This window comes from Roseateles sp., from assembly GCF_039929605.1.
GTDB lineage: Bacteria > Pseudomonadota > Gammaproteobacteria > Burkholderiales > Burkholderiaceae_C > Pelomonas.
On the sequence record NZ_JBDSQX010000016.1, the window covers coordinates 1 to 55,165 of the forward strand.

The 55,165-nt window shown below is 68.0% G+C and carries 54 protein-coding genes (1 of these 54 cut by a window edge); 29 read left to right on the top strand and 25 right to left on the bottom strand.

Annotated elements, in window-relative coordinates:
• The 10 genes from ABIS05_RS02070 to ABIS05_RS02115 all read left to right on the top strand — a co-directional run.
• On the top strand, positions 1–748 hold a 748-nt coding region (locus tag ABIS05_RS02070), incomplete at its 5' end, for an enoyl-CoA hydratase/isomerase family protein (RefSeq protein ID WP_348012821.1).
• A 16-nt stretch (positions 749–764) separates the two neighbouring features.
• Complete coding sequence (locus tag ABIS05_RS02075) at positions 765–1,886, top strand: DUF4126 domain-containing protein (protein WP_348012822.1); 1,122 nt, start codon at positions 765–767, stop codon at positions 1,884–1,886.
• Complete coding sequence (gene bioA, locus ABIS05_RS02080) at positions 1,883–3,163, top strand: adenosylmethionine--8-amino-7-oxononanoate transaminase (RefSeq protein ID WP_348012823.1); 1,281 nt, start codon at positions 1,883–1,885, stop codon at positions 3,161–3,163. Before ABIS05_RS02075 ends, bioA begins: the two co-directional genes overlap by 4 nt.
• Positions 3,150–4,364: an 8-amino-7-oxononanoate synthase gene (locus ABIS05_RS02085; protein ID WP_348012824.1), complete on the top strand. Its 1,215-nt coding sequence runs from the start codon at positions 3,150–3,152 to the stop codon at positions 4,362–4,364. The genes bioA and ABIS05_RS02085 overlap by 14 nt, the downstream gene beginning before the upstream one ends.
• Positions 4,361–5,041, top strand: coding sequence for a dethiobiotin synthase (bioD, locus tag ABIS05_RS02090; RefSeq protein ID WP_348012825.1), 681 nt, complete (start codon positions 4,361–4,363; stop codon positions 5,039–5,041). The genes ABIS05_RS02085 and bioD overlap by 4 nt, the downstream gene beginning before the upstream one ends.
• The gene (gene bioB, locus ABIS05_RS02095; protein ID WP_348012826.1) at positions 5,038–6,084 is read left to right on the top strand and encodes a biotin synthase BioB; all 1,047 of its coding nucleotides are present in this window, start codon (positions 5,038–5,040) and stop codon (positions 6,082–6,084) included. Before bioD ends, bioB begins: the two co-directional genes overlap by 4 nt.
• 98 nt (positions 6,085–6,182) lie before the next feature.
• On the top strand, positions 6,183–6,314 hold the full coding sequence (locus ABIS05_RS02100) for a hypothetical protein (protein WP_348012827.1): 132 nt from the start codon (positions 6,183–6,185) through the stop codon (positions 6,312–6,314).
• On the top strand, positions 6,307–8,370 hold the full coding sequence (locus tag ABIS05_RS02105) for an acetyl/propionyl/methylcrotonyl-CoA carboxylase subunit alpha (RefSeq protein ID WP_348012828.1): 2,064 nt from the start codon (positions 6,307–6,309) through the stop codon (positions 8,368–8,370). The genes ABIS05_RS02100 and ABIS05_RS02105 overlap by 8 nt, the downstream gene beginning before the upstream one ends.
• 18 nt (positions 8,371–8,388) lie before the next feature.
• Complete coding sequence (locus ABIS05_RS02110) at positions 8,389–8,592, top strand: hypothetical protein (RefSeq protein ID WP_348012829.1); 204 nt, start codon at positions 8,389–8,391, stop codon at positions 8,590–8,592.
• Positions 8,593–8,609: 17 nt separating this feature from the next.
• Positions 8,610–9,515 carry a hydroxymethylglutaryl-CoA lyase gene (locus ABIS05_RS02115; protein ID WP_348012830.1) on the top strand — a complete coding sequence of 302 codons (906 nt, stop codon included), beginning with the start codon at positions 8,610–8,612 and terminating at the stop codon, positions 9,513–9,515.
• A gap of 58 nt (positions 9,516–9,573) precedes the next feature.
• Here the strand turns inward: ABIS05_RS02115 and ABIS05_RS02120 are convergent, their stop codons facing one another.
• The 5 genes from ABIS05_RS02120 to ABIS05_RS02140 form a co-directional block, all read right to left on the bottom strand.
• Positions 9,574–10,062, bottom strand: coding sequence for a hypothetical protein (locus ABIS05_RS02120; RefSeq protein ID WP_348012831.1), 489 nt, complete (start codon positions 10,060–10,062; stop codon positions 9,574–9,576).
• A gap of 158 nt (positions 10,063–10,220) precedes the next feature.
• The gene (locus ABIS05_RS02125) at positions 10,221–10,409 is read right to left on the bottom strand and encodes a PLDc N-terminal domain-containing protein (protein ID WP_348012832.1); all 189 of its coding nucleotides are present in this window, start codon (positions 10,407–10,409) and stop codon (positions 10,221–10,223) included.
• 72 nt (positions 10,410–10,481) lie between these two features.
• Positions 10,482–10,673, bottom strand: a complete 192-nt coding sequence (locus ABIS05_RS02130) for a nuclear transport factor 2 family protein (RefSeq protein WP_348012833.1) — start codon at positions 10,671–10,673, stop codon at positions 10,482–10,484.
• Between the two features lie 70 nt (positions 10,674–10,743).
• Positions 10,744–13,014, bottom strand: coding sequence for a M56 family metallopeptidase (locus ABIS05_RS02135; protein ID WP_348012834.1), 2,271 nt, complete (start codon positions 13,012–13,014; stop codon positions 10,744–10,746).
• Positions 13,011–13,409, bottom strand: coding sequence for a BlaI/MecI/CopY family transcriptional regulator (locus ABIS05_RS02140; protein WP_348012835.1), 399 nt, complete (start codon positions 13,407–13,409; stop codon positions 13,011–13,013). The genes ABIS05_RS02135 and ABIS05_RS02140 overlap by 4 nt, the downstream gene beginning before the upstream one ends.
• 379 nt (positions 13,410–13,788) lie before the next feature.
• Between ABIS05_RS02140 and ABIS05_RS02145 the strand changes: the two genes are divergently transcribed.
• Both ABIS05_RS02145 and ABIS05_RS02150 read left to right on the top strand, forming a co-directional pair.
• Positions 13,789–15,006 (top strand): hypothetical protein, encoded by a 1,218-nt coding sequence (locus ABIS05_RS02145; protein ID WP_348012836.1) that lies wholly within the window; start codon positions 13,789–13,791, stop codon positions 15,004–15,006.
• Between the two features lie 23 nt (positions 15,007–15,029).
• Entirely contained in the window at positions 15,030–15,281 is a 252-nt protein-coding gene (locus tag ABIS05_RS02150; protein WP_348012837.1) for a hypothetical protein, read from the top strand.
• Between the two features lie 464 nt (positions 15,282–15,745).
• Here the strand turns inward: ABIS05_RS02150 and ABIS05_RS02155 are convergent, their stop codons facing one another.
• Entirely contained in the window at positions 15,746–16,234 is a 489-nt protein-coding gene (locus tag ABIS05_RS02155; RefSeq protein ID WP_348012838.1) for a hypothetical protein, read from the bottom strand.
• 77 nt (positions 16,235–16,311) lie between these two features.
• Positions 16,312–16,770 (bottom strand): VOC family protein, encoded by a 459-nt coding sequence (locus tag ABIS05_RS02160; protein ID WP_348012839.1) that lies wholly within the window; start codon positions 16,768–16,770, stop codon positions 16,312–16,314.
• 65 nt (positions 16,771–16,835) lie between these two features.
• Here ABIS05_RS02160 and ABIS05_RS02165 point away from each other — a divergent pair, with 65 nt between their 5' ends.
• From ABIS05_RS02165 to ABIS05_RS02175, 3 genes are read left to right on the top strand one after another with little or no spacing between them, the layout of a single operon-like run.
• Positions 16,836–17,324: a YciI family protein gene (locus tag ABIS05_RS02165; RefSeq protein WP_348012840.1), complete on the top strand. Its 489-nt coding sequence runs from the start codon at positions 16,836–16,838 to the stop codon at positions 17,322–17,324.
• Positions 17,325–17,367: 43 nt separating this feature from the next.
• Positions 17,368–19,080: a molecular chaperone HscC gene (locus tag ABIS05_RS02170; protein ID WP_348012841.1), complete on the top strand. Its 1,713-nt coding sequence runs from the start codon at positions 17,368–17,370 to the stop codon at positions 19,078–19,080.
• A 5-nt stretch (positions 19,081–19,085) separates the two neighbouring features.
• Positions 19,086–20,699 (top strand): hypothetical protein, encoded by a 1,614-nt coding sequence (locus tag ABIS05_RS02175; RefSeq protein ID WP_348012842.1) that lies wholly within the window; start codon positions 19,086–19,088, stop codon positions 20,697–20,699.
• Between the two features lie 7 nt (positions 20,700–20,706).
• On the opposite strand, the gene ABIS05_RS02180 is transcribed toward ABIS05_RS02175, so the two are convergent.
• Both ABIS05_RS02180 and ABIS05_RS02185 read right to left on the bottom strand, forming a co-directional pair.
• Positions 20,707–21,924 carry a 6-phosphofructokinase gene (locus ABIS05_RS02180; RefSeq protein WP_348012843.1) on the bottom strand — a complete coding sequence of 406 codons (1,218 nt, stop codon included), beginning with the start codon at positions 21,922–21,924 and terminating at the stop codon, positions 20,707–20,709.
• Positions 21,925–21,988: 64 nt separating this feature from the next.
• A complete protein-coding gene (locus tag ABIS05_RS02185) occupies positions 21,989–22,555 on the bottom strand; it encodes a hypothetical protein (RefSeq protein WP_348012844.1) in 567 nt (188 codons plus the stop codon).
• A gap of 184 nt (positions 22,556–22,739) precedes the next feature.
• On the opposite strand from ABIS05_RS02185, the gene ABIS05_RS02190 reads away from it, so the two are divergent.
• Positions 22,740–24,347, top strand: a complete 1,608-nt coding sequence (locus ABIS05_RS02190) for an ATP-binding protein (RefSeq protein WP_348012845.1) — start codon at positions 22,740–22,742, stop codon at positions 24,345–24,347.
• The gene (locus ABIS05_RS02195; RefSeq protein ID WP_348012846.1) at positions 24,344–25,045 is read left to right on the top strand and encodes a response regulator transcription factor; all 702 of its coding nucleotides are present in this window, start codon (positions 24,344–24,346) and stop codon (positions 25,043–25,045) included. The genes ABIS05_RS02190 and ABIS05_RS02195 overlap by 4 nt, the downstream gene beginning before the upstream one ends.
• A gap of 18 nt (positions 25,046–25,063) precedes the next feature.
• Here the strand turns inward: ABIS05_RS02195 and ABIS05_RS02200 are convergent, their stop codons facing one another.
• The 4 genes from ABIS05_RS02200 to ABIS05_RS02215 all read right to left on the bottom strand — a co-directional run bounded on the left by ABIS05_RS02200 (position 25,064) and on the right by ABIS05_RS02215 (position 30,464).
• Complete coding sequence (locus tag ABIS05_RS02200) at positions 25,064–27,280, bottom strand: EAL domain-containing protein (RefSeq protein WP_348012847.1); 2,217 nt, start codon at positions 27,278–27,280, stop codon at positions 25,064–25,066.
• Positions 27,281–27,404: 124 nt separating this feature from the next.
• Positions 27,405–29,720: a YgiQ family radical SAM protein gene (locus tag ABIS05_RS02205; RefSeq protein ID WP_348012848.1), complete on the bottom strand. Its 2,316-nt coding sequence runs from the start codon at positions 29,718–29,720 to the stop codon at positions 27,405–27,407.
• Between the two features lie 167 nt (positions 29,721–29,887).
• A complete protein-coding gene (locus tag ABIS05_RS02210; protein ID WP_056875433.1) occupies positions 29,888–30,094 on the bottom strand; it encodes a cold-shock protein in 207 nt (68 codons plus the stop codon).
• A 145-nt stretch (positions 30,095–30,239) separates the two neighbouring features.
• A complete protein-coding gene (locus ABIS05_RS02215) occupies positions 30,240–30,464 on the bottom strand; it encodes a (2Fe-2S)-binding protein (protein ID WP_348012849.1) in 225 nt (74 codons plus the stop codon).
• 107 nt (positions 30,465–30,571) lie between these two features.
• On the opposite strand from ABIS05_RS02215, the gene bfr reads away from it, so the two are divergent.
• Both bfr and ABIS05_RS02225 read left to right on the top strand, forming a co-directional pair.
• On the top strand, positions 30,572–31,048 hold the full coding sequence (bfr, locus tag ABIS05_RS02220) for a bacterioferritin (RefSeq protein ID WP_348012850.1): 477 nt from the start codon (positions 30,572–30,574) through the stop codon (positions 31,046–31,048).
• Positions 31,049–31,075: 27 nt separating this feature from the next.
• Complete coding sequence (locus tag ABIS05_RS02225) at positions 31,076–33,316, top strand: glycoside hydrolase (RefSeq protein WP_348012851.1); 2,241 nt, start codon at positions 31,076–31,078, stop codon at positions 33,314–33,316.
• Between the two features lie 86 nt (positions 33,317–33,402).
• Here ABIS05_RS02225 and ABIS05_RS02230 read toward each other — a convergent pair whose 3' ends face one another.
• From ABIS05_RS02230 to ABIS05_RS02245, 4 genes are read right to left on the bottom strand one after another with little or no spacing between them, the layout of a single operon-like run.
• Positions 33,403–35,112: a flotillin domain-containing protein gene (locus ABIS05_RS02230; protein WP_348012852.1), complete on the bottom strand. Its 1,710-nt coding sequence runs from the start codon at positions 35,110–35,112 to the stop codon at positions 33,403–33,405.
• A gap of 22 nt (positions 35,113–35,134) precedes the next feature.
• Positions 35,135–35,761 (bottom strand): YqiJ family protein, encoded by a 627-nt coding sequence (locus ABIS05_RS02235; protein ID WP_348012853.1) that lies wholly within the window; start codon positions 35,759–35,761, stop codon positions 35,135–35,137.
• Between the two features lie 34 nt (positions 35,762–35,795).
• A complete protein-coding gene (locus tag ABIS05_RS02240; protein ID WP_348012854.1) occupies positions 35,796–36,464 on the bottom strand; it encodes a PspA/IM30 family protein in 669 nt (222 codons plus the stop codon).
• A gap of 1 nt (position 36,465) precedes the next feature.
• Positions 36,466–36,978, bottom strand: coding sequence for a hypothetical protein (locus ABIS05_RS02245; RefSeq protein ID WP_348012855.1), 513 nt, complete (start codon positions 36,976–36,978; stop codon positions 36,466–36,468).
• Between the two features lie 199 nt (positions 36,979–37,177).
• Here ABIS05_RS02245 and ABIS05_RS02250 point away from each other — a divergent pair, with 199 nt between their 5' ends.
• A complete protein-coding gene (locus ABIS05_RS02250; protein WP_348063206.1) occupies positions 37,178–37,849 on the top strand; it encodes a hypothetical protein in 672 nt (223 codons plus the stop codon).
• A gap of 179 nt (positions 37,850–38,028) precedes the next feature.
• Here ABIS05_RS02250 and ABIS05_RS02255 read toward each other — a convergent pair whose 3' ends face one another.
• Positions 38,029–39,078, bottom strand: coding sequence for a homocysteine S-methyltransferase family protein (locus tag ABIS05_RS02255; RefSeq protein ID WP_348012857.1), 1,050 nt, complete (start codon positions 39,076–39,078; stop codon positions 38,029–38,031).
• A gap of 153 nt (positions 39,079–39,231) precedes the next feature.
• Between ABIS05_RS02255 and ABIS05_RS02260 the strand changes: the two genes are divergently transcribed.
• The 3 genes from ABIS05_RS02260 to ABIS05_RS02270 are packed head-to-tail and all read left to right on the top strand — an operon-like array spanning position 39,232 to position 42,340.
• The gene (locus tag ABIS05_RS02260) at positions 39,232–40,812 is read left to right on the top strand and encodes an ABC transporter substrate-binding protein (RefSeq protein WP_348012858.1); all 1,581 of its coding nucleotides are present in this window, start codon (positions 39,232–39,234) and stop codon (positions 40,810–40,812) included.
• On the top strand, positions 40,809–41,726 hold the full coding sequence (locus ABIS05_RS02265; protein ID WP_348012859.1) for a LysR substrate-binding domain-containing protein: 918 nt from the start codon (positions 40,809–40,811) through the stop codon (positions 41,724–41,726). The genes ABIS05_RS02260 and ABIS05_RS02265 overlap by 4 nt, the downstream gene beginning before the upstream one ends.
• On the top strand, positions 41,723–42,340 hold the full coding sequence (locus ABIS05_RS02270) for a M15 family metallopeptidase (protein WP_348012860.1): 618 nt from the start codon (positions 41,723–41,725) through the stop codon (positions 42,338–42,340). Before ABIS05_RS02265 ends, ABIS05_RS02270 begins: the two co-directional genes overlap by 4 nt.
• On the opposite strand, the gene ABIS05_RS02275 is transcribed toward ABIS05_RS02270, so the two are convergent.
• Both ABIS05_RS02275 and ABIS05_RS02280 read right to left on the bottom strand, forming a co-directional pair.
• Positions 42,312–42,800: a GNAT family N-acetyltransferase gene (locus ABIS05_RS02275; protein WP_348012861.1), complete on the bottom strand. Its 489-nt coding sequence runs from the start codon at positions 42,798–42,800 to the stop codon at positions 42,312–42,314. The two genes, ABIS05_RS02270 and ABIS05_RS02275, sit on opposite strands and share 29 nt — an antisense overlap.
• Positions 42,797–43,708, bottom strand: coding sequence for a LysR family transcriptional regulator (locus ABIS05_RS02280; RefSeq protein WP_348012862.1), 912 nt, complete (start codon positions 43,706–43,708; stop codon positions 42,797–42,799). Before ABIS05_RS02280 ends, ABIS05_RS02275 begins: the two co-directional genes overlap by 4 nt.
• Positions 43,709–43,843: 135 nt before the next feature.
• Between ABIS05_RS02280 and ABIS05_RS02285 the strand changes: the two genes are divergently transcribed.
• Positions 43,844–44,392, top strand: a complete 549-nt coding sequence (locus tag ABIS05_RS02285) for a peroxidase-related enzyme (protein ID WP_348012863.1) — start codon at positions 43,844–43,846, stop codon at positions 44,390–44,392.
• A 43-nt stretch (positions 44,393–44,435) separates the two neighbouring features.
• Positions 44,436–45,044: a pyridoxamine 5'-phosphate oxidase family protein gene (locus ABIS05_RS02290; protein WP_348012864.1), complete on the top strand. Its 609-nt coding sequence runs from the start codon at positions 44,436–44,438 to the stop codon at positions 45,042–45,044.
• 219 nt (positions 45,045–45,263) lie between these two features.
• Here ABIS05_RS02290 and ABIS05_RS02295 read toward each other — a convergent pair whose 3' ends face one another.
• From ABIS05_RS02295 to ABIS05_RS02315, 5 genes are read right to left on the bottom strand one after another with little or no spacing between them, the layout of a single operon-like run.
• Positions 45,264–45,668 (bottom strand): hypothetical protein, encoded by a 405-nt coding sequence (locus ABIS05_RS02295; protein ID WP_348012865.1) that lies wholly within the window; start codon positions 45,666–45,668, stop codon positions 45,264–45,266.
• Positions 45,646–46,143 (bottom strand): hypothetical protein, encoded by a 498-nt coding sequence (locus tag ABIS05_RS02300; protein WP_348012866.1) that lies wholly within the window; start codon positions 46,141–46,143, stop codon positions 45,646–45,648. The genes ABIS05_RS02295 and ABIS05_RS02300 overlap by 23 nt, the downstream gene beginning before the upstream one ends.
• Positions 46,133–47,590, bottom strand: coding sequence for a C13 family peptidase (locus ABIS05_RS02305; protein ID WP_348012867.1), 1,458 nt, complete (start codon positions 47,588–47,590; stop codon positions 46,133–46,135). The genes ABIS05_RS02300 and ABIS05_RS02305 overlap by 11 nt, the downstream gene beginning before the upstream one ends.
• Positions 47,591–47,597: 7 nt before the next feature.
• Complete coding sequence (locus ABIS05_RS02310; RefSeq protein WP_348012868.1) at positions 47,598–47,840, bottom strand: DUF1653 domain-containing protein; 243 nt, start codon at positions 47,838–47,840, stop codon at positions 47,598–47,600.
• A gap of 25 nt (positions 47,841–47,865) precedes the next feature.
• A complete protein-coding gene (locus tag ABIS05_RS02315; protein WP_348012869.1) occupies positions 47,866–50,721 on the bottom strand; it encodes a peroxidase family protein in 2,856 nt (951 codons plus the stop codon).
• Between the two features lie 104 nt (positions 50,722–50,825).
• On the opposite strand from ABIS05_RS02315, the gene ABIS05_RS02320 reads away from it, so the two are divergent.
• The 4 genes from ABIS05_RS02320 to ABIS05_RS02335 all read left to right on the top strand — a co-directional run.
• Positions 50,826–51,860: an LD-carboxypeptidase gene (locus ABIS05_RS02320; protein WP_348012870.1), complete on the top strand. Its 1,035-nt coding sequence runs from the start codon at positions 50,826–50,828 to the stop codon at positions 51,858–51,860.
• Between the two features lie 103 nt (positions 51,861–51,963).
• A complete protein-coding gene (locus ABIS05_RS02325; RefSeq protein ID WP_348012871.1) occupies positions 51,964–52,923 on the top strand; it encodes a TAXI family TRAP transporter solute-binding subunit in 960 nt (319 codons plus the stop codon).
• 137 nt (positions 52,924–53,060) lie between these two features.
• Complete coding sequence (locus ABIS05_RS02330; protein WP_348012872.1) at positions 53,061–55,127, top strand: TRAP transporter permease; 2,067 nt, start codon at positions 53,061–53,063, stop codon at positions 55,125–55,127.
• Between the two features lie 18 nt (positions 55,128–55,145).
• Positions 55,146–55,165, top strand: the 5' end (the start) of a protein-coding gene (locus tag ABIS05_RS02335; RefSeq protein WP_348012873.1) for a DUF1850 domain-containing protein. Its footprint extends 433 nt past the window's final position; the window shows 20 of its 453 coding nt (coding positions 1–20); its start codon is at positions 55,146–55,148; its stop codon lies beyond the right edge, outside the window.

Sequence of the window (55,165 nt, forward strand, 5' to 3'; positions counted from 1 at the left end):
GGCCCGCATCACGCTGAACCGCCCCGACGTTCGCAACGCCTTCAACGCCGAGCTGATCGCGGAACTCACAGACGCCTTCACCACGTTCGGCGCCCGCAGCGACCTGCGCGCCATCGTCCTCGCCGCAGAAGGCAAGGCCTTCTGCGGCGGCGCCGACCTCAACTGGATGAAGGCCATGGCCAGCTACTCGTGGGAAGAGAACCACGCCGACGCCACCAGGCTTGCCGACATGCTGTGGGCCATCTACGCGTGCCCGGTACCGGTCATCGCGCGCGTGCAGGGCGACGTGTATGCCGGTGGCGTGGGCCTGGTGGCCTGCGCGGACATCGTCGTGGCGGTGGACACGGCGGGCTTTTGCCTTAGCGAAGCCAAGCTCGGCCTGCTGCCGGCCACCATAGGGCCTTACGTCGTCAAGGCATTGGGCGAGCAGGCGTCGCGGCGCTATTTCGTGACGGCGGAGCGCTTCTCCGCGGCTGAGGCGAAAGCCTTGGGCCTCGCGCATGAAGTCGTCGCGGCCGACGCGCTGGACGTCAAGGTGGACGAGCTCGTCGCCGCTGTCTGCATCAACGGCCCTGCCGCCGTGCGCGCCTGCAAGCAGCTCGTCAAGGACGTGGCCGGCCGCGAGGTCACCAACGACCTGCGCGACGACACCGCCCGCCGCATCGCCGACATCCGCGCCAGCGACGAGGGCCGTGAAGGCGTGCAGAGCTTCCTGAGCAAGTCCAAGCCGTCGTGGCTGGCGAGCTGACGTTCAAGGAGCCCTCTTGAAGCTCAGCTACTCCTTCCCGCTGGCGACGCAGTCGGCGCCGACGCTGCCGCCGCTGCAAGTCAGGCGCGCCTACGCCTACGCCGAGTTCCATCTCGACCTGCCCGGCAACTGGCGCCAGGTGCCGACCCAGGAAGACAACCCGTTGAACTTTCAATCGGACGCCGACCGCGCCGCCATCACCGTCTCCGCCGATCTGCACGACATCCCGGCCGACAAGGCCCAAGGGCTCGCCGAGCAATGCATCGGCGACCGCATAGCCGCGCTCGAAGCGGCCAGCCCGGGGCGGGTGACCGTCATCCAGCGCGCCATCAAGCCGCACACCAGTGGCGCAGGTTTCGAGATGTCGTACGCCGCCGAAGTCGAGGGTGAGCAGGCCCACCTCTTCCTCGGCTACGTGACCTCGCGCAAGATCCTGAGCTTCTCGATGACCTGCCAGCCCGGCAAGCACGAAGCGGTGGCGCTGTTCAACGCGGCCGTGCCGCACTTCCGCCCGCGTCTGCCTGAAGTGAACTTGGACCTCACCCACCTGCTCGCGCTCGCCGCCGCCGTCGGCTGGGCCAGCGGCCTGCGCCTGTACCTGACCGTGCTGCTCGTCGGAATCGCCGGGCACTGGGGCTGGGTCACGCTGCCGCCCGGCCTGGCCGTGCTGGGCTCACCGCTGGTGATGGGCTGCGCGGCCGTGCTCGCGCTGGTCGAATTCCTCGCCGACAAGATCCCGTTCGTCGACAGCGCCTGGGACGCGCTGCACACCCTCATCCGCATCCCCGCCGGCGCGGCGCTGGTGGCCGGGCTGTTCAGCGGTTGGGCGGGCGACGCAGGCCAGGCGTGGACGGTCGTGGCCGCGCTGGCCGGCGGCGGCTTGGCGGCGGCCGCGCACACCGCCAAGGCCAGCACGCGCGCGATGGCCAACACCTCGCCCGAGCCCTTCTCCAACATCGGCCTGTCGCTGGCCGGCGACGTGGCCGTGCCGACCATGCTGTGGCTGGCCTGGGCGCATCCCTTCATCTTCTTCCCGCTGCTGGTCGTTTCGCTGGCCGTCATGGCCGCGCTGATCTGGTTCTGCTTCAAATTCCTGCGCGCGCTGCTCAAGCGCGTGCGCCGCCCCGCTTCCGCATGACTTCTCTTCAAGACCGCAGCCGCGCCGCCGTCTGGCACCCCTGCACGCAGATGGCCCGCCTGGCCGACGTGCCGCCGCTGCCCATCGCCCGCGGCGACGGCCCCTGGCTGTTCGACACCGACGGCCGCCGCTACTTCGACGCCAACTCGTCCTGGTGGGTCAACCTGTTCGGCCACAGCGACAAGCCGCTGCACGACGCGATCAAGCAGCAGCTCGACACGCTGCCCCATGTGATGCTGGCCGGCTGCACGCATGAGCCCGCCGTGCGGCTGGCCGAGCGGCTGTCCGCCCGCACCGGCGGCGCACTCGGCCACGCCTTCTTCGGCAGCGACGGCGCCAGTGCCGTCGAGATCGCGCTGAAGCAGAGCTTCCACTCGTGGAAGAACCGTGGCCGCGCCGAGAAGCGCGAGTTCGTCTGCTTGAAGAACAGCTATCACGGCGAGACGCTGGGCGCGTTGAGCGTGACCGACGTGCAGGTCTTCCGCGATGCCTACGACCCGCTGCTGATGCGCGCCCACATCGTCGCGTCGCCGGACGCGCGGCTAGGCAACGAGGCCGAGGCGCTGGCGGCGATGCGCACGCTGCTGGCCGAACGGGCTGAGCACATCGCCGCTGTCATCGTCGAACCGCTGATTCAAGGCGCGGCCGGCATGGTCATGTACTCGCCGGCCTACCTGAAGGGCCTGCGCGAACTGACGCGGGAGTTCGGCGTGCACCTGATCGCCGACGAGATCGCCGTCGGCTGCGGCCGTACCGGCACCTTCTTCGCGTGGGAGCAGACGCAAGCCGAGTGGCCCGACTTCATCCTGCTCAGCAAAGGCATCACCGGCGGCACCATGGCGCTGTCGCTGGTGCTGACGACCGACGACGTCTTTGCTGCCTTCTGGAGCGAGGACGTCACGCGCGGCTTTCTGCACTCGCACTCGTACACCGGCAACCCGCTGGCCTGCGCGGCGGCCAACGCCGTGCTGGACCGCTTCGATGCCGGCCAGCTCGCCGAGAACCGCTCGCAGGCCGAACGCCTGACCCGCGCCTTCGCGCCGCTGGCCTCGCGTGTGACCCACCTGCGCCAACGCGGCATGATCCTGGCCTTCGATGTGCCCGACGCGCCACCGCGCTTTGCCGAACGCTTCCACCTCGCCGCGCGCGAACACGAACTGCTGATCCGCCCGATCGGATCGACCGTCTACCTGATGCCCCCTTACCTGATCGACGACGCGACTGCGGCCTTCCTGGCCGAGGCCGTGACAGCGACGCTGAACCATGTCCTTGCTTGATCACCTGAGCGCCAAGCTCAACGCCCTCGCCGCGGAGAGCCTGACCCGCAGCCTGCGCCGCGCTGACAACGGCACCGCGCCGCGCCAGACCATCAACGGCCGGCCGCTGCTGATGTTCTGCTCCAACGACTACCTCGGCCTCGCTGCGGAGCCGGCCATCGCCGACGCGATTGCCGAAGGCGCGCGGCTGTGGGGCGGTGGCTCGGGCGCGTCGCCGCTCGTCAGTGGCCACAGCGCCGCGCACGAGGCCGTCACCGACACGCTGGCCCGCTGGTACGCGCCGCACATCCCGCAGGCCCGCGCGCTGGGCTTTTGCACCGGCTACATGGCCAACCTCGCCGTCGTCACGGCGCTGGGCGACGAGCACACCGAGATCTTTTCGGAGCAGCTCAACCACGCCTCGCTGATCGACGCGGCGCGGCTGGCCAAGGCGCAGGTCACGCGCTACGGCCATGCCGACGTGGCCGGCCTGCGCGCACTGCTGGCGGCCAGCACGGCCAAGGTCAAGCTCATCGTCACCGATGCCGTGTTCAGCATGGACGGCGACCTGGCGCCCCTGCCCGGCCTGCTGGCGTTGGCGGAGGAGTTCGACGCTTGGCTCATCGTCGACGACGCCCACGGCTTCGGCGTGCTCGGCGCGCGGGGCCGTGGCTCGCTCGAACACTTCGGCTTGAACAGCGAACGGCTCATCCTCGTCGGCACGCTGGGCAAGGCCGCCGGCCTGTCGGGCGCCTTCGTCGCGGCGCACGCGACCATCGTCGACTACCTGCTGCAGTCCGCCCGCAACTTCATCTTCTCCACCGCCTCGCCGCCGGCCATCGAGCACGCGTTGCTGACGAGCTTTGCGCTGATCGATGGCCCCGTGGGCGCCGCGCGCCGTGCCAACCTTGTCGCGCTGCAGGCCCGGCTGCGTGAGGGCCTGACGGCGCTCATCGACCATCACCCACGCCTGGGCTGGGCGCTCACCGGCTCCGCCACCCCCATTCAGCCGCTCATCGTCGGCGGCAACGGCGAGGTGATGGCCCTCGCCGCCGCTCTGGAGGCCGCCGGCCTGCGCGTGCCCGGCATCCGCCCGCCCACCGTCGCCGCCGGCACGGCGCGGCTGCGCATCACACTCTGCGGCACGCACACCGAGGCCAACGTGGACGCGCTGCTGACCGCGCTGGAACGTGCCGCGGCAGCGCAGGAGCGCGCGGCGTGAGAGGCTTCTTCATCACCGGCACCGACACGGAGATCGGCAAGACCTTCGTCACCGTCGCCCTGACCCGAGCCCTGGCTGCCCATGGCCTGCGCGTCGCGCCGATCAAGTCGCTGGCCGCCGGGCAGGAGTTCATCGACGGCCGCTGGGTCAACGAGGACGTAGCCACGCTGCTCGCCGCACAGAACCTGGGGCTGACCGACGCCGAGGTCGGCCCGCTGCAGTTCCGCGAGCCCTGCGCGCCGCACATCGCCGCGCGGCTCGAAGGCCGCTGCATCGAGCGCGAGCCTCTGCTGGCCGCCATCCGCGCGACGGCGGCCAAGGCCGAGATCGCGCTGGTCGAGGGCGTCGGCGGCTTTTGCGTGCCGCTGGACGATTCGTGGGACACCGCCGACCTTGCCGCTGACCTCGGCCTGCCCGTCATCCTCGTCGTCGGCCTGCGCCTGGGCTGCATCAACCACGCGCTGCTGACGGCCGAGGCCATCCGCGCCCGGGGGCTGGCGCTCGCCGCGTGGGTCGCGAACACCGTCGACCCGCACCAAGCGCATGTCGCCGACAATCTCACCTCGCTCCAGGCCGGCCTGCAGGCACCTTGCCTGGGCCACCTGCCTCGACTCTCCGACCCGCTGGCCGCGCCCGCCTGTCTAGACATCTCAGCCCTGCTGACCGAACACGCATGAACCAGATCCAGACCCTCACGCCCACCTCCGACGCCGACCGCCGCCAGGCCAAGCCCTGGACCGTGAACGAGATCGCGGCGCTGTTCGAGCTGCCCTTCAACGACCTGCTGTTCCGCGCACAGACCGTGCACCGCGAACACTTCGACGCCAACGCGGTGCAGCTGTCCACGCTGCTGTCCATCAAGACCGGCGGCTGCGAGGAGGACTGCGCCTATTGCCCGCAGTCGGCCCACTTCGACACGGGCCTGAAGGCCGAGAAGCTGATCCCGCTGCAGGAGGTGATGGAAGCGGCCCGCGCCGCCAAGCTCAACGGCGCGACACGCTTCTGCATGGGCGCCGCCTGGCGCTCGCCCAAGCCCCGCCACCTGGAAGTCATCGGCGAGATGATTGCCGAGGTCAAGGCCCTGGGCCTGGAGACCTGCCTGACGGCCGGCATGCTGGAAGACGGCCAGGCCGAGCAGCTGAAAAGCGCCGGGCTGGACTACTACAACCACAACCTCGACACCGCGCCCGAGTTCTACGGCCAGATCATCACGACGCGCACGTATCAGGACCGCCTCGACACGCTGGAGCGCGTGCGCCAGCAGGGCCTCAAGGTGTGCAGCGGCGGCATCGTCGGCATGGGCGAAACGCGCCGCCAGCGCGCCGGCCTGATCGCCCAGCTCGCCAACCTCGACCCCTACCCTGAGAGCGTGCCCATCAACAACCTCGTGCAGGTAGAAGGCACGCCGCTGGCCGGCGTGGCGCCGCTGGACCCGCTGGAGTTCATCCGCACCATCGCCGTCGCCCGCATCACGATGCCGCGCGCCATGGTGCGCCTGTCCGCCGGCCGCGAGGAGATGCCCGAGAGCATGCAGGCGCTGTGCTTCCTGGCCGGCGCCAACTCCATGTTCTACGGCGACAAGCTGCTGACGACGAGCAACCCGCAAGCCGAGAAGGACCGGGCGCTGCTGGAGCGGCTGGGCATGCGCTGCTCGACGGAGGCCGAACTGGCGACAGGGTCATCGGCCGCGACCAAGGTCGAGGTCTGCCGGGCGCACTGAGCGCCCCGCACCTTCGCGCAGAACACGCGCTGCGGTGACCCACCGGTCCACGGCGCACCCCGATCCCGAATCCACAAGAAGACGGTAGAGGAGACACGATGCTCAAGAAAATTCTGCTCGCCAATCGCGGTGCTCGCGCCGGAGGCGCGGTCGCGCAAGCGACAAATTGCATGGTGATCGGCGCAGCCGAGCACACAGGCGAGTTCACCCCGGGGACCCGCCATGTTTAAGAAGATCCTGATCGCCAACCGGGGTGAAATCGCCTGCCGGGTGGCAGCCACCGCCAAGCGTCTCGGCATCGAGACCGTCGCCGTCTACTCCGACGCCGACGCGAACGCCCAGCATGTGAAGGCCTGCGATGAGGCCGTCCACATCGGCGGCTCGGCACCGCGCGACTCCTACTTGCAATGGGAACGCATCCTGGCCGCCGCAAAGGCGACGGGTGCGCAGGCCGTGCACCCGGGCTACGGCTTCCTCAGCGAGAACGAAGCCTTTGCCCAGGCCTGTGCCGACGCCGGCCTCGTCTTCATCGGCCCGCCGCCTTCCGCCATCCTCGCGATGGGGTTGAAGGCCGAGTCCAAGCGGCTGATGGAAGCGGCGAACGTGCCGCTGGTGCCGGGCTATCACGGCGCAGACCAGGACCCCGCGCTGCTCAAGCGTGAAGCCACGCGCATCGGCTACCCGGTGCTTATCAAGGCCAGCGCGGGCGGTGGCGGCAAAGGCATGCGCGCTGTCTATTCGGCCGACGAGTTCGACGCCGCGCTGGCCTCCTGCAAGCGCGAAGCCATCAACAGCTTTGGCGACGACGCGGTGCTGATCGAGCGCTATGTGCAGAAGCCGCGCCACATCGAGATCCAGGTGTTCAGCGACTCGCAGGGCGACTGCGTCTACCTGTTCGAGCGCGACTGCTCCGTGCAGCGGCGCCACCAGAAGGTGCTGGAGGAAGCGCCCGCGCCGGGCATGACGGAGGAACGTCGGGCACAGATGGGCGAGGCGGCTGTAGCTGCCGCCAAGGCGGTCGGTTATGTCGGCGCCGGCACGGTGGAGTTCATCGTCGAGCAGGACGGGCCGAGCGGCGCGCCGGGCCGCCCCAAGCAAGCGAGCACCCCCTCGGGGGGCAGCGTGGCGCAGCCGAGCGCGGGGGTCGGCAATTTCTATTTCATGGAGATGAACACGCGGCTGCAGGTCGAGCATCCGGTGACGGAAGCGATCACGGGGCAGGATCTCGTCGAGTGGCAGTTGCGCGTGGCCTCCGGCGAGCCGCTGCCGCTCAAGCAACACGAGCTGCGCAGGCACGGCCATGCCATCGAGGCGCGCATCTGCGCCGAGAACCCGGACGGCGGCTTCCTGCCCGCCACCGGCAGGCTGGACGTGGCGCGTTGGCCGGCCCACGTCGCCTTCGAGCGCGGCACCACGCGTATCGACGCCGGCGTGCGCGAGGGCGACGCCATCAGCCCGTTCTACGACTCGATGATCGCCAAGCTCATCGTCTGGGGTGAAGACCGGGCCCAGGCGCTGGCCCGGCTTGACACTGCTCTGCGCGACACCCACATCGTCGGCCTGCACACCAACGTCGCCTTCCTGCGCCGCTGCGCGGCCACGGCGTCGTTCTCGAACGCCGATCTCGACACCGGCCTCATCGAACGCGAACGCGCCGTACTGTTCGACCAGCCCGGCCTGCCGCTCAAGATCAGCGCAGCAGCCGTTGTCGCGCACACGCTGGCCGTCGAGGCCACGCGCCAGACCACTGACCCCTGGAGCGCCCGCGATGGCTGGCGCATGTTCGGCGCGTCGGCCCGGCGCTTCGACCTCGAAGCCGGCGGCACGCATCACGAGGTGCTGCTCTCACGCCACCACCGCGGCGGCATGAGCCTGACGGTGGAAGGCCAGGCGATGGACTTCGCCGTGCAGTCGCAAGATGCCGAAACGCACGAGCTCTTCTTCGACAACGAGCGTGTGCGCGTGAAGACCTACGCCCAGGGCGAACGCGTCGCCGTCTTCGCGCCCCAGGGTTCGGCCGTGCTGACCGAGGTCGACCTCATCGCCCACGCCGGCGATGCGCCGAGCGAAGGCGGGCGCCTCACCGCGCCCATGCCCGGCAAGCTGATCGCCGTCCTCGCCCAGGCCGGCGACACCGTCACCAAGGGCCAGCCGCTGGCCGTCATGGAGGCGATGAAGATGGAGCACACCATCGCGTCGCCGCGCGACGGCAAGGTGGCGGAGCTGCTGTTCGCGGTGGGAGACCAGGTCGGCGACGGCGCCGAGTTGCTGAAGCTCGAAGGCTGACTCCCCGAAGGCTTGCTAATGTCCAACACCGATCACGACCGTCGCGATGAGGAGAGCGCTGGCAAGACGAAGGCGTACTGGCTTTCCAGGCCTATGGCGGAGCGCCTTGCGGAGGTTGAGCGGCTGCGGTTGAAATGGCTCGCGGCTCATGATCCGGGCGCCTTGGACGAACCGATGCGGAAAGTCTTTCGCGTCATCAAGCGCAACAGCGCTGCCGATTGACCCACGGGATTCAGACCATGCTCCCCACCCACGTGAAGATCCTCGACGTCGGCCCGCGCGACGGGCTGCAGAACGAGAAGGAAGACGTCTCCACCGAGCACAAGGCACGGCTCGTTGCGATGCTGCAGGACGCCGGACTGAAGGAGATCGAGGTCACCAGCTTCGTCAGCCCTAAGTGGGTGCCGCAGATGGGCGACAACTCGGCCGTGATGGACGCCATCGAGCGCCGCGTCGGGGTGCGGTACTCGGTGCTGGTGCCCAACCTCAAGGGGCTGGAGCCGGCGCTGGCCTCCCAGCCCGACGAGATCCTCGTCTTCACCGCCGCGAGCGAGGCGTTCACGCAGAAGAACATCAACTGCTCCATCGCCGAGAGCCTGGAGCGGTTCGCGCCGGTCATCGCGGGCGCGCACGCGGCGGGCGTGAAGGTGCGCGCGGCGCTGTCGTGCTCACTCGGCTGCCCGTACGAAGGCGAGATCACGGCCGACCAGGTCGAGGCCGTCGTCAAGCCGTTGCGCGCGCTGGGCGTGGACGCCATCGACATTGCCGACACCATCGGCGTCGGCACGCCGCGCAAGGTGCAGGCGGCGATGGAACGGGCGCTCAAGCACTTCCCCGTTGCCGAGGTATCGGGCCACTTCCACGACACCTATGGCCAGGCGCTGAGCAATGTCTACGCAAGCATGGAGGTCGGCATCCACAGCTTCCACGCCAGCGTGGCGGGCCTGGGCGGCTGCCCGTATGCTAAGGGCGCGACGGGCAATGTGGCGACCGAGGACGTGGTGTTCCTGCTCAACGGTCTGGGCATTGAAACCGGCATCGACCTGGACAAGCTCGTGGACGCCGGTGCCTTCATCTCCAGCGTGCTGGGCCGCCCGCCGGTGTCGCGCGTGGCGCGGGCGGTGCTGGCCAAGCGGGCTGGTTGAGGGCAGACGAAAAAACAGACAGGCGCACCTGTCTGTTTTTCATTGCATTGCAAACCGCTTACTTGGCGACTGCGGCCTTCACGTCGGCCTTGCCCTCGGCCTTCACGGTCTCGGTGTTCTTCTTGGCTTCGGCCTTGTCGGCATGGGCTTCGACCTTGGCCTTGTCTGCCTTGGCATCGGCCCGGATCGCCTGGGTAGCTTGCTTGCCGTCAGCCTTGGCATCAACGCTTTCGGCTTTCGCCTGCGCCTTCATCTTGTCGGCGTCATCGGCCTTGGCCACCTTGGCATGCGCCTTGGCCTTGGTCTTGTGTGCGTCCGCCATGGCATCGGCCTTGACGTCGGCAGCCTTCATGTCGGCCTTGGTTGCCGTAGCGTCTGCCTTGGCATCAACTTTGGCTTCTGACGCCATCGCCTTTGCTGTGTTCTTGTCGGCCTTGGCTTCGGCCTTGATCACGGCGGGCGCTGATGCCGCCGCAGGAGCGGCCGGCTGAGCGATGGCCACGGACGCAAAGAAGCCAGCGATCAGGCTCAGGAGCAGTTTGTTCATGGGAGCTTTCAACGGATTGGGTCGCTGGGTCCATCACGCTGGATGAACCCAAGTGAGCACAACGCGTCCTGAACCGTGCCGCCGACTGAATCCGAAGAACCGCGTATTCGCATGTAACAACGATTCAGGCGTACCCGCCCTCCAGGCACGACAGGCTTCTACGCCTTCCCGCCGCGAGGGCCGAGGAAGAACCACAGGATCAATCCCAGGACCGGCAGGAGCAACACCGCGAGTATCCAAATCAACTTCTTCTCATTGCTGGCAGAGCTTTGGAAGATATTGATGATTGCCCAGACATCACCAGCAAGAATCAGCAAGCCCAAGAGGCCGTTGTATCCAAAGTTCATCGAACTTGACTCCTATATGCGAGTGAACATCGTAGCGGCGCTCAACTGAAACGCCAGCGAACCGCTCTCCATTCAGCCCCGCATTTCCCACAGCCCATTGACAATGCGCCAACGGCCCTCCACCTGGGCCAGGCGGAGGTAGTCGATCCAGGCCTCGGCATCCACGCGCACGCTGGCCGTGCGGCCGAAGACGTCGAGGATCTTCACGTCGGCGCGCTTGCCCGCCTCGGGCTTGGCACTGCTGATGAAGATTCGTCGTTGCAAGTTGGTCTCCGTTGGAGAGGGTGAATGGAGGAACGCATCGCAGCAAAGGGAAGCGCTGCGGAAGTGCTGTTCACCCCAGTTTGTCCAGCGCGTTCTCGATCTGGCCGCGCTCATGGTCGCCCAGGCCTCGCCCGGCGCGGCGCAGGCGGTCGATCAACGCCGCGTCCACCGGCCTGGCCTGGCCCAGGCGCTCGGCCACACGCAACAGCACCTGCCCGCGCTCGAAGCCGCCTTCCATGGTCTCGGCGCTCGTCAGCACGCGCTCCAGGCCCGTCACGTTCAGCTTGGGCCGGTCGAGCAGCAGGCCCAGCGCCTCGCGCCGCTCGAAACTGCCACCTATGCCGCCCGCCGCGCGGGCATAGGCCTCAACCAACGCGGCCTCGTCGCCCTGCAGCCGGCGCGCGATGGCGCCCAGCGCCTCGCGCCTTTCAAAGTCGCCCTGGATGCGGCTCACCGCCTGGAGCGCCGCGCCGAGCACGGCAGGCTGGGGCGTGGCAGCCACCTGCGCCTCGATGGTGGAGCGCAGCTCGAAGTCACTGCCGATCTGGCCCATCGCCTCGCTCCACGCCGCCAGCACCTCGGGCGTGGGCAGCAGGCGTGGCGCGAACGTGGCCAGTGCCTCGCGGCGTTCGAAGTCGCTGTCGACGCCGCCGGCCGCCTTCAGCCAGGCGATCTGCTGCGGCTCGGCAAGCGTGAGGCCGGCAATCGCCTGCAGCGCCTGGCGCCGCTCGAAGCCGCTGCCGATGTGGGCCGCCACGGCGATGAGACGACCCTGCGCTGCGGCGGGCAACGGTTGGCCCAGGCGCAGCAGCGCCTCCACGCGCCGGCGGCACGGCAAGTCGTCAATGGCGCGCTCCATGTCGGCCAGCACGGCGTCCACGCCGCCACGCTCGAACAGGCGCTTAGCGCGCACGAGCGGGTCGGTCAGGTGTTCGGCCATGCGCGGCACGGCCTTGGCCCACCATTGGCGTGCGGCGTCGTCCAGGGGCCGGCTTTCGTTGCCGACGCGGTAGGTGCGCTGGATGCCGCGCTGGCCGTCCGAGGTGAGCACCATGGCGCGCGTCAGCCCGCCTTCGCGTTCGCGCACGGTGAGCGTGCCGGTCAGCGTCTGCACATCGTCTTCGGCATCATTGAACGTGACCTTGCCGCTCAGCTTCACCGAGAAGCTGCCGCCCGGGTAGCGGCTGAGCATGCGCGTGCCCCCGGGGCCGGAGAAGTTGAAACCGTCAATGCCGACGCGATCCAGCAGTTCCCCGGCATCGGTATGGCTGACGACGACCGCAGGCAGCGCGACCAGACCCGCCAGCACTATGGCCGCCAGCCCCCAGCGCACGCTGCGGCGCTCACGCGGTGTGTCGTCATCGCTCTTGAGCAGGCGGCGCACGCGGGCGAACAGCGGCGAGCCGGCACTGGCGGCACCACAGGCCAGGACCGGGCCGTGCCGGGCGCCGCTCGCCTTCAGCGCCTCGGCGCAGCGCAGCAGGCTTTGCGCCAGGGCCAGGCGCTGGCCCGAGGGCGCGGCGGCCGCAGCGTCGCAGGCCAGCTCGGCCAGCAGGTCCAGCCGCTGCAGGGCGATGCGGTTCAACGCCTGCGGCCACAGCAGCGCGCGCACGACGGCGGCGAGCAAACGCCAGGCCGGGTCGCGCCGGCGCAGGTGGGCCAATTCGTGGCCGAGCACGGCGCGGGCTTCGTCGTCGGGCAGGTCCAGGCACCAAACCGGCAGGCAGAGCACACGGCCCGGCGCCAGCAGCGGGCTGGCCCAGCCGGGGCGGGCGTGGCGCAGCGCGGGCAGGGGCAGGCGCAGGTCCGCCGCCAGGCGCGCGGCCAGGGCCTGCCAGCGCGGGTCGGCCAGCACGGGCAGGCGGCGCACGGCGCGGCGCAGCCAGGCCCACTGCAAGGCCAGGCCGGCCAGCATCAGCGCGGCGCCCAGCAGCCAGACGGCGACGAAGCCAATGGCGAGGTCGTGCGTCTGCGGCGCCAGGCGCGTGGCGATGGGCAACGCGCCGAGCTGGGCGCTGGGGCGCGCGGACTCAGTCGCTTCGACGACGGCGGGCAGCACCTCGGTCGCTCGCATCGGCGCCGGGTCCTGCACGACGACCATGGGGTGCGCGACCTCGGTAGGTGTCGCCTGCGGCAACGTCGGCAACGTCGGCATCAAAGGCAGGCTCGCGCTGATGAGGCCGCCCAGCAGCGCCAGGCGCCACAGCGTCTCCTGCGTGCCCGTGGCCAGCCGCGCCAGCCAGCCGGCGCGTTCGGCCGCCCACAGGCCGGCGATCAACAGGCTGCTGTGCAGCAGGTAGCTGCACAGCCAGGTCAGCAGCGCATCGGTCATCGCGGTCATCGTGTGTTCCCCTTGCGTTGCTTCAGCAGCGCCTGCAGCTCCGCCAACTCGGCGGCGTTGACGCTGCGCGCGTCCAGCAGATGGCTCACCAGCGCGCTGGCGCGGCCGGCAAACAGGCTGTCGACAAGGCTGCCCACCATGGAGCGCTGCACGTCCGCCTCGCTCACCAGCGGCGTGTACAGCAGCGCCCGGCTCTCACGCCGGCTGCTGAGCAGGCCGCGCTTCTCCAGCCGCGTCAGCAGCGTCGCCACGGTGGTGTGCGCCAAGTCGCGCTCGCCGCGAAGCGCCTCCGCCACGTCCGCCGTGCTGGCCTCGCCGCGCGCCCACAACACGCGCATCAGGCTGAGCTGCAGCTCGCTCAGCGACACGTCCCCGCTGCTGGTGTCCTCGTCCATTTGGCGATCTTCTACAGTTGTCGTACTACAAATGTAGTTGAACGATATGCAGCGGCGCAAGTGGCTTTCGGCAGGGGGTGGAGCCCAGTGATCATTCTGTGAAACAAGCGGCTCTATTCAGGTGATGGGCCAGAGGTCACCCGGCAAAGCAACTCGGCCCGCTCCTAGTGGCACCGTCGAGAATCGTGCCGCCCACCGTCAGAGTCGATGGCGGCCAGCACCGAAACCCACCTATCTAGACATCACACTGAGTTCCGTGACATCCAAAGCGCCTTGGCTACATGGTCTGGCGGGAAAGATAGACCACATTCCTGCTGTCCGACCGACGTTCAATGAAGCTGCTAAGCAAGTGCTCAATCGGCTGCGTAGGTATAGGGCCGTGTCCATCGTGCGGCTTGGCCTCAAGCAGTTGCGTGCTATTGGCTTGACGCCGAGCTATGAGGAACTGAGAAGGCATCCCTGGCTTACGTTGTTGCTCGTCAAGTTGGTCTTGGAAGACGAGAGGATTCCGATCAATCGCGGGGACGACTGCCCCGACTCGGTCTTCCTTTACTGCCTCGGCGTTCTTTACCACGCGCAGGGATCGCACGAACGCAAGGACACGTCCTTTGGCGCCGTCTTCCGAATGCTGCGGTCCATGATTCAGCCGCAGATCATGTTCCAGATGGGGCCCACGTCGACCTTCCTTCGATGGCCGGCGCTTATTGACCGGCTTGGTCGGGACCACCCCTGCCGCAGGCATTTCGTCGAGCGCTTCGGCGTCGAGCCTCGCACCTTCATGCTGGTCACGTACGCGGCCCATGTCCCCGTTTTAAATCAGGAGCAGTTCTTTTCACTTCCGGACTTCGACCCGCTGCGCAAGGGGCTGGGAGACCAGGTAGACCGTGTTCTCGGCGAGTTCACCAGAACGATGGAGGGCCTGAGGAAGGAACTTTGCGCCCAGCGGGCTCAGCGCTTGGCCAATGGCGACAAGACGCGGCCGCATCACGAAATCAATGAAGTGCCGTGGCTCGTCAACTTCCCCCTGCTGCAGACGTCGACTGACACCCTCAAGGATTGGCACGCCTGCGTTTTCACTCGCGGGATGGACGAGGGTGTGCATCGTCGGATGTCAGAGCAAGGCGGCGCCTATACCCAGCACTTCGGCATCGTCTTCGAGAAATACGTCGTCGAGCAGATCGAGCACGCCAAGATCACGTACCTGAGTGAGCGGGCCTACTGGGCGCAGGTGGGGGGCGACAAGAACGCGATGGAGGCCATCATCACAGATGGCACGACCAACGTACTGGTAGAGGCGAAGTTCACGCTGCACTCCGACGTGGTCACTACGCACCTCGCCGGCGGGGTGGTGTGGCGGGCGCTGAAGAACGTCCACAAGGCTATGGACAAAGCTTGGAAAGTCAGCGAGCGGCTGCACCGGAGGGTTTGCCGGACTGGCCGTGCACCAAGGCCGTCGAAGATTTTCTGGTCGTGGTCACAAGCCAACGCTTGTACTGCGCGACAGCGGGGCACTTCAGCCGGATGTTTAGCAAGGATGCGTTCGACCCAGAAAGGCTGGCGGCGAAAGGTCAGAAGACCCCGACGGTTGAGCAACTGAGTCACCTGCCGCTGTCCAACATCGTGATCCTCTCCATCGACGAATGGGAAACCATGATGTCCGGGGTGGCATGCGGCGCGATTGAGCTGGTTTCCTTCCTGCGAAAGGTCGCTGCCGACAATGCGGACCCATCGACGTCGGTGATGCTTGTCGAGCAGATGCTGAGCCGCCAGGCTGAAAATTGGCCTTTGCCTCCCTTGATCGCGTCAGCTCAAACGCAGACCGAGGCCATGCTGATGGAAATGCTGGAAGCTGCAGAGAAGGCGACAGGTTGATGCCCTCGCGCGCGATGACGAAAGCGCTATCCCACGGACCAGGTGCAACTTCTGCCGCTCCGCCTAATCATGCGTTGACGGCCTCGCAGCTCGGATGCATCTCAAGGCTCGACTACACAGCGCGCCGAACGCTTGGGTCTACGTTGATTGCCTTTCCCCCAACGCCGCCACCACCGCCTGCAACGCCCGCCCACAGTCATCCCGGTTGAGCCCACCCCCCAGGCACAGCCGCAGTCCCTCGGGCGGTTGCCGATCCGTCGAGAAAGCGCTGGCCGCCACCGCAGCAATGCCCAACTCCCGCAACGCATTCGCCATCGCGCTCGCAGAAGACTCCGGCCCCGCAGCCTCCGGCAACGGCAGCCAGCAATGAAAGCCATTCGGCTGGGTGTGCATGCCGAACTCGCCCAGCCGCTCGCGCATCCGGCGGCACAAGTGGCTTTCGGCAGGGGTCTATCGGGCGGGCGTCAAACGGCGGCTTCGGCCACGCGCTCGCGGAACAGCAGCGCCCGCTCGACGCTGGCCACGGCCTCGATGCGCGCTGCGGCATCGCCCAGCCATTCGAGGAAACGCGCCTCGCTGTCCACCGCGCGGGCGCTGGCGCGCAGCTCGGCGTCACGCCCGGCCAGCATGCGGCCTGCCAGGTCCAGCGCGAACATCTTGGCGCGCATCAAGCGGCGCAACTCGGTGGCGGTATCGGGCGCTGGTTCCAGCACCGGTGCGCGCATGGTCTCAACACCTGGCGTGACCAGACCTTCGCGCCGCAACGTCGCGAGCGCCTGCGCGTCCAGGCCCAGCGAGCGCGCGATGGCGAGCAGATCTTCTTCGCCGCGCTGGCCGTCTACGCTGATCAGCAGCATGCGCAGCGGCACGGGCAGGGCGCCTCGCGGGCCGGCCAGGAGTTGGCGGGCGGCGTCGGTCTTGGCGGGGGCGGGAGCGAGAGCGGGGTGGAGCATGGCCGCCATCATGTCGAGCGCATTTGCAAGCCCGATGACAGGGCCGTGACGTGACGTGACGCTGAGTGCGCTGCTTTTCAAGCGCTGCCGGGCGGGTTGCGCAGGCGCTGGCTGAACCACCACAGGTGGCCGTCGGGGTCGACGCAGCCGTAGGAGCGGTCGCACCAGTAGTCAGCGCCGTAGTCGTTGTCGACCAGCTCGTAGGTCACGCGGGCGCCGGCCGCACGGGCTTGGGTGCAATGGGCATCGACGTCGTCCACGTAGAGGAACAGGCTCTGCGTGTTGGCGCCGCCGATGGCCGAGGGTGCGCGGGCCGGTACGCCGAAGCGCACCTCGCGCGCGGCGCTGCCTTCGGCCACCATGACGATGGCCTCGCCGTAGCGCAACTCGCTGTGCAGGACGCCGCCGTCCGGCGCGTCGACGACGATCTCGACCGTGAAGCTGAAGGCGCGCTGGTACCAGGCGATGGCCTCGCGGGCGTCCTCGCAGTACACGGCCGACGACAGGCGCGGCCAGCCGGGTGGGGTGGGTTTCATCGCGGTTCTCCCGAGAGCCTGGGTGCGGTTCAATCCTCCCACCGAGACCGCCTTATCACCACACCATGAAAATCGTAGATTTCGCCAAAGCCGTAGGTTTCACCAAACTCGCCGCCTGCCTGCTCACGCTGCTCTGCTTCTTGCCTGCTCATGCCCAAGAGGCACCGCCAGCCTACGACGCCGCCAAGGCCCAAGCCTGGAGCGCCAACGACCAGGGCCTGCGTGCCTACACCCTCGTGCTGCTGAAGACCGGCCCCACGCCCATGGCCGCAGGCCCGGCGCGCGACGAGATGTTCAAGGGCCACTTCGCCAACATGACGCGCCTGGCCAAGGAAGGCCTGCTCGTGTATGCGGGCCCGCTGGACGGCAAGGACGGCCTGCGCGGGCTGTTCATCTTTGCCACCGCCGACCTGGAGGCCGCGCGTAAGGCTGTGGACACCGACCCCGTCATCGTCAACGGCGAAATGGTGGCCGAGCTGCACAAGCACTTCGGCTCGGCGGCGCTGCTGGCAGTGAACGAGTGGCATCCCAAGCTGATCAAGCCCAAGCCATAGGAGCGGCTAAGCTGCGCCCCGTTTCCACGGGAGGCTTACTCACATGATCCTGGGCATCGACCTGGGCACGACGCACAGCGCGGCGGCCATCTTTCGCGACGGCGCGGCCGTGCTGATCCCCAATGCCCACGGGGACTACCTGACGCCGTCCGCCGTCGCGCTCGACGAGCAGGGCCACACGCTGGTCGGCCTGGCCACCCGGGAGCACGCCGGGCTGCATGCGCAGTCCACCGCGCTGGCGTTCAAGCGCTGGATGGGCAGCGACAAGAAGATCACGCTGCGCACTGGCGTGCATGTGAAGGAGCTGCGCGCCGAGGAGCTGTCGGCGCTGGTGCTGCAGGCGCTGAAGGTCGATGCCGAGGCCTTTCTCGGCGAGCCCGTCACCGAGGCCGTCATCACCGTGCCGGCCTACTTCAACGAAGCCCAGCGCAGGGCGACAAGAACAGCCGGCGAGATCGCCGGCCTGAAGGTGGAACGCCTGCTCAACGAGCCGACCGCCGCCGGGCTTGCCTATGGCCTGCAGGAGCGGCCCGAGCACAGCAGCTTCCTGATCTTCGACCTGGGCGGCGGCACCTTCGACGTGTCGGTGCTGGAGTATTTCGACGGCGTCGTCGAGGTGCGCGCCAGCGCCGGTGACACGCGGCTGGGCGGCGAGGACTTCAGCCGCGTCATCGCCCAGCTCTTCGCCAAACAGTGCGAGGCCTTGGGCACCGATGAGCGTCAGGCCTGGTTCGAGGGCGAGACCTGGTGGCGGCTGGCCGAGCAGGCCAAGCGCGACCTGGGCGAGCGAGACAGTGCAGAGATCAGCACCGTCTGGCGCGAGCGCACGCTGGCCGCCACGCTGAGCCGCGCCGACTTCGAGGCCGCATCGCAGGAGCTGCTGCAGCGCCTGCGCCGCCCCATCGAGCGCGCGCTGGCGGATGCCCAGCTGAACCCGGCCAGCCTCGCCGAGGTCGTGCTGGTGGGCGGCGCGACGCGCATGCCCATGGTGCAAAAGCTCGTCACGCGCCTGTTCCAGCGCCTGCCGCTGCGCAAGCTCGACCCCGACCTCGCCATCGTGATGGGGGCCGCCGTGCAGGCCGGCTTGAAGGCCCGCGACGCGGCGCTGGACGACGTGGTGCTGACCGACGTGATGCCCTACTCGCTGGGCATCATTGCGGCCAGCCAGGTCAATGGCCACTTCGTCACCGACCGCTTCTCGCCCATCATCGAGCGCAACACGCCGGTGCCGGTCTCGCGCGTGGAGCGCTATCACACGGTGGCCGACCAGCAGCGCCAGATCCTCATCGACGTGCGCCAGGGCGAGTCGCCCGTGGGTTCGGAGAACCTCAGCCTGGGCAAGCTGGAGATTCCGCTGCAGCCCGCGCCGGCCGGCGAGGTGGGCGTGGAGGTGCGCTTCACCTACGACGCCAACGGCCTGCTCGAAGTCGAGGCCCACGAGACACCCAGTGGCCAGCGCCACGAGCTCATCATCGAAAGCCAGGGCGCGCGGTTGAACCCCACCGAACTCGCCGCCGCGCGCGAACGCCTGCAGGCCCTGAAGCGCCACCCGCGTGACGAGCAGGACAACCGCTACCAGATCGAGCGCGCCAAGCGCCTGTTCGAGGACCGCCTGGGCAACGACCGCGTCATGCTGCAGGACTGGCTCGGCGCCTTCGAGGCGGCGCTGCAGACCCAGGACCCACGCACCATTCGAAGCGCCCGCCAGCAGTTCAAGGAAGCGCTGGACAGCATCGACACGTCCTTCCGCTTCTGACCGCCATGTGGGAACAGGACTGGTCCCTGCTGGGCATAGCACCGACGACGGAACTTGCGGCGATCAAAAAGGCTTATGCGCTGAAGCTGCGCGTTACGCGGCCGGATGACGATGCCGAGGCCTACCAGGCGCTGCGGGGTGCGTATGAGCGGGCTCAGCAGTGGTTGAAGTGGCAGCAGGAGGCGGCGAGCGAAGCCAGCGAAGAACCCGCGGCCGCGCCGCTGCTGTCCGAACCGCCGACCGAACCAGCGGCTGCGCCAGTCGAGGCGAGCGAACCGCTGACCCCGCCCGAACTTGTCGTCCAGCCCCAGCACCTCATCGACGAGCTGTCGCTGCGTTGGCGGCGCAGCGGTGAGTCCGCCCTGCTGCACGAATGGTCGGCGGTGCAGCGCGAGCTGGACCAGCAGCCCCTCAGCCGCCACGTCGAGTTCTCGGCCGCGTTTGCGCAATGGGTGCTGGGCACGCCTGCCTTGCCGGACGACTTCCTGAAGGCGCTGAACAACCACTTCGGCTGGCTGGACGACTTCCGCACCGAACGCCAGCTCGGCACACCGCTGGCCCACGCGCTGCATGAGGCGCTGGACGGCCGGCTGCGGCCGATGCCCGTGCCCGAGGCGGTGCGCGAACTCGCCGCGCCGCTGCAAGCCATGGCCGTGTTGTACCAGGAAGGCGCCGGCTGGTGGCGGCAGGCCTGGTTGTTCTTCCTGCTGCAGCCCCTCCTTGTCCGTCACCGGGCTGTCCTCGGCGGCGACTGGTTGCGCCGCCTCGACCTGCCAGACGACTGGCTGGTCGTTGGCATCAAGCGCGGCTTGTGGCTTCGTGTGGCACTGGGATCGAGCCTGTGCTGGGCCGCGGGCCTGCTGATCTTCAACGACGCCATCATTGCCCTCGGGCATACGTTGTTGTGGCTGGTCGGCACCGGCCTGTTCATGGTCGCCAGCTTGATGGCAGGCACCTTCATCGGCGTCGGGCCGACGCTGACGACGCGCGATGGGCGGCTGACCCGGCCGCTGGAGAAGTGGCGCCGCCACAGCCACCAGCCGCTGCTGGGACTGGTCTGGCTGCTGTTCGCTGCGTGGCTTGCCTACCTGGACGCTTCGCACGGCAACAGTCCGAAGGGCAGCGTGCTGTCGCTGCTGCCGCGCGAGGCCTACCAGTACGCGGGCTGGGGCTTCGCGATCGCCGGCCTGCTGGTCGCCTGGCCGCTGGATGTGCTGCGCGGCTGCGTCGTGTTCGGGCTGATGCCGCTGGCGGGCTACTTCGGGATGGCACTCGTGGGGGCCTGGCTGCCGCTGGCGAGCGGCCTGATGATCGGCGCCGCTTGGCTGCTGGCCGGCGCCGCGGTGCACGAGGATCGATTCGGGCTGCCGGAGTCCACCCCCGTGCGCTGGCTCGTGCGGCCCGTGCTGAACAGCCTGGTGCTGGCCGACCGCTGGAGCTTCGCCACCGCGCTGCTGCCGCTGGCGGTGGCGGCCGCATGGGCCGTGCTGGCCGATCGCCACGCCGGCCCGACGCGCATCTTTGTGGTCTGGGTGCTGAGCATCCTGGCCACGGGCTGGCTGCAGACCCGGGCAGATGCCCTCGGCCTGCGCCAGTTGCGAGCCACCGCCCCCGACTGAGCGGCGCTCAGCCCTTGTTCAACACCTTGGGCACCGGATTCGGCCTCAACCTGAACGCATCCGGCATCCCCGAGCCCAGCAGCGGGCGCAGGTAGAGGCGGAAGGCGTCGGTCACGTCGGTGCCGCTCGCGGTAATGAACTCGTCCTCCATCGTGCGCGTCTTGCCCGCCACGGCGGTCAGCGGCAGAAGCTCGTAGTCCACCGAGTAATAGCCCACGCGCTTGATGGCGACCGAGCCGCAGCGGTCGCCGTGGAAGGCGTACTGCACGGCCTTCTCGCCGACCTCTCTAGCCTCACGCTGGTCCACGTCGCTCACGCAGCCGAGGAAGCTGCGCTGCAGGTAGCCGAAGGTGTCGCCGCGCACGCGCTTGATGCCAAGCTTGGCCTTGATCTCCTCGCACAGCAGGTCGGCCAGCGCCCCGGTGCCGCTGAGCTGCACGTTGCCGTGGGCGTCGCGCTCCAGGTCACCGGCGAGCTTGGAGAGCATCGGCGTGCCCGACGCATCGTGGATGCCCTCGCTGACGGCGATGACGCAGCGGCCGTAGCGCTCGTAGGTGGCCTTCACGTCGCGCAGGAAGTGTTCGGTGTCGAAGTGGCGTTCGGGCAGGTAGATGAGGTGGGGGCCGTCGTCGTCGAACTTCTTGCCGAGGGCGGCGGCGGCGGTCAGGAAGCCAGCGTGGCGGCCCATGACGACGCCGACGTAGATGCCCGGCAGGGCCGCGTTGTCGAGGTTGGCGCCGGCAAAGGCCTGGGCGACGAAGCGCGCGGCGGAGGCGTAGCCGGGCGTGTGGTCGTTGCCGACCAGGTCGTTGTCGATGGTCTTTGGGATGTGGACGCAGCGCAGCGGGTAGCCCCCTGCGTGGGCCTCTTCGGACACGATGCGCACGGTGTCGGACGAGTCGTTGCCGCCGATGTAGAAGAAGTGCGTGATGCCATGCGCCTTCAGCACCGTGAAGATCTCGTGGCAGTAGGCGGCATCGGGCTTGTCTCGCGTCGACCCCAACGCTGACGACGGCGTGTTGGCCACCAGTTCCAGGTTGTGGCTGGTTTCCTGCGTGAGATCGACGAAGTCTTCGTTGACGATGCCACGCACGCCGTGGCGGGCGCCATAGACCTTGCCGACACCGGCCTGCCGGCGGGCTTCGAGCACCACGCCGACGAGGCTCTGGTTGATGACGGCGGTAGGGCCGCCACCTTGGGCGACGAGGATCTTGGCGAGACTCATGGGCGCTCCTGGGCTTCCTGGGCTGGTAGGCGGGCGCAGTTTAGGCGCCCTGGCCCCAGATCCCTCAGCGCGGCGCGTAGGGCAGCGACGAGTGGTGCACGACGATGCGCAGGTGGCCGGCGTCGTCCTTCACATAGCTCCAGGTCTTGTCCACGGTTGTCACCTTGCCGTCCTTGCCGGTGAAGCTGACATTGCCCAGGCTGCTGGCCGAATCACCGGCGATGAAGATCGCTGCATTGGCCACCTCGCAACGCGTCCAGCCCTTGAGCGCGAAGCCCTCGTCCTTGGGAAATGCTGCGTCGCCACCGACGAAATAGGACAGTGCTCCGGCCTTCGTGGTGCGGAAGGTCTGCGGCACGACGGTCAGCGTGGGCTTGAAGAGCACGGGGCCCAGCTGGTAGCCGTAGGCACTGTCGATGACCTTCTCCGCCAGCGCCTTGGCCGCAGGCCGGCCACCCTGGGTGTAGGCGGCGCCGATGTCCAGCAAGGCCTGGCACCAGCCCTGCTGCGCCTCTACCACTTCGGCCTGGGTGATGGCGCGGGTAGCGACGGCAACCTCGGCCTGGGCCGGCAAGGCGGCGGCGGCGAGGGCGGCAGCGGTCATGCAGAACAGGGACAGCGATTTCTTCATTGGGAACTCCTTGAGGTTGGAGGCGGCGCAACCTGCGCCGCCGTCCCTGCATTGAGCCCACCGGCACTGAACCCGGCATGAAGCGCGGATGAGCCGAACCTGACGGCCGCATGAACGGCGCCGACATGAGCTGTTCATCTGCCGTTCATGCAACACGGCCGTGCGCCCCGTGACAATGCCGGCCATGTTCGGTCGCCGCCTCACCTGGGCTCTTGTCTTTCTGGCTGCTGCGGCGGTGGCGGAATGCGCGCTGGCGCTGTGGTCGCTGCGCGTGGCGGAGCAACAGGTCCTGCGCGGCCGCGTGGCGGCCGACATCCAGCTCGGATTCGCGCAACTGAGCGCTGACAAGCAGCGCCTGCGCCTGTGGGCAGCGCAGCGCCAGTTCAACGCCGGCGCCGAACTGCCTGCGCTGCAGGCGCTGGTTGCGTCCATGCGCGCCACCCTCGACCGGCTGGACCAGCTCGCCGCCCAGGCTGTGGTGATCGACGACCGCCCGCCGGCCCGCGCGCGCCAGCTGCAGCGGCGCGATGCGCTGGCCGTGCTGCGCAGCAGCGTCGAAACGCTGGCGCCGCTGCTGGCTGCCCAGCCACCCGCTGCCGGCGACGCCCGCCCCGCCGCGCTGTGGGCCGCCGCCAGCCAGCCCTTCGACCGCGCTGATGGCCGCGACCTGCGCCGCCTGCTCGCCGAGAGCATTGCCCGCGAGGACGTGGCCGTGCGCGAGAAGCGCGCCGACACCGACCGCGCCATGGCCCGGATGCGCGTGTTGTGGCTGGGCGCGGCGGGCGCGCTGGGCGCACTGGCACTGGTGCTGGCGATGTATTTCACCCGCGCGCTGCGCCGGCCGCTGGCCGCCCTGCGCGACGCGGCACTGGCCCTGCAGCGGGGCGACCTGTCCCACCGCATCGACCTGCCCGGCCGGGACGAGTTCGCGCTGCTGGCCGGCAGCGTCAACGCCATGGCCGGCGAACTCTCACGCCACCGCGAGCGCGAGGCCGAGTTGCGCCATGAGCTGGAGCGCCAGGTGGACGAGCGCACGCTGGCGTTGAGCCAGGCGCTGCAGGCACTGCAGACCGCCGAGGAGCGCCGCCGCCGCCTGTTCGCCGACATCAGCCACGAGCTGCGCATGCCCACCACCGTGATCCGCGGCGAGGCCGAGGTGACGCTGCGCGGGCGCGACAAGCCGCTGGACGAATACCAGGGCGCGCTGCGCCGCATCGCCGACACGGCCCGCCAGCTCGGCCTCGTCATTGACGACCTGCTGGCCGTGGCGCGCAGCGACATCGACACGCTGGCCATTCAGCGCGCGCCGCTGGACTTCGCCCAGCCCTTTGCCCAGGCCGTGGAGCAAGCCCAGGCGCTGGCGGCCGGCCAGGGCGTGCGCCTGCTGCCGGGCGCGCTGCCCGAGCAGCCGCTGATGCTGCAGGGCGACGCCCAGCGCCTGCGCCAGCTGCTGGTGGTGCTGCTGGACAACGCCGTGCGCTACTCCCACCGCGGTGGTGAGGTGCGCACGTCGGTGCAGTGCGCAGGCGATGCGACGCAGCTGGTCATGCGGGTGGAGGACGAAGGGATCGGCATCGGCGCCGAGGACGCCGCCCACGCCTTCGAGCACGGCTGGCGCAGCGAGCGCGCGCGCCGCCACCGCGCCGATGGCAGCGGCCTGGGCCTGACCCTCGCGCGGGCGCTGGCGCGCAGCCACGGTGGTGACATTGCCCTGGCGCCTCGCCCCGGTGGCGGCACCGTCGCGACGCTGACGCTGCCACTGAACACCGCCGCCGCCGAGGTGGCCGAATGAAGCTGCTGGTGGCCGAGGACGACGCACGCATCGCCGGCTTCCTGGAGCGCGGCCTGCGCGCGGAGGGCTACAACGTGCAGGTGGCGCGCACCGGCCCGGAGGCCCTGGCCGCCGCTCAGGACGCGTGGCAGGCGCAGCCCGACGACTGCCTGCTGTTGCTGGACCTCATGCTGCCCGACATGAACGGCCTGGAGGTCTGCCAGACCCTGCGCGCTGCGGGTGTGGCGCTGCCCATCCTGATGCTGACGGCGCTGGGTTCGCTGGACGACCGCGTGACGGGGCTGCGCACCGGGGCCGACGACTACCTCGTCAAGCCCTTCGAGTTCGAGGAGCTGCTCGCGCGCATCGAGGCGCTGGCACGACGCGGGCGGGGCATGAAGCCAGCACGCACGGCGCACCTGGTGGTGGACGACCTCGTCTTGGACCGCGCCGAGATGCGCGCCAGCCGCAACGGGCAGCTGCTGCAGCTGACCGCGCGCGAACTGGCCCTGTTGGAGCTGCTGATGAGCGCGCCCGGCCGGCTGTTCAGCCGGGAGCGCATCCTGTCCACCGTGTGGGGCACGCACCAGGACCCGCTGACCAACGTGGTGGATGTCTTCATCCGCCGGCTGCGCGCCAGGATCGACGACGGGCACCCCAGGCCGCTGATCCACACCGTGCGCGGCATGGGCTACCGGCTGGAGGCGCCGCCGGGCTGACGGCCCGGTGCGCCGGCGTCAGCGCTGCATCCAGGTCTCGAGCTCGTCGGCCGGCATGGGCCGGGCGAACAGCCAGCCCTGGCCTTCGTGGCAGTCCAGACCGATGAGGTACTGGCGCTGCTCCTCGGTCTCGATGCCTTCGGCAATCACCGTCAGGCCCAGGCCGCGGCCGAGGTTGATGACCATCTGGGCTATGGTCGAGCCGGCGGTGGATGTCTGCGCTTCCTGCACGAAGGCGCGGTCGATCTTGAGGCGGTCTACCTGCAGCTGGCGCAGTTGGCTCAAGGACGAGAAGCCGGTGCCGAAGTCGTCGATGGCGACGCTGAAGCCGAGCTGCTTGATGTCGGCAAGCACCCGCAGCACGAGGTCGGCGTCTTCCATGGCCATGGACTCGGTGATCTCGAGCTCCATGTGCTGGCCTTCCACGCCCGCGTCCTTCAAGGCGCGGGCCAGCGTGTCCAGAAAGCCCGGGTGGCGGAACTGCGCCATCGAGATGTTGACGGCCATGCGGAAGGTGTCGTGGCCCAGGGCGCGCATCTTGGCGAGCTGCTGGCAGGCGGTGCGCACGACGAACTCGCCGATCGGGATGATGAGGCCGCTCTGCTCGGCCAGCGGGATGAACTGGTCGGGCGGGATGAAGCGGCCGTCGGTCGTGCGCCAGCGCAGCAGCGCCTCGGCACCGATGACGCGGCTGGTCTCCAACTCGACCTGCGGCTGGTAAACGACGAAAAGCTGGCTCTCCTCGAAGCCGGTACGCAGGCCCTTGAGCAGCTTGAAGCGCTCGCGCGCGTCGCTGCCCATGGCGGCCGAGAAGTACTGAGATGAGCCGCGCTGCTGCTGCTTGGCGCGCTTGAGGGCGATCTGCGCATCGAGCAGCAGCTCCGAGCCAACCGCCTTGGATTCGCCGAGCCGCACGAGGCCGGTGGTGGCCGAGAGCTGCAGGCGCTCGCCGGCCACGATGAAGGGCTCGGCGAAGACTTCCTGCACGGTTTCCGGGCAGACCTTGGCATGCTCGCCGAGCACCCCGAAGGTGTCGGCGCCGACGCGGGCCATGGCGGTGTTCTGGCCCAGCACCTCGTTGAGGCGGCGCACCACCGCTTGCAGCACCTGGTCGCCAAAGTGGTGACCGAAGGCGTCGTTGATGTCGGCGAAGTCGTCGATGTCGATCAGCGCGAGGGTGACGCCGGCCGGGTCCTTCAGGTTCTTGTCGAGCAGCTCGACGAAGCGGTTGCGGTTGGGCAGGCGCAGCAGCGGGTCGTTGTAGGCCTGGTCCAGCAGCTGGCTGTACAGCACAACGTTTTCGAAGCCAACGGCGATGTTGGAGCAGAAGGCGCGCAGCAGTTGCTGGTCGAGCTCGTCGAGCTCGCGGCCGACATCCACCAGCGCGGCCATCGCACGGCCCTCGCCCATGCCGAAGTACAGGCAGGTGCCGTCGTCGTAGAGGTTGCGCTCTTCCTGCAGGCAGCGTTCCAGGCGGTGGCGCACGTTGGGGATCTTGACCTGTGCCAGCGGCCGGTCGATGAGGCCGCTGTACTGGCCGGCTGCGGCAACGATGCGAACCTCATCGCCCGTCTCGCCGCCGACCTGGGCGCAGACGAGGCCCTCGGGCAGCATGCCCAGCAGCGCGCAGAGCTGGGTCACGACGCCCTCGGCAAAGCGGCTCAGGCCACGCATGCGCGAGAGGGACGCGCTGCTCTCGACAATCATCTCCAGCCCGCGCCGGTTGGCCTCCAACGCGCAGATCTGGCGGTAGGAGCGCACGGCGGCGGTGAGCACCGTGTAGAGCCGCGTGCGGGTCAGCTCGGACTTGGTCTTGTAGTCGTTGATGTCATAGGCCTGCACCGTCTCGATCTCGGGGGCATAGCCGGGCTGGCCGGTGCGCAGCACGATGCGCACGGCGTTCAGCTCCAGCTCCTCGCGGATGTGGCGCACGAGCTGCAGGCCGGCGTCCTCGGTCTCCATGACGACGTCGAGCAGCACGACGGCGAGGTCTTCCTCGCTGGCAAGCAGTTGCCGCGCCTGGGCGGCGGACGAGGCATGCAGGAAGACGAGGGGCTGGCCTTCGACGGTCAGGCCTTGCATGGCCAGCTCGGTGGCCTTGTGGACGTCACCGTCGTCGTCGACGATGAGGATGCGCCACGGCCTCTCTTGCGGGCGGTGTTCGCCTTCCACGGGCTCGGGTTCGTCGAGCAGTTCGAGCAGGTCGTCGTCAACGGCGGACGTTGTTTCTTGCATGGGGGCGAGAGCTCCGGCACGGGGCTGCCACGGCCGCGGCAGCTCGTCGATCAGGACAGGCAAGGGTAGTCCATGCGCTCGACTGCTGCCATGAAAAGCGCGGGCAAAAGCCCGGTAATACCGGTCAACGTTTACCGGGTTTGCCCGGACGCACGGCGGGCGCGCGGGCCGCTCCGGTGACGCGCGGCGGCAGGCCGGTGTGCTGGGTCAAGAGCTGGCCCTTGCGCGGGGTCGCTGGCTTCATCGGCGCAGCCTTGAGGGCAACTTTTGCGGCCGGCTTGGCGGTCGTCGAGTTCTTGCGCCGCGCGCTGTCGTAGCTGCCGTCGGTGAGGGGCTGGTAGCTCGGGATCAGGTGGTGCTTGCCGTTGCCGATCAGGTCGGCGCGGCCCATGGCCTTGAGCGCCTCGCGCAGCAGCGGCCAATGATTGGCATCGTGGTAGCGAAGGAAGGCCTTGTGCAGCCGGCGGCGGCGCTCGCCACGCACGATGTCCACGCTCTCGCCGCGCTCGGGGTCGCGGCTGATGCCCTTCAGCGGGTTCTTGCCCGAGTGGTACATCGCCGTGGCCGTGGCCATCGGGCTGGGGTAGAAGGTCTGCACCTGGTCGGCGCGGAAGCCGTTCTTCTTCAGCCAGACGGCGAGGTTCATCATGTCCTCGTCGCTGGTGCCGGGGTGGGCGGCGATGAAGTACGGGATCAGGTACTGCTTCTTGCCGGCCGCCGCACTCGCCGCGTCGAACATCTGCTTGAAGCGGTCGTAGCTGCCGATGCCCGGCTTCATCATCTTGGACAGTGGGCCGCCCTCGGTGTGCTCGGGCGCGATCTTCAGGTAGCCGCCGACGTGGTGCGTCACGAGCTCCTTCACGTACTCGGGCGACTGCACGGCGAGGTCGTAGCGCAGGCCGGAGCTGATGAGGATCTTCTTGACGCCCCGCAGCGACCGCGCGCGGCGGTACATCTTGATGAGCGGGTCGTGGCTGGTGTTGAGGTTCGGGCAGATGCCCGGGTAGACGCAGCTGGGCTTGCGGCAGGCGGCCTCGATCTCGGGCGACTTGCAGCCGATGCGGTACATGTTGGCCGTCGGGCCGCCGAGGTCGGACACGATGCCGGTGAAGCCCTTGACCTTGTCGCGCATCTCCTCGATCTCGCGGATGACGGAGTCTTCCGAGCGGCTCTGGATGATGCGGCCCTCGTGCTCGGTGATCGAGCAGAAGGTGCAGCCGCCAAAGCAGCCGCGCATGATGTTGACGCTGAAGCGGATCATTTCCCAGGCCGGGATCTTGGTCGCGCCGTCGTGGCTGCCGGCCTCGTCCGCATAGCTCGGGTGCGGGCTGCGCGCGTAGGGCAGGTCGAAGACGTGGTCCATCTCCGGCGTCGTCAGCGGGATGGGCGGCGGGTTGATCCACAGGTCGCGCTCGCCGTGGCGCTGCACCAGCGCGCGGGCGTTGCCGGGGTTGGTCTCCAGGTGCAGCACACGGTTGGCGTGGGCGTAAAGCACCGGGTCGCTCTTGACTTGCTCGTAGGCCGGCAGGCGCACGACGGTGTGGTCGCGCGGCGGCAGGGCCAGCTTGCCGGTCTTCCTGCTGAGGTGCAGCTGGATGGGCTGGGCAGCGCCGGGTTCGGCAGGCGTGGAGCACGCGGCGCCCTTGTCGGCCGCCGTTTCTTCCACCGTCTGGTAGGGGCTGATCAGCTCGTCAATGCGCCCCGGGCGGTCCACCTCGGTGGAGTCCAGCTCGAACCAGCCCTCGGCGCTGGGGTCGTTGTCGCGGCGCATGAAGGCGGTGCCGCGAATGTCGGTCAGCTGCTCGATGGGTTCGCGGCGGGCCAGGCGGTGGGCGATCTCGATGATGGCGCGCTCGGCGTTGCCGTAGACGAGCAGGTCGGCCTTGGCGTCCACCAGCACGGAGCGGCGCACCTTGTCCTGCCAGTAGTCGTAGTGGGCGATGCGGCGCAGCGAGGCCTCGATGCCACCAATGATGATGGGCACTTCCTTGAAGGCTTCCTGGCAGCGCTGCGTGTAGACCAGCGTCGCGCGGTCCGGGCGCTTGCCGCCCTCGCCGCCCGGCGTGTAGGCGTCGTCGCTGCGGATTTTTCGATCAGCCGTGTAGCGGTTGATCATCGAATCCATGTTGCCGGCCGCGACGCCGAAGAACAGGTTGGGCTTGCCCAGCGCCTTGAAGGCGTCGGCGCTCTGCCAGTCCGGCTGGGCAATGATGCCGACCCGAAAGCCCTGGGCCTCCAGCGTGCGGCCGATGACGGCCATGCCGAAGCTGGCGTGGTCGACGTAGGCGTCGCCGGTGACGATGATGATGTCGCAGGAATCCCAGCCGAGCTGCTCCATCTCCGCCCGGGTCATGGGCAGGAAGGGCGCGGGGCCGAAACGCTTGGCCCAGAACGGGCGGTAAGCGGTCAGCGCCTTGGGCGGTTGGGGTAGAGCGGACATGTCAGTGGTGCCCGGCCGCCCGAAACCGCTGACGCACCCCCTCGGGGGGCAGTGAGCGAAGCGAGCGTGGGGGCGAATTGATTTTCGGGATTGTCGTTGGGCAAGCCCAGAAAGCACAAAGCCCGCGCGGGGCGCGGGCTTTGCTCAACGGCGGAAGCCGTGAGGGATTACAGCGAACGGATGTTCGAAGCTTGCAGACCCTTGGGGCCTTGCTTGACTTCGAATTCAACCTGGGCGCCTTCGGCCAGGGTGCGGAAGCCGCCGTTGTTCTTGATTTCGCTGTGGTGGGCGAACAGGTCCTTGCTGCCGTCGGCCGGCGTGATGAAGCCGAAGCCCTTGCCGTCATCAAACCATTTGACGGTGCCGGTTTGCATGGTGCTCATGAGAATTTCCTTGGTGTCGTTGAATCAATTTGCCCGCAGCCCGAGCGGCTGCGGCAAAACACAACACTCAAGATCAGACGAGACGGACATTCCAGCCAGCGGAATCGCCGACTGAATCCGGCATTGTAGCCGCCGTTCAGGCCGCCCGCAAAATTTGAATGGCGCCGGCCATGCTGTGGGCGTGTTGACCACCACCCTGGACCCGGCTTTCCTCAAAGATGGCGCAGGCGCAATCCCGGCAGGCACCGCAGGCGGTGGCGACGCGAAGGTCGTCCTGCAGCGCGTCGAAGTTGGGGCAACCGGACGACGCTGCGATGGCGATGTCGCGATCAGAGACTCGGTGGCAGACACAGACAATCATGGGGTCGAAGTCTAATGCGAATCGGTCTCATTTGCAGAAAGAGCGGTTTTGCTGAAGGGCTTTCTGTCGGGATACTTCGGTCCAACGTCACGTTTTCGGAGCTTCCCATGCAAGGCGACCCCCAAGTCATCGCCCACCTCAACGCCCAGCTCAAGCTGGAGCTGACGGCCATCAACCAGTATTTTCTGCATGCCCGCATGCTGAAGAACTGGGGCCTGCTGAAGATGGCCAAGCACGAGTACGACGAGTCCATCGAGGAGATGAAGCACGCCGACAAGCTCATCGAGCGCGTGCTGACGCTGGATGGCCTGCCCAACCTGCAGGACCTCGGCAAGCTCTACATCGGCGAGAACGCCATCGAGACGATGGAGTGCGACCTGAAGATCGAGAGGGCCGGCCATGCCCACCTGAAGGAGGCTGTCGCCTACTGCGAGAGCGTGCGCGACTACGTGTCCCGCGAGCTGTTTGTCGAGATCCTCGACGACACCGAGGAACACATCGACTACCTCGAAACCCAGCTGGAGCTGGTCACCACCGTCGGCGAGCAGAACTACCTGCAGTCGCAGATGGGCGCCGCGAGCTAAGGTAGGTCACAACAACTCAATGCCTTCATGCGTCGCCGGAGTTTTCTATGCACGACATTGACCGCCGGCATAGCCTCTTCGGCACGCGCAGAAGCGGTCGTCACGCTCCGCAATGACCAGTGGCAGGTTGGCATCGATCCGGCGACGCTGGCAATTGAAGTAGCGCCCAAAGACCAAAAGGTACTGACAGTCTCGAGCGGCTGCCCTGCCCGCACGGTCGCCGATCTCAAACGCACACCCACCTCAGCGCGCTGGACCTGGGGCGCCGTGCGCGTCGAAGCCGCCCTCACCGGTAGCGACCTCAACGTGTCGTTCATCGTCGATACGGCGCAAACCCTGGAGCTGCTGCATCAGCCCGCCGCCGCCATGGGACGGGGTCTGATTCTGCCGTTGGCCGAAGGTCGCTATGCCCCGACGGACAGCGCGGAATGGCGCGCCGATCTCACCCAGGCGCACAACGACATCAACACCACGGAAGACCTCACCCTGCCTTTGTGGGGCATGGACCACGGCGCCTTTACGCTGCACTGGCTCATGACCAATCCGTTCAACAACACCATAAATTTCCGCCAGGCATCGAACGGGCTGGACATCACTTTGCGTCACGAGTTCACGGCGTTGTCACCGCAGACGCCGATGAGCCTGACGCTGCATCTCGGCGAGACATTGCTGTCCGGGGCGCAGCGGTACAAACGGTTTCTGGTCGACAGCGGCCAATACCAGACTCTTGCCGACAAGATTCGCATGACACCCGGCACCGAAAAGCTTATCGGCGCGCCGCAGATCTATTTGTGGGGCGACGGGCTGATCGGCGTGCCAGACGTCCGCGACTGGGTGGGCTTTATGAAGACCCTGCAGGGCACTCATTCGTTTGCCGTCAGCCTGCGCGGCGCACTCGACGCAGAGGCGCTGGACCAGCTCAAGGCCCTGCCGCGAAAGCCTCCGCCCTTTGAGCGGCGCGTCGTGGTGCGTCACGTCAATCACGCCCTGCTGACACTGGCGCGTTCCGAATGGCAGCAGGAAGAGATCGACCATGCCCGGTTGACCGGCGTCTATCGGGAACTGAAGCAACAGTTCCTCACGACGTTCAACGCGTCGCTGGCGCCTGATCCCGCCAGCTGGGGCGATGGCCTGTCAAAGCGCACGATCAATGCGCTGAAAGAGGCCGGTTTCGACCGGCTATGGATTGGCCTTGGCGACGGCTTCGAAGGCGGGCTGTGGCATCCCGAAGCGATCAAGGTCGCGGCCAATGCCGGCTACTTGATCAGCCCTTATGACGACTACATGGGACTGATCGCGCCAGGTGTGCGCCCCGACTGGGCCACATCGCAGCAGGGCCGCGCGCTATACGAAGCCTGCCCGATCATTCAGGCCAATGGCCAGCCGCGCAAAGGCTTCATGGGCACGGGCTTTTATGCCAATACGTTCTGCGTCACAGACTCGCTGAAGGCCCGCGTCACTGCATTGAAGACGGCCGCCGGATACAACAGCTGGTTCAGCGATGTCAGCGCCACCGGCATGGTGTTCGATGACTTTCGCGCGGGTCATGAAATGACGCAGAGCCAGCATGCCGGCGCCAACAACGCCATGCAGCGTTGGTGGTCGGAGACCGTCAAGGTGCCGCTGGGCTCTGAAGTCGGCAATGCGGTGACCAGCCAGGGTATCGCCTTTGCGCAGGGCACAGAGACGCCAGTCATCGGCTGGGGCGATCCGGATCTCGACAGGGACAAGTCATCGCCTTACTACACCGGCCACTGGTTTCCGCCCGAGCAACCGAGCAAGTTCTTCGCGCCCGCCAGGACCAAGGCGAAATACCGTGCCTTGCACTTTGCGCCGGGCGTGGTGCTGCCGCTGTATCAGGCGGTGTTCCATGGATCGATCATCACGTCTCACCACTGGACTTACGACAATCTGAAACTGAGCGATGTGGCCCAGGATCGCGAGTTGACGCAACTTCTGCACAACGTGGCGCCGACCTACCATTTGAGTGCCGGCAGCCTGCGCGAACGACTGCCGATCATCAAGCGCCAGTGCCGGGTGTTCCGGCGGTTGCACAACGCGCTGGCGTTACAGGCCCTGATCGGGTTTGAGTGGCTGAGCCACGACAAACAAGTACAGCGCACGACCTTCGCCGATGGGAGCCGGGTGACGGTGAACTATGACGATGCGACTCGGAAGGTTGGTGATGTGACGCTGCCGCCGCGAAGCCTGCATGCCGTGTTGGGCAATGGCGATACGTTGACATATCGGACGCAACCTATCGCCTGACTCGCCAGGCTCCGACTGCCCGAGGCTCGAGTCCCCTCTGCGCGCACATGCGTGCTGCCCACTGGGGGCGGTCCTACCGAACGGTCCTATTGCGCGGCATCGCTGGGCGGCCTCGCGGTGGCCGCGCCACCCGGCTTCAGCATGTTTGCGAGGTTATGCGCAAGGCCGGTGATGCCCTGATTCGACAGGCCGGCGTCATGCATGACGGCGTCGACAAGCGGCTTGGCCACTTGATATTGCAGCGCCGAGTTCATGACCTGCTCAGGGAAGGTGGCGCCCGCTGAAGCGCCGCCACCGTCCGCGCCACCGTTCTGTCCACCCGGCATGCCGCTCACCTGCACGATGCGGATGGACTCGATCTTCTCCATCGGCTTCACCGCCTCGGCCAGGATGGCGGGCAGTTGCTGCAGCAGTTGCGTGCGCACCTGCAACTCGACCTGCGCGGCAGACAGCGTGTTCAGCGCCTCGTTGATCGCACGCCGGCCCTCGGCCTCGGCGATGGCCGCGGCCTGCTTGGCCTTCGCTTCAATCGTCAGCGCCTCGGCGCGGTCAATGGCCGCTTCCTTCTCGGCGGATGCAGACACCTTGACCGCAATCGCGTTCTGCTCGGCGTCCTTGCTGGCCTCGATCAGCTGAATCGCCTTGTCGCGCTCGGCCACGGCCACCTGGCGCGCGGTGTTGACGGTTTCCTCGGCTTTGACGGCTTCGGCTCGCGCCATGTTGGCGGCGGCATCGGCCTCGGACTGCTCACGCGACTTCGTGGCGATAGCGATCTGCGTGTCCTGGCGCGCGATCTCGACCTGCTTGCGCTGCTCGGCGCGCTTCATCTCGGTCTGGCGCTCCTGCTCGATCTCGCGCGTCTGGATGACCAGCGTCTTCTCGATCTCCGCCGCCTTGATTTCGCGCTCGGCCTCGATGCGGCGCTGGCCCACCTGGCGCTCCGCCTCGATCTTGACCGTCTCGGCCTCGCGGTGGCGCTCGGCCTGCTGCGAGGCGATCTGCGCCGACTGCTCGGCGCGTGCCATCTCGATCTCGCGCTTCTGCGTCAGCGAGGCGAACTCCTGGTCCTTCTCGATGGTCAGCTTCATGCGCGAGGCTTCGAGGTTCTTGGTGCGCACCTGCACCTCGGTGTCCTGCTCGACGTCGTTGCGCTGCTTGCGGCGCGCCTCGGTCTGCTCGGTCAGCCGCGTCAGGCCCTCGGCGTCGAAGGCGTTGTTGGGGTTGAAGAACTGCTTGTCGGTTTGGTCCAGGCTCGTCAGCGAGACGGACTCCAGCTCCAGCCCGTTCTTCTCCAGATCCTCGGCCACGGCGTTTTGCACGGCCTGCACGAAGTCGCGGCGCTTGTCCTGCAGCTCCTGGATGGTCATGGTCGCGGCGGTCGCGCGCAGGCTGTCGACGAACTTGTCTTCCACCAGCGCCTTCAGCTCGTCGGGGCTCATGGTGCGCAGGCCCAGCGTCTGCGCCGCCGTGCTGACGGCTTCTTCCGTCTGCTTCACGCGCACGAAGAAGGCGGCCGTCACGTCGACGCGCATGCGGTCCTTGGTGATGAGGCTTTCGCGCTCGCGGCGCAACACTTCGAGCTTGAGCGTGTTCATGTTGACGAGCACGCGCTCGTGGAACACCGGCAGCACGATGGCGCCGCCGTCCATGATGACCTTCTGGCCACCCAGGCCGGTTCGCACGAAGGCCAGCTCCTTGGTGCTGCGCTTGTACAGCCGCGCAAAGACGAAGCCGATGGTCAGCAGGCCGAGCAGGGCGATGCCTGCGATACCGGCGATTTCGATCAAGTTGTCCATGTCTTTTTCAACTCCCTGTGAATCAAATGAGATGGGGATGCGGGTTGGCAATGCAGCGATAGAACGGCCCCGCCTTGCGCACGATCAGGATCTGCGCGCCTTCTTCGAACACTTCGTCGTCCATGTCGGGCTCGACCATCAGGTAGTGGACGCGACCATGCGCATCGCGGACCCGCGCCTGCGCCGCCAGGCCACGGCGCGCGGCACCGCCGCTGACGACGCCGCCGCGCCCCACCAGCGACTGCTCGCTGACAGCGCTGGTCTCGTCGCGCGGAATGATGTGAGCCACCAGCGACCCCAGGCCGCGCACCGTGGCCAGCCCCGGCGGCGCCGCCAGCAGCCCGGCCAGCCACGCGGGCAGGAAGCCGCCGAGCAGGTTGAACGCCACCTTCTGCAACGCATAGCCGAACAGCGCATAGCCCAGCAGGAAGAGCAGCAGCAGCACCAGCGCCGGCACGCGGCCCAGGTGCAGCCAGCCGAGCACGTGGTCCATGCCGGACTCGGGCATGGCGTGGGGCAGCAGGTCGTCGATGACATTGCTGGGGCTGAGCGCGACCAGCATGCCCAGGCCCTCCAGCAGCGCAATGGCCACGATCAGCGCCACGGCGACGCCGAAGGGCAAGGTCTCGGGCGAGGTGAACAAGTTCATCTGGACGTTCCCGGGTTGCGAACGGGCAGGAGTGTCATGCCTGTCCGGCCTTGATCTGCGCCATGCGCTCGGCGATTTTGTTGTCGCGAACCAGTTGCTCCAGCTCGCTCAGCCGGGCGGCCTGGTCCAGGCTGCCGGCGCGCTGCGTGCCGTCCAGGCCCGTCTGGCGCTGGTAGATCTTGTCGAAGGCATCGGCCACCTTGCCCAGCCGTTGTTCGACGTTGGACTGCCCGACCGGCTGCGCAGCCGATTCAGTCGCCGCCCGGCTCTTGCGGAAGTCCGCCAGCGCCTCCTGCATCTCGCGCTTCTTGGCCAGCAGCGCGGCCGTGAAGCCCTGCAGCTCCTGCTCCTGGCGGGCCAAGTCGGCGAGCGTCGTCTCCAGCACGGGGATCTGCGCCTCGATGTCGAGCTGGCGGGCCACGGCGGCGCGGGCCAGGTCTTCACGCTGCTGCGTCAGCGCCTGGGCGATCTGGTCGCGCAGGTCTTCATGGCTGCGGTTGAGCTTGGCGTGCTGCTGCTGCGCGAGGTGCCGGTTGGCGCTGACGGTGCCCAGCTCGTGCCGCACCTCGTCGATGACGCCATCGGCCTCGCGGATGGCCTGCTCCATGGCGGCCTGCGGGTTCAGGTCTTCGATCTTGTCCAGCAGCGCGTGCACGCCACCGGCGATCACGCGGCCCACGCGGGTCTTCAGGGAATCAGCCATCTCAAGCTCCTTTGACGGGGTTGACGGTATTCAGGGTCGAGGCGATCTCGACGGTGGCGACGAGGTGGCGACGCACCACGTTCGGATCGAATGCATGCGCAGCGCTGGTGGTGGCCTGGCGCAGCAGCGATTCACTCAGCAGCGCCGCGCGGCGCACCAGCGCGTCTTCCAGCTTGGCCGCTTCGTCAGCCGTCGTGGGCGCGGCGCTGATGACCAGCGCCATCAGCGTCGTGACCTGCTCGACGAGCAGATTGAGCACCTCGGAATGCCGGCCTTCGCTGCCTTCGATGCGCACCAGCGCTTCGCGCAGCCGGTGCGTCAGCTCCCGCGCCCAGGCGTGGGCCGCAACGTACTCGAACGCGCCGTCATGCTGGCGCTTGAGCTGCCCGAGCAGCACGCGCAGCTTGTCGCTGTTCGTCGTGGCGCCTTCCACCTGCAGCTGCGCCAGCCAGAGGTAGAGGTCGCTCGGGATGCGAGCCGACAGCGGCTCCATCGTGATCGTCTGCGTCGCCATGCGGCACCGCCTTCAAATGAGTTCCAACGAACACGAATGTATTCGTTTGAATTCATTTGTCAACAGACGGAAGTGATCGCGCCGCTCTGGCGGCGGACGAAGGCTCGTGCTACCGCCGGGTGGGCATCGGGTGATCACGTCGCGTGCACCCGCGCAGCGCCTTGACGCGCTCGCGGACCGCTTCGCAGCGTGAGCAGACATGCGCTTCTGGGACTTGCACGACACTAGACTCGTGGCAGCCAACCATCTTCCACCGGCGATGTTTCGCAGATCCATGCGCCTTTCTCGTTTCATCACTTGGATCTGCACAGCGTTTTTTGCTGGCATTGCAGCCATTTATGGCGCCATCTTGTTGCACTCGCTCGTGAACGGGCGCGTTGCCCAGTTCAGCAAGGTGCCAACCGGAAAGTCATACACGTGGGCTGATTCGCCCGTCCTGATGGTCCTGAGCACGTTTGGGCACGCCGTGCTGTTGGCCCTTTTTGTGATGTTGGCGGTATGGACCTGGCGAACCCTGCCAACAGGCCTCTCACGCATCCACGATGGGTGGGCTGCAATGACGCAGCTCCAGCGGGCGATGCTGTGCAACATGGCCCTCACGTCCATCGCAACCCTCGCCGCAATGGCGCTTGGCTTGCCCTCGGGCACGATGCGCCGCCCAACCATTGGGGTCATCTGGCTGCTCTGGTTGAGCGTTTGTGTACAGTTCCCGCTGTGGGCAATTTGGCTCGGCGAGATACGCAACGACGTCGAACGAGTGGTGCGGCGCTCGGATGACCCAGCAGGCTTCTGGTTTCGGTGGATCACAGTCACCGCTTGGTTCGCATTCACACTTTGCCTGGCAACCTTCGTGTGCTGGGTCGTATGGTGAGTCTCTGCGCCGCTTACAGCCTGAAGCGGACGCCGCCTCGCTGACCCGCCCGCCCTCGGTAAGCTCAGCCTCGGAGAGCACGGCCCGAACAAGGCCGCAACATCCGGCTCCATATCGGCTTCACCTACCGCTGACGTCGCCCAACGCTCAACGGCCGGGAACCGAACGCGGAGCCCGCTTCAGGCCGCCATCAGCTGGCTGAAAAATTTCTCCCCGCTGACCCGCGGCTTGTACGCCGACACGGCCTTGGCGATGGCCGCGATGTGGTCAGGCGTCGTGCCGCAGCAGCCGCCGGCGATGTTCAGGAAGCCGGCCTTCGCGAACTCGCCCACCAGGCGCGCCGTCACGTCAGGCGTCTCGTCGAAACCGGTGTCGCTCATCGGGTTGGGCAGGCCGGCGTTGGGGTAGCAGCTCACGGCCACGTCGCCCGCCACCTTGGACAGCTCCTCGATGTAGGGCCGCATCAGCGTGGCGCCCAACGCGCAATTCAGGCCGATGGCGATGGGACGGGCATGGCGTACCGAGTGCCAGAAGGCGGTCACGGTCTGGCCGGACAGGATGCGGCCGGAGGCGTCGGTCACCGTGCCCGAGACGATGACGGGCAGGCGCTCGCCGGTGTCCTCCATCAGCTCGTCCAGCGCAAAGATGGCGGCCTTGGCATTCAGCGTGTCGAAGATGGTCTCGACGAGGAAGAGGTCGCAGCCGCCTTCCAGCAAGCCCTTGGCCTGCTCGTAGTAGGCGGCGCGCAGCGTGTCGAAGTCGACGTTGCGGGCGCCGGGGTCGTTGACGTCCGGGCTGATGGACGCGGTGCGCGGCGTTGGGCCGAGGGCGCCGGCCACGTAGCGCGGCTTGTCGGGCGTGCTGTATTTGTCGCAGGCGGCGCGGGCGATCTTGGCGGCCTCGACGTTCATCTCGTAGGCCAGCCCGGCGAGGTCGTAGTCTTCCTGCGCGACTGACGTGGCGCCGAAGGTGTTGGTCTCGATGAGGTCGGCGCCGGCGGCGAGGTACTGCTCATGGATCTCGCTGAGCACGTCGGGCCGCGTGAACATCAGCATCTCGTTATTGCCCTTCAAGTCCTTGTGATGGCTCTTGAAGCGCTCGCCGCGGTAGTCGGCCTCGATGAGCTTGTAGCGCTGGATCATGGTGCCCATGGCGCCGTCGAGGATGGCGATGCGGTTCTGCAGCAGGGCGGGCAAGCCCTGGGCGCGGGTGTAGGCGATGGACTTCATGCGGCCATTTTGGCAGCGTCGGCATTGACCGCGCCGAGCCGGGCTGATCGGGCGCGGTATAAGGTTTGGTTATGCCTCCCCGGCCTGTCCGTGCTTGCGGCTGCTGGGGCGGCTTCGAACAATGGCCCTCGCCCGCATCTTTCGCCCTGCCCCATGAAGCTCGCTGCCGCACTGCTGTCCTCCGCCCTCGCCTTGCTCCCACTCGCCGCACTGGCCCAGAGCAAGCCGCTGATCTATTGCGCAGACGCCAGCCCCGAGGGCTTCGACCCCGGCCTGTGGGACAGCGCCAGCACCAACATCGTCAACAGCCAGATGTTCGACGGGCTGCTGGGCTTCAAGCGGCCGACGACCGAACTGCAGCCCAAGCTGGCGACCAGCTGGGAGATCTCGCCGGACGCCAAGAGCTTCACCTTCAAGCTGCGCACCGGCGTCAAGTTCCACAGCACGCCGTGGTTCAAGCCCACACGCGACTTCAATGCGGATGACGTGGTCTTCACCTTCAGCCGCTTCATCGACCCCAACCACCCTTTCAACAAAGCCTTCCCGGCCACCTTCGTCTACCCGCAGAACCTCGGCCTGGCCAAGCTCATCGACGGCATCGACAAGGTCGACGAGCACACGGTGCGCTTTCGCCTCAAGCAGCCCAACGTGACCTTCGTCGCCAACTTCGCGTTCGCCTGGGCCGGCATCCACTCGGCCGAGTACGCGGCCCAGTTGCTCAAGCAGGGCAAGGCCAGCCAGATCAACGTCCAGCCGGTCGGCACGGGGCCTTATCAGTTCAAGAGCTACGCCAAGGACGACGTGCTGCGCATGACGGCCAACCCCGACTACTGGGGCGGCAAGCAACCCACGCGGATGCTGGTGTTCAGCATCAGCCGCGAACCCAATGTGCGGGTGCAGAAGATCGCCGCCGGGGAATGCCATGTGACGGCGGCGCTGCGGGATGTCGACGTGGCCACGCTGGCGGGCAATCCCAACATCAGCATCCAGAAGATCCAGGCGCTCAACATCTCCTACCTGAGCTTCAACCTGAAGAAGCCGCCCACCGACAAGCGCGAGGTGCGCGAGGCGCTGGACATCGCCATCGACCGCGACGCCATCTTCAAGGCGCTGTTCCCGCGCGGCGACGCGACGCAGGCCGTCAGCGCCTTCCCGCCCAGCATCCCCGGCTACAACAAGAGTCTGAAGAACGAGTTCAATCCCGCCAAGGCCAAGGCGATGCTGGCCAAGGCCGGCTTCCCGAACGGCTTCGAGATCGACCTGTGGGCCCTGCCCGTGCAGCGCCCTACTAACCCCAACGGCCAGCTGATGGCCCAGCTCATCCAGCAGGACTGGGCCAAGATCGGCGTCAAGGCCAGCATCAAGACCTTCGAGTGGGGCGAGTACCTCAAGCGCGCCAACAACGGCGAGCACAACGTCTACATGAGCGGCTGGAGCGGCGAGACCGGCGACGCCGACGACTTCCTGACACCCAACCTCAGCTGCGCGGCCAACAAGAGCGGCGTCAAGTTCTGCAATGCCGAGTTCGAAAAGCTCATCGACGAAGCACGAGCCACGCCCGACCAGAAGAAGCGCATCGCGATGTACGAGAAGGCCCAGGAGATCTTCAAGCGCGAGCGGCCGTGGATCACGATGGCGCATTCGACGGTCTACATCCCGGTGCGCAAGGATGTCGTCGGCTTCAAGATGGCGCCGAACGGCAGCGTTGATTTCGAAGGCGTGTACAGGAAATGAGACTTCGCCACATCGAAGTCTTCCACGCCATCATGCAGGCCGGCACCATCAGCGGTGCCGCCCAGCTGCTGCACATCTCGCAGCCCGCCGTCACCAAGGTGCTGCAGCACTGCGAGCTGCAGCTGGGCATGCCGCTGTTCGACCGCGTGCGCGGCAAGCTCTACCCGACGCCTGAGGCCCAGCGCCTGTTCGTCGAGGTCGACAAGCTCAACCGCGACCTGGTCGGCATCCGCCGCCTGGCCGCCAACCTCAAGCTCGGCGAGTGCGAGCAGGTGCGCCTCGTTGCGACGCCCGCCGTCGCCATGGCCATCGTGCCCGCAGCGATGACGCCCTGGTGCAAGGCATTCCCCAACGCCAGCTGTTCGCTGGCCACCCACCACACGCGGGAAATCGTCTCCGCCCTGCTGCTTGGCGAGGCCGACCTGGCCCTGTCGCTGCAGGACCCGCGCCACCCCGGCATCAAGACCGAGACCATCGCCAGCGGCGCGATGGTCGCGCTGTGCCCGCTGGGCAGCCCCGAGGCGCAGGAGGGCGGGCCGCTGGGCCTGGCGGACATCCGCACCGAGATCGTCGGCCTGCACAGCGACGACCCGCTGGCCGGCCTGCTGCACCATGCCGGCGAGGCGCTCGGCCAGTCGCTCGCCAGTCGCATCACCGTGCAGACCTACCAGCTCGCGCGCGCCCTCGTCGAGGCCGGCGTTGGCATGACGCTGGTGGACCCCTTCACCGCCGCCAGCGCCGACCTGAGCAAGCTGCGCGTGCGCCCGCTGACGCCGGCGGTGCCCGTCAACCTTCACCTGCTCACCGCCGCCAACGCGCCGCTCGGCCAGGCCTCGCGCCGGCTCGTGCGCTTCATCACGGCGGCGGCGCAATCACACCTCGCGGGGTTGGCGGGTTTGGCGGAGCTGCCGTGACGCCCTCGCCCATTGCGGTGGAAGACATCGCCGCCCACACCGATTTCCGCCCCCTCGCCAGCTTGACTCACGGCATCGCCGTCGACCTGCGCTACGCCAGCGCCGACAACTTCGTCGGCCACCCCGTCTACGCCGGCATCGACTGCGCCTGGCTGCGCCGCGAGGCCGCGAGCGCGCTGGAGCAAGCTGCCGCTTGGCTGCACGCGCGCCGCCCCGGCTACCGCCTGCTCGTGCTGGACGCGCTGCGCCCCCAGCGCGTGCAGCAGCGCCTGTGGGACGAGCTGCAGGGCACGCCGCTGACGATGTACCTCGCCCACCCCGAGCGCGGGTCCATCCACAGCTTCGGCATGGCGGTGGACATCACCCTGCTCGACCCGGCCGGCCGCGAGGTGGACATGGGGTCAGGGTTTGACGAGATGACGCTGGCCTCCCACCCCGACCACGAAGCCGAGCACCTGGCGCTGGGCGCGCTGACGGCCCAGCACCTCGTCGAGCGCGGCTGGCTGCGCGCGGCAATGCGCGAGGCCGGCTTTCACGGCATCAGCACCGAGTGGTGGCATTTCGACTTCGGCGACCGCGTGGCGGTCAGGCGGGACTTGCCGCGGGTGCTGTGACGCCAGCCGCGATGCGCTTATGCATGAAGACGCTCAAGGGATCGTCGGCATAGTCGCCATAGGGCCCGCAGCGTTCGTAGCCGCAAAGGGCGTACAGGCCCAGCGCCTCGGGCTGATATGGCCCCGTCTCCAGCGTCAGCAGACCGCAGCCTCGCACGACGGCCTCGGCCTCCAGCAAGGCCAGCAATCGCTTGGCCAGGCCGCCGCCCCGATGAGCCGGGCTGACGAACATGCGCTTGAGTTCGCCGAAGTCCGGGCCAAGGACGACGGCGCCACAGCCGACCGCGCTGCCGGCAGCGTCCCGCGCCACGGCGAACAGCACGTTCGGCTGCGTCAGCGCGGCCAGGTTCAACGCGTGCCGGCTCTCGGGCGGGTAGAGCGTGTCCTGGTAGGCGTCCAGCTCGGCGATGAGGGCGATGACGTCGGGCTGGTCGGCGGATTCGAATGAGAGGGTCGTCAAGCAACAGGCTCCATGGCGAGAGGCGCGCAGCCTAACCGCTCCCGCAGCCGCGGCCCGGCGTAGTCCAGGAAGGCCCGGCACTTCATCGGCAGCCGCCCCTGGCCGGGATAGATCAGGCTCACCGACACCGGCGCGGGCTCATGCTCGGGCAGCAAGCGCTCCAGCGTGCCGGCCTGCACCGCGTCGGCGACCTGGTAGGACAGCACGCGGGCCACGCCCAGGCCCATCAGCGCGGCGGAGATGGCGGCTTCGGCCGTGGTGACGGTCAATCGCGAGTGGATGTCGACCGGCCCCGACGGGAATACCCAGCGGCTGGACAGCATGAGGCCTTCGAAGCTGATGCAGGCATGGCCGGCCAGTTCGGCAGGCTGCTGCGGGCGGCCGTAGGCGGCGGTGTAGGCAGGGCTGGCGCAGCAGACGCGGCGGATCTCGCCGACCCGGGTGGCCACGAGGCCGCTGTCGGCCAGGTCGCCGATGCGCAGGGCCAGGTCCACATGCTCTTCCAGCAGATTGACGACGCGGTCGGCCTGGATGAGGCGCACGTCCACGTCGGGGAACTCGCGCAGGAATTCGACGATCACAGGCAGCAGATGCAGCCGCCCGAACACGACCGGCGCCGAGATGACGAGCTGGCCATGGGGCCGCGCGTAGGCACCCGAGGCAGCGCGCTCGGCCTCGTCCACCTGCTCCAGGATCTGACGGCTGGCGTCGAGATAGTCGCGGCCGGCGTCGGTCAACTCCAGGCGGCGCGTGGAGCGGGCGATCAGCCGCGTCTTGAGCTGGGCCTCAAGCTGCGCGAGCTTGCGGCTGACGGTGGCCAGCGGCTGCTCCAGCCGCCGCGCAGCGGCCGACAGGCTGCCGGCCTCGCAGATGGCCACGAACACCGCCATCGCTTCGAAACGGTCCATGCCCGCCAACTCTCTCGAAATTCGGAAGAAAGATTATGAATCTTGCCGGCTAGTGCCTTTTGATGGGATTTTCTACATTCTCTTCACCGGAACACACCGGCTCTCACCCACCCCAGCCAAACCGAGGAAACAACCATGTCCCGCCTTCACACCCCCGCCTCCATCGACGCCGCCCCCGAAGCCGCCCGCCCCCTGCTCGAAGCCGTCAACAAGCAGCTTGGCTCGGTGCCCAACCTGTTCCGCCTGGTGGCCAACAGCCCCGCCGCGCTGGAGGGTTACCTCGGCATGTCCGGCGCGCTGGCCAAGGGCCGCCTGCCGGCCCAGACGCGCGAGCGCATCGCGCTGGCCGTGGCGCAGATCAACGCATGCGGCTACTGCCTGGCGGCCCACACCTACCTGGGCAGCAACCTGGCCAAGCTCAGCGACGCCGAGATCGCTGCAAACCGCAATGGCCGCTCCACAGACGCCAAGGCCGATGCAGCGGTGCGCTTTGCCGCCAGCGTGGCGACGCAGCGCGGCCACGTCTCCGATGCGGATGTGCAGGCCGTGCGCGCCGCCGGCTACGACGACGCGCAGATCATCGAGATCGTCCAGCACGTCGCGCTGAACACCTGGACGAACTACATCAACGAAGTGGCGCAGACGGTCGTCGACTTTCCGCAGGCCCTGCCGCTGGCTGCCTGACCCCGCGCTGCGCCGCCCTCGACACGCCCTTGCCGGAGTTGCCATGTCCGACCCCACCAGCAACATCGCCTTCACCGCTGCGGTCAAGGCCATCCAGGCCCGCAAGGGCTCGCGCCACGCCTACGCACGCATGGAAGAAGGCGGCGGCTGGGAGCGTGTCATCACGCCCGAGCTGAAGGAGGAGATCGAAGCGCAGATCAGCGTCATGCTCGCCACGGCCAACGCCGCAGGACAGCCGTACGTGCAGCACCGCGGCGGCCCGCGGGGGTTTCTGCATGTGCTGGACGAGCAGACCATCGCCTTCGCCGACTTCGCCGGCAACCGCCAGTACATCACCCAGGGCAACCTGGGCGAGAACCCGCAGGCCTTCCTCTTCCTGATGGACTATGCGGAGCGCCGCCGCATCAAGATCTGGGGCCGCGCGCGGGTGGTCGAGGGCGACGCGGTGCTGATGGCGCGGCTGATGCCCGAGGGCTACGCGGCGCGACCCGAGCAGGTCATCCTGTTCAGCGTCGAGGCCTGGGACGTGAACTGCCCCAAGCACATCCCGCAACGCTTCGAGGCGGCCGACGTGCTGGCCGCCATCCAGTCGCGCGACGAGCGCATTGCCGATCTGGAGCGGCGGCTGGCGGAGCTCGGTCGGCGCGATTGAGGCGTTCGGCAAGATCAGCGCCCGCGCTGCTGCTCGGCCAGGGGACCAGGTCTTGCGCAGTGCCTCCTCGTACATCGCCCGGCCGAAGAGGGTCAGCGCTGTAGGGCGGGTCGCGACCCGCCCTAGCCCGGCTGCCGCTGGCAGCAGAGTCACTCCAGCGATGGAGGCAAGACCTGGGTGCGGAACTGGTCGATGGACTGGACGCGGGTGGGCTGAGCGTCAACGGCCAGCGGCGGGCGGCGCCTGCAGTTGCTCCAGCGCCTCGTTGAACCGGCGTTGCCAGGCGCCGGCGGCGATAGGGCCGGGCGCCGTGTCCAGCAGGCGCAGATGCTCGGTCAGAACGTCGCCGACAGCATGCAAGGCGTCATGCCGCGTCATGCCCTGCTGCTGCAGCCGGGCGAGCGCGTGCACCACCGGCGCCTCGCGTCGGGCCACGCGGTCTTCCAGGGCGACATGCATCGGGGCGTGGGACTTGTACCGGCCGGACGCCAGCCGCTTCGACGCATGGAAAGTGACCGCCAACCGCAGCTTCTCGGCCGGCTTCAGCGCCAACCAAGCCGCGGGCTCCAGCGGCCGGTCTGCGTCGTAGAGGGTGGTGGCGTCAGGGCCTGCACTGGTCGCCATAGTCGCCCGACATTCGTGCCGCGGAGCCAAGAACGGGAAGGGCCAGCAGAAAAAACACGCTGAAATACAGCGCAGCGCCCGTGACGTCCTCGGGATCGGCGGGCTGGTTCTCCGCAACGTCGATACCGCCGAACCGCAGCACAGTGGTGACCAGAATCACGATCCCGGCGCCAGCCGCCCAGCGGTAGGGCTGCGGCGCCCAGCGGATCAGAGCCGCTATTTCCTTGGCGTTCAGGCCATCCGTCGTATCCGCGCCGGCATCGGCGCGCAGCGCCCGGGCGCATTGACCGCACAGGATGCAGGCGGGTGCGAATGCGAGCATCAGCCAAGCTAAGCCCACGCACGCCGCGAGGAACGCAGGGAAGGCGGGCTCGGGGTGCCAGTGGCTTCGAACTGCCAGGGCCAATGCAGCCGCCGCGCCGGCAAGGGCGACGGCTTCAGCGACGTACAGCAGCCGCTTTCTTTCACTCAGCATGCTTGCCGCTCAATTCACTCTCCAGCCGTTCCAGCACGCCGCGCACGCCGGCACCCTCGCTGATCTGCGGATTCGAAAACCCGTCGCTCTTGCCCGCCTCCTGCTCGCGCACCTCGATGACCTTGCGCGAGAACGCATGCGCTTCGGTGAACGACCAGGTCTTGCGCAGCGCCTCCTCATACATCGCCCGGCCGAAGAAGGTCAGTTCCGAGCGCTTGCCGCAGCCGTAGGAGGTGTGGTCGGCATCCGCCGCCGTCATCACCAGCGTGCCGTCGCCCGCCAGTGGCGCGATCCAGCTGCCGGAGTAGCAGGCCGAGATCGAGATCACGCGCCAGCGCACGCCGGCTTCGTCCAGCCAGCGCTTGAGCAGCTCGGGCGTCATGGGCTCGGTCTGCAGCGGCCAGGTGTCGTTGGCCAGCTTGCCGTCGGCACAGCCATGCGAAGTGAGGTGCAGGAAAAGCACGTCGTGCTCGCGGTCCATGACGGCGGCCATGCGTTGGATGGTCTGGCGCAGGTTGGCCGGCGTGCCCCAGGGCAGCGTGCTGCTGGTGGCGCGGTTGGCCACCAGTTCGACGAGGCGGCCGTCGGCGCCGAAGCGCTCGCGCATCGTCCTGGCCACCACGGCGCTCTCGCGCATGAAGACGTCCTCCGACGCGTAGGGCGCGAAGGTCGCTGCGTAGACGTTGATGCGGCCAGGCCGGGGCGCTTGCAGCCCGGCCAGCGCCGTGGCGAGGAGCTGCGACTGCGTGTTGATGACCTCGTCGGTCAGCGGCAGGCCGACCTCGGCCGCAGCGTCGGGCGGAGGCTCCGTGATCCAGTAGGTCGTCGGCGCCAGATAGCCGCCGATCACCAATGGAATGGGCGTGATCAGCAAGATGGCCACGCGCGCCACGCCCCCCTGCGCGACCCTCCACAACAAAACGATCTGCACCAACCCGGCCCACGCCATGGGCACCAGCCAGGCACTCCACTGCAGGCTCGCAGCCCACCCGGCCTCGGGGCCCAGCGCCGCCGACAGGCCCGGGTGCAACAGGCCTTCGACCATGGCGCTCACCAGGCTGGCGCTCCACAGCAGCGCCATCAGCGTCGCCGTCGACGGCCGGGGGCCATCGCCAGTACGCGCCGATCTCGTCACCACCCAGCACAGCCAGCCGGTCAGGGCCACGTCGATCCAGCCGGACAGAAATCCCGTCCACTGCAGCCGTGCCGGTTCTACCGCCCACGACCATTGCAGCAGGACCGCAGCCAGGTAGCTGGCCAGCACCAGCACTGCCAGCGTCAGCGGCCGGGCGTCGAGCCCTTCCCAGCGAGGCGCACGGAACACCAGAACACGCGCGCCTTCGCCCAGCCATCCAGCACGGCGCCGCCGAGGCACGACGTCCGGCGTCACGCCCGCGGACGGCAGCGCCTGCGCGGGCGGGTCGCTCTTCTGACTTTCTGCTTCCATCCGTCGATCATCCCTGCCCGACGAACTCGAAGCGCTTCCTCATCACGCCGTCGACGGCCAGCGTCCCCATGAACATGTCGTAGGGCCGCACCCACCAGCCGCTGTCGCCGTAGAGCGGCCGGTAGAACACCAGCACCTCCTCGGTTTCGCTGTGGCGGCAGAGGGCGAACACTTCGTACTCGCTGCCTTTGTAGTGGCGGTAGCGGCCGGGGGCGAGGGTGGGCAATGCGGGCAGGTCGTGTTCGCTCATGCCCGCATTGGATCAGCAGATCGGTTCAAGGCTGCTTGAAGGCCGGGTCGCTCTCGGCGCCTTTGCGCGGCTGCCAGCCGAGGCCGTAGTAGTCGCCACGGTCGCGCGCCCAGGGGTCGAAGGCGTTGACGACGCCGGCCAGCTCCGGCGCCAACTCGGGCACGGTGCGCAGCAGCACGCGCTTGAAGGGCGAGACCTCGACGCGGTGGCCGTTGCTCTCCTTGGGCTCGAACTGCTTCGCCGTCGGGCCGTTGTTGCTGACCCAGTCGATGCCCAGCCGCCCGTAGAACTCCGACCGGAAGCTGCTGGTGAAGAAGCGGTCGCTGAACAGCCGCCGCGACGCGTTCAGGATGAAGACCTGGAACTGCGTCTCCGAGATCGCATAACCGTGTGGCCGCGTGAACTCGGCCAGCCAGCCGACCACCGTGTCCACGTCCTCGACGTTGTCGACGAGGCTGCCGTCCGGCTTGCCCAGGCAGTCGTTGATGGCGCTGCCGTCGAGGTTCTTCTGCGCCGCCGTGATGACCTTGCTGGCATCGCAGCGGTGCTGGCCGTAGATGCTGCGCAGGTCGGCGATGACCTCCTGCTGGCGCGCGCGCTCCGGCGAGTCGGCGGGCAGATGCACGTCGATGAAGTCGTCGAAGCTCGTCAGCTGGCGCAGCCCGTACTGGCGGCGGAACTCGTTGAAGCGCGGCACGCCGTGTTCGCGGTCGCGGATGAGGTCGAGCGCGGCCACGTCGATCTTGCCGGTGGCCGACTGCAGGCGCGGCAACGGCAGGTTCTGCAAAAAGGCCGGCGTGTTGCCCAGCGTCAGCAGGCCCAGGCGCTGGCGGCCCATGGACAGCGCCCAGTCGGCCGCACCTTCGCTCGCCAGCACGCCGGTGGCCTTGGCGCGGAAGGTCTCGATGACGGGCACCTTGGCGGCGATGCGGTTGGGGTCGGCGTCCCAGTGGCGCAGCTCGATCAGGTCGGGCACCAGCGAGTGCAGGCGGTAGACGCTGACGAACTCCTCGGGGAAGTTGAACGGCGACCCGAAGTGGTTGACGCCGCCGTTCACGTGCTCGGGGTTGGTCAGGTTCCAGATGTCGTCCTTGGTCGCGTCATGGCGGGCGAAGAAGCGGTCGCTGGTGTAGACCCGCGAACCCAGGCCGAAGATGCCCGGCCCGGACGCCAGCGCCGAGTACCACTGGCCGGCCTTCTTCGCGTCTTCGGACTTGCCGAAGTTCTGCACGACGACGGCCTCCAGCGCGTTCTCCACCCACTTCGTGCCGTCGAACAGGCCGCCCCAGTTCGCGTTCATCCCGAGGTTGAGCGGCTCGTCGTAGAGCAGCTGCGGCGTCCACTCGATGGTGTGAATCTTGGCGATCTCGGCCGCCACGACGAGGCGGGCCACTTCGAAGAGCACGTCGGCCGACACGTCGCGGTAGCGGATGACGGTGGTGGGGGCAGCCGGGTCGCGCAGGCCCGAGTCGTCATCGGGCGCGGCTGCCGCGCGGCGGCGGAACTCGGCGACGAAGGCGTTGTGCTCGCGCGAGAAGACTGTGTGATAGAAGCCCAGGCCAATGCTCCAGTTGTCCGGGAAGGCCGTGGCGCCCTGCCCCGCCCACTGCGGGTTGATAGCGTCGCCAGGGCCGAAGACGGGCAGCTGGCCGAGCGCCTCGCCCGCACCGCTGCGGTTGCCCGGCAACAGCAGCAGCCGCGCCGGGTCGGCTGGGTCGCGCTTCACGCGCTGGCGCGAAACGCCGTCATGGCCGTAGATCTGCGAGGCATCCCACCAGGCCGTCGTGGTGTTGGCATGCGTGCGGTAGGCGCGCGCCAGCGGCGTGCTGCCGTCGGCCGCCTGGTAGCGCGGCGGCGCATTGCCTTCGGCGACAAAGGCGCTGTCCATGCGGTCACCGGGCCGGCAGCCGAGCTGGGCCGCGTCACCCGCGCAGCCCACGGGCATCCACTTCGGCTGCCTGTCGTCGTTGTGGCCCTCCTCCAGGTGCGAGAACCAGTCGTGCGTCATGAACTGGATCCAGAACGCCGCCAGCACGTTGAAGAACGGCGCCTTCTGGTAGTCGCAGTGGGCGTCTACCGCCGCGCCGGGCAGGCCCTGGCCGTCATGGCACTTGGCCGGGTCGCTCTGCGCGCGGGTGAACAGCTTGCGGCTGATGAGCTGCGGGTCGGGCTGCAGCAGCGAGAGGCGGTTGCCGTGGCGGTTGCGGGCGAGCGGGTCGTCGCTGCTGTCGGGGTAGGTCGACTCGAACTGCACGTTGCGCGCGAACAGCGCGCCGCTAGAACCCATCTTCGGGTTGACGAGGTCGTTGCAAATGCCGCTGAGCTGCCGCCAACGCATCAGCTCGCCCTGGCAGAGCTGCGGCCCGTCGCCGCCCACCGCCGCGTAGAAGGGCGAGCTCGCCGGCAGCCGCATCGAGGGCCAGGTCTTGATGGCCGTGCCGGGCACGCCGTCGCGGCCGCGCACGTAGTCGGCAAAGGAGCCGGAGTTGTCGAACAGGTTGAACTTGATCAGCTCCATGCGCTGGTATTCCAGGTCCAGCAGCGCGCCGTCCACGCCGCGGCCGTTGGCGCCGAGATGACTCCCGACGCCGCTCGTGCCCGGCAGCAGCGAGGCGCTGTCGCCCGTTGCCCAGTAGTGGGGCCAGTCGACGTAAGGCGAGGGCCGGAAGGCGGCGGCCTTGTCGCCGCCCCGGCAGCGCGCCACCTCTTCGCCGACCTTGCCGTTGAAGCGCTCGCTGCGCTCGTCGGCCACCTTGCGAAAACCGCCCACGACCATGGCGGCGCAGTTCTTCGTATCGTCCAGGCTGGCGCTGGGCGTGGTGCTCACGCAGCCGGTCAGCAGTAGCGCCAGCGTGAGCAGGGCGGTCAGGCAAAGCTTCATGTCTGTTTCCTCGGTGGTTCTTCGCGCAACATAGCGAGCCGGACGGCGCAGCGTCAATCCTGAGTCGACCCCAAAACATTCACGTTGAGGACAATCGTTTCGCCATGCATGCATCTCGTCGACAAGTTCTGCACCTCAGCGCCGCCGCCACAGGCCTGCTGGCCGCCGCCGCGCCGGCCCGCGCCGAGGGCGCCCTGCTGGCCCGCCGGCTGAGGCCGGGCGACACCATCGGCCTCGTCAGCCCCGCCAACGCCACCTTCGAGCGCGAGCCGCTGAAGATGGCCATGGAGGCCGTGCAGGCGCTGGGCTTCAAGGTCAAGCCGGGCCAGTTCGTCGCCGCGCGGCGCGGGCCCTTTGCCGGAACAGACGCCGAGCGCGCCGCCGACATCAATGCCATGTTCGCGGACGACTCGGTGGCCGGCATCCTGGCGGTGACGGGCGGCTCGGGCTGCAACCGCATCGTCGACAAGCTTGACTACGACCTGATCAAACGCAAGCCGAAGTTCCTCGGCGGCTTCAGTGACCTGACCAGCCTCGTCAACGCCATCCACCGCCAGACCGGCCTCGTCACCTTCCACTGCCCGGTGGCCGGGTCGGAGTGGAACGACTTCTCGGTGCAGAGCTTCAAGGCCGTGGCGATGAACGCCGAGGCCGCGCTGCTGCGCAACCCGGTCGCCTCGTCCGGCGACGACCTCGTCACCCGTGATGAGCGCATCAGCACGATCCGCCCCGGCCGCGCGCAGGGCCGGCTGGTGGGCGGCAACCTGACCGTGCTGGCCTCGCTGGCCGGCTCGCCCTACTTCCCCGACTGCCGTGGCGCCATCCTGTTCCTGGAAGACATCAACGAATACATCTACCGCATCGACCGCTGCCTCTCCACGCTGCGCCTGAGCGGCGCGTTAGGCCAGCTGGCGGGCGTCGTGCTCGGCCGCTTCACCAAGTGCGAGCCCGGCGAGGGCTACGGCAGCCTGACGCTGGACGAAGTCTTCGACGACTACTTCCTGCCGCTGAACGTGCCCGTCTTTCGCGGCGCGGCCATCGGCCACATCAAGCGCAAGTTGACGGTGCCGGTGGGGGCGCTGGCCGAGATGGATGCGCAGGCAGGCACGATCCGGCTGCTCGGAGCGGCTGTGGCCTGACGGCGGCGGGGCCGCCGGGAACCATGGGAATCCCCGATGGCCGCGAACGGATCGCCCGTTAGGGTATGGCGTTCCCCGCAGGATCCGTTCAAAGGAGTTTCAGATGCGCATCGTCCACTGGGTGGCAGCTGTTGCCGCCACCGCCGCCGCCCTGTCCAGCAACCTGGCCCTGGCCCAGCAGCAGCAGTTCGTCAACGTCCTGACCGGCGGCCAGGCCGGCGTCTACTACCCGCTTGGCGTGGCGTTGTCGCAGGTCTACGGCAAGGCCATTCCCAACACCAAGGCCACTGCCCAGGTCACCAAAGCTTCGGCCGAAAACCTGAACCTGCTGCAGGCCGGCCGCGGCGAGATCGCCTTCACGCTAGCCGACGCCTTGTCCGACGCCTGGCGCGGCGACGAAGAGGCCGGCTTCAAGACCAAGCTCGACAAGCTGCGCGGCATTTCGGCCACCTACAGCAACTACATCCAGATCATCGCCAGCGCCGACAGCGGCATCCGCACCCTGGCCGACCTCAAAGGCAAGCGCGTGTCGGTCGGTGCCGCCCGCTCGGGCACCGAGCTGAACGCGCGCGCCGTGTTCAAGGCCGCGGGGCTGACCTACAAGGATCTGGCCAAGACCGAGTACCTGCCCTTCGGCGAATCGGTGGAGCTGATCAAGAACCGCCAGCTCGACGCCACGCTGCAGTCCGCGGGCCTGGGCGTCGCCTCGATCCGCGACCTCGCCACGTCGGTCAAGATCGTCGTCGTGTCGGTGCCGGCCGACATCATTGCCAAGATCGGCGATCCGGCCTACCAGGCCACGATCATTCCCGCCGGCACCTACGAAGGCCAGACGGCCGACGTGCCCACCGCAGCTATTCCCAACTTCCTGGTCACCCACAGCGGGGTGTCCAACGACCTCGCCTACGCGATGACCAAAGCCTTGTACGAAGGCCTGGACACGATGTATGCCGCGCACAACGCGGCCAAGGGCATCAAGCGTGAGAACGCCATCAAGGGCATGCCGGTGCCGCTGCACCCTGGCGCCGAAAAGTACTACCGCGAGGTCGGCCTGATCAAGTAGCCCGGCGCGGTGCGCACCCCGCCGCTCAGCGCGCCGACCGGACCTCGCCGCCCGGGCCGGCGCGTTGTGCATTTCCGCCCTGCCGCCCCACCGGGCAGCCACCCAGCCACCGGCAGCGACGACAACACCTACAACGCATGAACACTCCCGCCCCCGACCCCAACGCCCAGCTGCAGACCGATGAACGCAGCCCGCTGCCGCGCGCGGTGTTCGCCGTGGCGATTGCGTTTTCGCTGTTCCAGATCATCACGGCGGCCTTCAGCCCGATCTCCAGCCAGGTGGTGCGTGCGGTGCACGTCGGCTTCGTGCTGCTGATGATCTTCGCGCTGTTCCCGCCGACTCTGGGCCACCGCCGCCTGGTGCCGCTGGGCTGGCTGCTGGGCCTGGTGGGCTTTGGCGCCAGCTTCTACCACTGGGTCTTCGAAGCCGAACTGACGGCGCGCGCCGGCGACATGACCTCAACCGACATGGTCATCGGCATCGTCACGCTGGCGCTGGTGTTCGAGGCCGCGCGGCGGGTGTTGGGCTGGGCGCTGCCGGCCATCTGCCTGACCTTCCTGGCCTATGCGCTGTACGGCCAGTACCTGCCCGGGGCGCTGGCGCACCGCGGTTACGGCTTCGACCAGGTGATGGGCACGATGACCTTCGGCACCGAAGGCATCTACGGCGTGCCGGCCTATGTCTCGTCGACCTACATCTTCCTGTTCATCCTGTTCGGCGCCTTCCTCGAGCAGGCCGGCATGATCGACCTGTTCAACGACTTCGCCATGGGCACGGTGGGCCACACCCGCGGTGGCCCGGCCAAGGTCAGTGTGGTGACGTCGGGGCTGATGGGCACCATCAACGGCTCGGGCGTGGCCAACGTCGTCACGACCGGGCAGTTCACCATCCCGCTGATGAAGCGCTTCGGCTATTCCAGCGCCTTTGCCGGCGGGGTCGAAGCCACTGCCAGCATGGGCGGGCAGATCATGCCGCCGGTGATGGGGGCGGTGGCCTTCATCATGGCCGAGACGATCAACGTCCCCTACATCGAGATCTGCAAGGCGGCCCTCATCCCGGCCATCCTGTACTTCTGCACCGCCTTCTGGATGGTGCACCTAGAGGCCGGGCGCAAGGGCTTGCTCGGGCTGGCCAAGGAAGACTGCCCCAACCCGTGGACGGCGATGCGGCAGCGCTGGTACCTGCTGCTGCCGCTGATCGGCCTGGTGGCGCTGCTGTTCTCGGGCTACACACCGCTCTTCAGCGGCACCATCGGGCTGGCCCTGACCGTGGTGCTGATCTTCGGCGCGGCGCTGATGAGCGGGGTGCCCAGCACCCCGTTGCGCGTGCTGTTCTGGGTGCTGCTGGGCCTGGCCTGCGCCGGCTTCGTGAAATTCGGCGTGATGACGTTCTTCGTCATCACCGCCGTGCTGCTGGTCGTGTTGCGCCTGCGCCGCGCGGGCGGCGAGGCGATGAAACTGGCCGTGCAGGCGCTGGCCGACGGCGCACGCCACGCGTTGCCGGTCGCCATCGCCTGTGCATTGGTCGGGGTGATCATCGGCGTCATCAATCTCACCGGCGTGGCGGCCGAGTTCGGTGGCCACATCATCGCCATCGGCGAGAAGAGCCTGTTCCTGGCGCTGCTGCTGACGATGCTGACCTGCCTCGTGCTGGGCATGGGCATCCCGACGATTCCTAACTACATCATCACCAGCTCCCTGGCCGCGCCGGTGCTCCTCAAGCTGGGCGTGCCGCTGATCGTCTCGCACATGTTCGTCTTCTACTTCGGCATCATGGCCGACCTGACGCCGCCGGTCGCGCTGGCCGCCTTCGCCGCGTCGCCGATTGCCAAGGAGAGCAGCCTCAAGATCAGCCTGCAGGCGTTGCGGGTGGCCATCGCTGGCTTCATCGTGCCCTTCATGGCGGTGTATTCGCCGGCGTTGATGCTGCAGGGCGACGGCGCTCTGGCCACCGTCTACGTGGTGGTCAAGGCGCTGATCGCGATCGGCCTGTGGGGCTGCGGGGCCATCGGCTTCCTGTTCGGGCGCCTGAACTGGGCTGAGCGGGCGTTCGCCATCCTCGCCGCATCGTTCCTCGTCACGGCGCTGCCGTGGACCGATGAGGTCGGCCTGGCGGCGGCCGTGCTGTTCTTCGCCTGGCACCTGTGGCAGCGCCGGCGCGCAGGCACGGGGCCTGGCGCCGGACCGCACACGAGCGGCGCGTGAACGTCGCATGAACGGCACATGAGCGGCGCGGCTGTGAC

What these genes read in the sequence shown, in the direction of transcription:
- ABIS05_RS02285 (WP_348012863.1), top strand. Translation starts at nt 43,844, where the DNA reads ATGTCCCGCCTTCACACCCCCGCCTCCATCGACGCCGCCCCCGAAGCC.
- ABIS05_RS02110 (WP_348012829.1), top strand. Translation starts at nt 8,389, where the DNA reads ATGTCCAACACCGATCACGACCGTCGCGATGAGGAGAGCGCTGGCAAG.
- ABIS05_RS02330 (WP_348012872.1), top strand. Translation starts at nt 53,061, where the DNA reads ATGAACACTCCCGCCCCCGACCCCAACGCCCAGCTGCAGACCGATGAA.
- bioB (WP_348012826.1), top strand. Translation starts at nt 5,038, where the DNA reads ATGAACCAGATCCAGACCCTCACGCCCACCTCCGACGCCGACCGCCGC.
- ABIS05_RS02315 (WP_348012869.1), bottom strand. Translation starts at nt 50,721, where the DNA reads ATGAAGCTTTGCCTGACCGCCCTGCTCACGCTGGCGCTACTGCTGACC.
- ABIS05_RS02305 (WP_348012867.1), bottom strand. Translation starts at nt 47,590, where the DNA reads ATGGAAGCAGAAAGTCAGAAGAGCGACCCGCCCGCGCAGGCGCTGCCG.
- ABIS05_RS02325 (WP_348012871.1), top strand. Translation starts at nt 51,964, where the DNA reads ATGCGCATCGTCCACTGGGTGGCAGCTGTTGCCGCCACCGCCGCCGCC.
- ABIS05_RS02265 (WP_348012859.1), top strand. Translation starts at nt 40,809, where the DNA reads ATGAGACTTCGCCACATCGAAGTCTTCCACGCCATCATGCAGGCCGGC.
- ABIS05_RS02260 (WP_348012858.1), top strand. Translation starts at nt 39,232, where the DNA reads ATGAAGCTCGCTGCCGCACTGCTGTCCTCCGCCCTCGCCTTGCTCCCA.
- ABIS05_RS02295 (WP_348012865.1), bottom strand. Translation starts at nt 45,668, where the DNA reads ATGGCGACCAGTGCAGGCCCTGACGCCACCACCCTCTACGACGCAGAC.
- ABIS05_RS02210 (WP_056875433.1), bottom strand. Translation starts at nt 30,094, where the DNA reads ATGCAAACCGGCACCGTCAAATGGTTTGATGACGGCAAGGGCTTCGGC.
- ABIS05_RS02320 (WP_348012870.1), top strand. Translation starts at nt 50,826, where the DNA reads ATGCATGCATCTCGTCGACAAGTTCTGCACCTCAGCGCCGCCGCCACA.
- bfr (WP_348012850.1), top strand. Translation starts at nt 30,572, where the DNA reads ATGCAAGGCGACCCCCAAGTCATCGCCCACCTCAACGCCCAGCTCAAG.
- ABIS05_RS02185 (WP_348012844.1), bottom strand. Translation starts at nt 22,555, where the DNA reads ATGAAGAAATCGCTGTCCCTGTTCTGCATGACCGCTGCCGCCCTCGCC.
- ABIS05_RS02175 (WP_348012842.1), top strand. Translation starts at nt 19,086, where the DNA reads ATGTGGGAACAGGACTGGTCCCTGCTGGGCATAGCACCGACGACGGAA.
- ABIS05_RS02170 (WP_348012841.1), top strand. Translation starts at nt 17,368, where the DNA reads ATGATCCTGGGCATCGACCTGGGCACGACGCACAGCGCGGCGGCCATC.
- ABIS05_RS02225 (WP_348012851.1), top strand. Translation starts at nt 31,076, where the DNA reads ATGCGTCGCCGGAGTTTTCTATGCACGACATTGACCGCCGGCATAGCC.
- ABIS05_RS02250 (WP_348063206.1), top strand. Translation starts at nt 37,178, where the DNA reads ATGCGCTTCTGGGACTTGCACGACACTAGACTCGTGGCAGCCAACCAT.
- bioA (WP_348012823.1), top strand. Translation starts at nt 1,883, where the DNA reads ATGACTTCTCTTCAAGACCGCAGCCGCGCCGCCGTCTGGCACCCCTGC.
- ABIS05_RS02115 (WP_348012830.1), top strand. Translation starts at nt 8,610, where the DNA reads ATGCTCCCCACCCACGTGAAGATCCTCGACGTCGGCCCGCGCGACGGG.
- ABIS05_RS02190 (WP_348012845.1), top strand. Translation starts at nt 22,740, where the DNA reads ATGTTCGGTCGCCGCCTCACCTGGGCTCTTGTCTTTCTGGCTGCTGCG.
- ABIS05_RS02240 (WP_348012854.1), bottom strand. Translation starts at nt 36,464, where the DNA reads ATGGCTGATTCCCTGAAGACCCGCGTGGGCCGCGTGATCGCCGGTGGC.
- ABIS05_RS02235 (WP_348012853.1), bottom strand. Translation starts at nt 35,761, where the DNA reads ATGAACTTGTTCACCTCGCCCGAGACCTTGCCCTTCGGCGTCGCCGTG.
- ABIS05_RS02180 (WP_348012843.1), bottom strand. Translation starts at nt 21,924, where the DNA reads ATGAGTCTCGCCAAGATCCTCGTCGCCCAAGGTGGCGGCCCTACCGCC.
- ABIS05_RS02085 (WP_348012824.1), top strand. Translation starts at nt 3,150, where the DNA reads ATGTCCTTGCTTGATCACCTGAGCGCCAAGCTCAACGCCCTCGCCGCG.
- ABIS05_RS02310 (WP_348012868.1), bottom strand. Translation starts at nt 47,840, where the DNA reads ATGAGCGAACACGACCTGCCCGCATTGCCCACCCTCGCCCCCGGCCGC.
- ABIS05_RS02105 (WP_348012828.1), top strand. Translation starts at nt 6,307, where the DNA reads ATGTTTAAGAAGATCCTGATCGCCAACCGGGGTGAAATCGCCTGCCGG.
- ABIS05_RS02230 (WP_348012852.1), bottom strand. Translation starts at nt 35,112, where the DNA reads ATGGACAACTTGATCGAAATCGCCGGTATCGCAGGCATCGCCCTGCTC.
- ABIS05_RS02280 (WP_348012862.1), bottom strand. Translation starts at nt 43,708, where the DNA reads ATGGACCGTTTCGAAGCGATGGCGGTGTTCGTGGCCATCTGCGAGGCC.
- ABIS05_RS02165 (WP_348012840.1), top strand. Translation starts at nt 16,836, where the DNA reads ATGAAAATCGTAGATTTCGCCAAAGCCGTAGGTTTCACCAAACTCGCC.
- ABIS05_RS02215 (WP_348012849.1), bottom strand. Translation starts at nt 30,464, where the DNA reads ATGATTGTCTGTGTCTGCCACCGAGTCTCTGATCGCGACATCGCCATC.
- ABIS05_RS02195 (WP_348012846.1), top strand. Translation starts at nt 24,344, where the DNA reads ATGAAGCTGCTGGTGGCCGAGGACGACGCACGCATCGCCGGCTTCCTG.
- ABIS05_RS02135 (WP_348012834.1), bottom strand. Translation starts at nt 13,014, where the DNA reads ATGACCGCGATGACCGATGCGCTGCTGACCTGGCTGTGCAGCTACCTG.
- ABIS05_RS02120 (WP_348012831.1), bottom strand. Translation starts at nt 10,062, where the DNA reads ATGAACAAACTGCTCCTGAGCCTGATCGCTGGCTTCTTTGCGTCCGTG.
- ABIS05_RS02125 (WP_348012832.1), bottom strand. Translation starts at nt 10,409, where the DNA reads ATGAACTTTGGATACAACGGCCTCTTGGGCTTGCTGATTCTTGCTGGT.
- ABIS05_RS02100 (WP_348012827.1), top strand. Translation starts at nt 6,183, where the DNA reads ATGCTCAAGAAAATTCTGCTCGCCAATCGCGGTGCTCGCGCCGGAGGC.
- ABIS05_RS02300 (WP_348012866.1), bottom strand. Translation starts at nt 46,143, where the DNA reads ATGCTGAGTGAAAGAAAGCGGCTGCTGTACGTCGCTGAAGCCGTCGCC.
- ABIS05_RS02155 (WP_348012838.1), bottom strand. Translation starts at nt 16,234, where the DNA reads ATGCTCCACCCCGCTCTCGCTCCCGCCCCCGCCAAGACCGACGCCGCC.
- ABIS05_RS02245 (WP_348012855.1), bottom strand. Translation starts at nt 36,978, where the DNA reads ATGGCGACGCAGACGATCACGATGGAGCCGCTGTCGGCTCGCATCCCG.
- ABIS05_RS02290 (WP_348012864.1), top strand. Translation starts at nt 44,436, where the DNA reads ATGTCCGACCCCACCAGCAACATCGCCTTCACCGCTGCGGTCAAGGCC.
- ABIS05_RS02205 (WP_348012848.1), bottom strand. Translation starts at nt 29,720, where the DNA reads ATGTCCGCTCTACCCCAACCGCCCAAGGCGCTGACCGCTTACCGCCCG.
- ABIS05_RS02255 (WP_348012857.1), bottom strand. Translation starts at nt 39,078, where the DNA reads ATGAAGTCCATCGCCTACACCCGCGCCCAGGGCTTGCCCGCCCTGCTG.
- ABIS05_RS02140 (WP_348012835.1), bottom strand. Translation starts at nt 13,409, where the DNA reads ATGGACGAGGACACCAGCAGCGGGGACGTGTCGCTGAGCGAGCTGCAG.
- ABIS05_RS02200 (WP_348012847.1), bottom strand. Translation starts at nt 27,280, where the DNA reads ATGCAAGAAACAACGTCCGCCGTTGACGACGACCTGCTCGAACTGCTC.
- ABIS05_RS02160 (WP_348012839.1), bottom strand. Translation starts at nt 16,770, where the DNA reads ATGAAACCCACCCCACCCGGCTGGCCGCGCCTGTCGTCGGCCGTGTAC.